Raw genomic sequence first — 57,671 nt, forward strand, 5'->3', positions numbered from 1 at the left:
TGGGTCCTGGACGGCATCAAGGTCCAGGCGGAGATCGTGGACCACCACAAGGGTGCGAAGATCGACATCCTTCGGTACAAGAACAAGACCGGCTACCGCCGTCGCCAGGGTCACCGCCAGCAGTACACGGCGATCAAGGTCACCGGTATCCCCGCGGCTGCGAAGTAAGGGACTGAGACATGGCACACAAGAAGGGCGCATCGTCCACTCGGAACGGGCGCGACTCCAATGCTCAGCGGCTCGGCGTGAAGCGCTTCGGCGGTCAGGCCGTCAACGCCGGTGAGATCCTGGTCCGCCAGCGCGGTACCCACTTCCACCCGGGCACGGGCGTCGGCCGCGGCGGCGACGACACGCTGTTCGCGCTGACCGCCGGTGCGGTGGAGTTCGGCACGCACCGCGGCCGCAAGGTCGTCAACATCGTTCCCGTCGCCGCCTGATCTTCCGGCGAGCACGGTAACGACGCAACACCTTCCGAGGGCGGATCGCAGCTTTCCCGGTCGACGGGGAAGCGGGTCCGCCCTCGGCGTGTTACATCAGAGACAGTTCCGCAGATTGCAGTACCTGGAGGCACCCACCATGACCACCTTCGTGGACCGCGTCGAGCTGCATGCCGCCGCGGGTAACGGAGGCCACGGCTGTGCCTCCGTCCACCGTGAGAAGTTCAAGCCTCTCGGCGGACCCGACGGCGGCAACGGCGGACGCGGTGGCGACGTGACCCTCGTCGTCGATCAGGCCGTGACCACGCTGCTCGACTACCACCACCACCCCCACCGCAAGGCCACCAGCGGCCAGCCCGGCGCGGGTGACAACCGTTCGGGCAAGGACGGCCAGGACATGGTCCTGCCCGTGCCGGACGGCACCGTCGTCCTCGACAAGGAGGGCAACGTCCTCGCCGACCTCGTCGGTCAGGGGACCACCTTCGTCGCCGGACAGGGCGGCCGCGGCGGCCTCGGCAACGCCGCGCTCGCGTCGGCCCGCCGCAAGGCCCCCGGCTTCGCGCTCCTCGGCGAGCCGGGCGAGTCGCGCGACATCGTGCTGGAGCTCAAGACCGTCGCCGACGTGGCGCTGGTCGGCTACCCGAGCGCGGGCAAGTCCTCGCTGATCTCGGTGCTCTCGGCGGCCAAGCCGAAGATCGCGGACTACCCGTTCACGACCCTGGTGCCCAACCTCGGTGTCGTCACCGCCGGCGCGAACGTCTACACCATCGCCGACGTCCCCGGACTCATCCCCGGCGCCAGCCAGGGCCGCGGACTGGGCCTGGAGTTCCTCCGTCACGTCGAGCGCTGCTCGGTGCTCGTGCACGTGCTGGACACGGCGACGCTGGAGTCCGACCGGGACCCCGTCTCCGACCTCGACATCATCGAGGAGGAGCTGCGCCAGTACGGCGGCCTGGACGACCGGCCCCGCATCGTCGTCCTCAACAAGGTCGACATCCCCGACGGCCAGGAGCTGGCCGAGATGATCCGTCCGGAGCTGGAAGACCGCGGCTACCGCGTCTTCGAGGTCTCCGCCCTCGCGCACAAGGGCCTCAACGACCTCTCCTACGCCCTGGCCGGGATCGTCGCCGAGGCACGTGCCGCCAAGCCGAAGGAGGAGGCGACCCGCGTCGTCATCCGCCCGAAGGCCGTCGACGACACCGGGTTCACCGTGGCCGTCGACGAGGAGGGCATCTACCGGGTGCGCGGCGAGAAGCCGGAGCGCTGGGTGCGCCAGACCGACTTCTCCAACGACGAGGCCGTCGGTTACCTCGCGGACCGGCTGAACCGCCTCGGCGTCGAGACGGCCCTGATGAAGGCCGGAGCCCGTGCGGGCGACGGCGTGGCCATCGGCCCCGAGGAGAACGCGGTCGTCTTCGACTGGGAGCCGACGATGATGGCCGGCGCCGAGATGCTCGGCCGCCGCGGCGAGGACCACCGCATGGAGGCCCCGCGCCCCGCCGCGCAGCGTCGCCGGGACCGCGACGCCGAGCGCGACGACTCGCAGAAGGAGTACGACGAGTTCGACCCCTTCTAAAGCCGTGAGGGACACCGGGGCACACGCCGCCGGTGCGGGCCCCTCCGCCGGACACCGCAGCAGGCCTCCCGGCCCGCGCGGTCGCCGGGGGAGGGGCCCTCTCGCGTTCCCGTGCGCGGTACGGAACCCGGGGGAGCCGGCACCCCCGAACGGGTGAGACGGGGCGGCGCGTGTCGGCCGGTCGGGTGAATCGGGAAGGCCCTCCGCGGCGCTCAGGCGCGCTCCGGGTCGCTCAACCGTGTGGTGTCGGTCACCCGCGCGTACGGCGCTTTCGCAGGTAACGGCCCTGCTCACAAGGGAACGCCGGGTGTCCGTCAAGCAGCGGCCACTCGACGTCCACCTTGCGAGATGGTAACGGAGAGTGCAACCATCGGGGGGTTCCCTAGCCCTCGCAAGGTAGGTCGTCTGTGTCTGTGCAGCACATAGCCCAAGCCCGTACCACAGCAGTCGTGCTCGCCGGGGGTACCGGTCAGCGCGTGGGACTGTCCATCCCCAAGCAACTGCTGAAGATCGCAGGCAAGGCTGTCATCGAGCACACCCTGTCGATCTTCCAGCAGTCCGACTCGATCGACGACATCATCGTGCTGATGGCCCCCGGCTACGTCGCCGACGTCGAGAAGATCGTCACGAAGGCCGGCCTGACCAAGGTGGTCAAGGTCATCGAGGGCGGGACGACGCGCAACGAGACCACCGAGCGGGCGATCTCCGTGCTCGGCGAGGGCCTGGCGGAGGGCGAGGACCGCAACGTCCTCTTCCACGACGCCGTGCGCCCCCTGCTGTCGCAGCGCGTCATCACGGACTGCGTGGACGCCCTCGGACGCTACGACGCGGTCGACGTCGCCATCCCGTCCGCGGACACGATCATCGTGACCCGTACGCACGGCGGCGACGGCGAGTTCATCACCGAGGTCCCCGACCGTTCCCGCCTGCGCCGGGGCCAGACGCCGCAGGGGTTCAAGCTCTCCACCATCCGCCGGGCGTACGAGGTCGCCGCGGGCGACCCCAACTTCCAGGCCACCGACGACTGCTCGGTGGTCCTGAAGTACCTGCCCGACGTACCGATCTACGTCGTCGCGGGCGACGAGTACAACATGAAGGTGACGCAGCCGGTCGACGTCTTCATCACGGACAAGCTCTTCCAGCTGGCCTCCACGGCCGTGGTCTCGGCCGCCGACGACGCCGCCTACCGGGAGGCGCTGGCCGGGAAGACCATGGTCGTCTTCGGCGGCTCGTACGGGATCGGCGCGGACATCGCCGCCCTCGCCGAGTCGTTCGGCGCCAAGGTCTACGCCCTCGGCCGCTCCACCACCGGTACGCACGTGGAGAACCCGGAGCACATCGACGACGCGCTCTCCACGGCCTACTCGGAGACCGGCCGGGTCGACTACGTCGTCAACACCGCGGGAGTGCTGCGGATCGGCAAGCTGGCGGAGACGGACACCGCGACGATCCAGGAAGCGCTGAACGTCAACTACCTCGCGCCGGTCCAGATCGCCCGCGCCTCGCACAAGTTCCTCGCCGAGTCCAAGGGTCAGCTGCTCCTCTACACCTCCAGCAGCTACACCCGCGGCCGGGCCGAGTACAGCCTCTACTCCTCGACCAAGGCCGCCATGGTCAACCTCACCCAGGCGCTCTCGGACGAGTGGGCCGCCGACGGGGTGCGGGTGAACTGTGTGAACCCGGAGCGCACCGCCACGCCGATGCGTACCAAGGCCTTCGGCGACGAGCCCGCCGGTTCGCTGCTCTCCTCCGAGGCGGTCGCCCGCACCTCGCTCGACGTCCTGCTCTCCGAGATGACCGGCCACGTCATCGACGTCCGGCAGCAGGACCCGACCCGGGGCGCCTCCCAGGCGTCCGGCTTCGAGCAGGCGCTGGCCGCCGTCCTGGACCGACAGGCCGATGTGTAATACTGCTTGACAATCCACCATTCGGACCCCTGTTGTTCACCTCCGCGTGAACGGCAGGGGTCCGAATTCGTGAAGGATTTTCTTCACAATCCACTCGCAAGGTATATGTCGGAACCCTCGGGAGCGGTACTTCGTGTTTTCGAAAGCCATTCGCGTGGCGAGAGTGGGCAGCGGGTCCGAACTGGCCGCCGCGCTCTTCCTGGCCCTGGGATTCCCGTGCGTCATGCTCGCGGCGATACTCCCCAATTTCTGGTTCTTCGCCGCAGCGGTCCTCGCCACTTATGTGGCCGACCGCTATTTGCATTACTGCGGCAGTTATCTCGTCAATCGCCTCGCCGCCGTCCGGGCCGGCCTGTCGATCCGATTCCTCGTCCGCGAACTGCTGCTGATTCTTCTGCTGGCGCGCATGGGATTCGGCGAGGAGACGCTCTTTTACACGACGGTCGCCTGTCTCCTGGTTTTCTACGGCCTGCAGGCTCCGCAGAGCGCGATGGTCACCCTCATCCGGCTGCGCCGGAAGCTGCCGGTGGTCACCCGCAACATCGACCTCGGCCCCGTCGGCATAGGGGACGCCCCGCCGCGGCTGCTGATGAGCCGCCCCGCCGAGAAGATGCTCCACCTCGACGTCTTCGCCATGGTGGGCGTGCTGATCGCGATCAGGAGCGACGTCGAGGAGTTCGCCTACGCGGGCCTCGGGCTGACGCTGTTCCTCGCCGGGCTCTACATCCTGGCGCTGCTCCCGTACGTGCGGCCCAGCCGCCTCGTACCCCCGGAGGCGAAGGTCCTGGCGGCCGTCGACGGGTGGCTGCAGCAGTACAAGCCGACCGTCGTCCTCTACTTCTCCGGTTCGAAGGACTCGGCCTACCAGGTCAACATGTGGCTGGAGACCATGGGCCGGCTGGACGGCCGTCCGCTGATCCTCCTGCGCGAGCGGGCCATCGTCCCGCAGCTCGCCGGCACCTCCGTCCCGGTCCTCTGCGTGCCGGGCGGCGTGCACCTGATGAACATGGACCTCTCCACGGTGCGCGTCGCGCTCTACGCGGCGAACGTCGGCAAGAACATCCACATGCTGCGGGTGCCGACCATCAAGCACGTCTTCATCGGGCACGGCGACAGCGACAAGCTGGCCAGCGTCAACCCGTACAGCAAGGCGTACGACGAGGTGTGGACCGCCGGCCGGGCCGGCCGCGACCGCTACGCGCTGGCCGACGTCGGCGTCCGTGACGAGGACATCGTGGAGGTGGGACGGCCGCAGCTGGCCACCATCACCCCGTGGACCGGTACGCCGAAGAACCCGGTTCCGACCGTGCTGTACGCGCCCACCTGGGAGGGCTGGGACGACAACCCGGGCAACACCTCGCTGCTGCTCGCGGGCGAGAACATCGTCCGGCGCCTGCTGGAGTCCGAGCAGCCCGTACGGGTGCTCTACAAGCCGCACCCGTTCACCGGCACCCGCAGCCGCAAGGCCGCCGAGGCGCACCTGCGGATCACCGCGATGATCGAGGAGGCGGCCGCCCGCCGCCTCACCGACGCGCGCTGGGCGAAGGAGAGCGCGGCGCTCCAGGGCGAGCAGGCCGAGGCGCGTGCCGACCTGGCCCGCATCGAGGCACGCCTGGCCGAGCTGGCCGGCGGCGCGGGCGAGACGGCCCGGGACGAGGCGGAGCTCTCGCGCAACTCGCTCGCCGATCCGGCGCGCGAGGCGGAGACCGCGAAGCTGCGGGACGAGTGGAACGCCGCCTACTGGCGCTCCCGGGGCTGGTGGCAGCACCAGGTCATCTCCGGCTCGACGATGCGCCTGTACGACTGCTTCAACGAGTCGGACGCCATGGTGTCCGACATCTCCAGCGTGGTCTCGGACTTCATCGCCAGCGGCAAGCCGTACGCGGTCACCGACTCGGCGGAGCTCGGCGAGGAGGAGTTCAAGCGGCAGAACACCGCCGTCCGGGCCGCCGTGATCCTCTCCAACGACGCGAGTGAGCTGGACCGCCTGCTCGCGGCCGTCACCGACCCGGCGCGGGACGACCTCGCCGAGGGCCGGCGGGAGCTCAAGGAGTACCTCCTCGGGCCCGACGAGCCGTCCTCACTCTCCCGGTTCGACCGCGCCGTCCACGCGCTGGCCGCCCGGGCGGAGGCGCGCAACCTGCGCACCGCGCATCTCAACGAGCCCGTGGGTGGCTGAACTTCCCATCAGGCCCGTCCTTGGCTGAAACACAGCAGTCCATGGCCCGTTCTCGCTCATGAAAGAACGAGAACGGGCCATTGTGATGCGTCTCACTTATCGCACTTGACTCAGCAACGCAACTAAGTCTGTGTGTCCGCTGTCATGTGTATTTGTGAACGAAACTCTAATTCCGGACGTCAGCGTGATCATCGGCGCTTATGAAGCGATGCCCTACCTCACCCGGTGCCTCCAGTCCGTGGAGGCACAGACCCTTCCCGCCGACCGCTTCGAACTCATCGCGGTCGACGACGGTTCGAAGGACGGTACCGGCGCCTACCTGGACGAGTTCGCCGCACGCACCAACATCCCCACCACCGTGATCCACCAGGCCAACTCGGGCGGCCCGAGCGGCCCGCGCAACGTGGGCCTCGCCCGCGCGCGCGGCCGGTTCGTCTTCTTCCTCGACGCCGACGACTTCCTCGGCTTCGAAGCGCTCGAACGCATGGTCGCCCTCGCCGACAAGGCCGGCACCGACGTGGTGCTCGGCAAGATGGTGGGGGTCAACCGGGGCGCCGCCGGGTCCATGTGGGGGCGCCACGACGAGGAGCGCGTCGACCTCTACTCCTCCCGCGTCATCTACACCCTCAGCGCCCAGAAGCTCTTCCGCCGCGACCTGCTGGTCCGGCACGGGATCACCTTCGACGAGACGATGAGCACCGGGGAGGACTCCCTCTTCACCATGGAGGCGTACCTCAGGGGCGCCGGCGTCTCCGTCGTCTCCGAATACGTCTGCTACTACCTCGTGGGACGCGACGACGGCCTGCACGTCACCCGTTCCGGGGGTTACGAGCCCCGGTTCGCCGCACTGAAGGCGATGGTGGAGCTGATCGCCGGGCTGGTGCCCGCGGGCCCGGAGCGCGACTACCTGATGGCGCGCCCGTTCACCGTGGGACTGATCCAGCAGTTCGGACCGGCGATCCTCAAGGAGAGCGAGGAGGTCCGCGCCCACAAGCTGGAACTGGCCGCCCCGATCACCGCGTACTGGACCCCGGGCGTCGCGAAGCTGATCAAGGTGAACGAACGCCTCCGGCTCGAATGCGTGGCCCGCGGCCGCCTGGACCTGCTCGCCGACGTCCACCGGTACCTCGCGGCCCGGCACACGCCGAAGGTCGTCCGGGCGGACCGGGGGGACGCCGCCTACCTCGCGTACCCGCACTTCCGCAAGCCCGAGGCGGGCCTGCCGGACGAGGTGTTCGAGATGACGGTGCCGGAATGGTCCACCAGCAAGCGGCTGCAGGCGCCCCCGCGGCCGAAGCCGGGTCAGGGCAAGCCCGCCCCCACGCTGGCGCACCGGGTGGTCCGCCGGGTCCGCCGCGACATGAGGCGCTGGAAGTCCTCCGTGTGATCTCCCGCGGGCCGCGGGCCGGTGCCCGGGGCCGAACGGCGGGGGACGGGCGGGGGACGGGTTGCTCTCCGGGAAACCGCAGGCGAACTCGAAGTAATATCCCATGGAATGAAAGCGGCCTCGGAAACGCCTGCCATCCGGTTTCCGGCCACCGACCACGCAGCTTGGGGACAGCACACGTGAAGGCACTCGTACTCTCCGGCGGGGCGGGCACCCGCCTGCGCCCGATCACCCACACGTCCGCGAAGCAACTGGTACCGGTCGCCAACAAGCCGGTGCTCTTCTACGGGCTCGAAGCGATCGCCGACGCGGGCATCACCGAGGTCGGCATCATCGTGGGCGACACCGCCGCCGAGATCCGGGAAGCGGTCGGGGACGGCTCGGCACTCGGCATCAAGGCCACCTACATCCCGCAGGACGCGCCGCTCGGCCTGGCGCACGCGGTACTCATCGCGCGCGACTTCCTGGGCGACGACGACTTCGTGATGTACCTCGGCGACAACTTCATCGTCGGCGGCATCACCGGCCTGGTCGAGGGATTCCGCGACGACCGCCCCGACGCGCAGATCCTGCTGACCCGGGTCCCGAACCCGACCTCCTTCGGCGTCGCCGAACTGGACGCCCAGGGACGCGTCGTCGCCCTGGAGGAGAAGCCGAAGGAGCCGAAGAGCGACCTCGCCCTCGTCGGCGTCTACCTCTTCACCCCGGCGATCCACGAGGCGGTCCGCTCGATCGAGCCGTCCTGGCGCGGCGAGCTGGAGATCACCCACGCCATCCAGTGGCTGATCGACCAGGAGCGCAACGTCCGCTCGACCACCATCTCCGGCTACTGGAAGGACACCGGCAACGTCACCGACATGCTGGAGGTCAACCGGTCCGTCCTGGAGACCGTCGAGCCGACCGTGGAAGGCGCGGAGGTGGACGAGCACAGCGAGATCATCGGCCGCGTGCGGATCGAGCCCGGCGCCAAGGTCACCGGCAGCCGCATCGTCGGGCCCGCGATCATCGGAGCCGGCTCCGTGATCAGCGACGCGTACGTCGGTCCCTTCACCTCGGTCTCCGAGGGCTGCCGGATCGAGGACAGCGAGATCGAGTACTCCATCGTGCTCCGGGGTGCCTCCATCACCGGTGTCCGCCGCGTGGAGGCGTCGCTCATCGGCCGCGACGTCGAGGTCACCCCGGCGCCCCGCAACCCCTCAGCCCACCGACTCGTCCTCGGCGACCACAGCAAGGTGCAGATCTCCTCATGACCACCCACATCCTGGTGACCGGCGGAGCCGGCTTCATCGGCTCGCACTACGTCCGTACCGTCCTCGGCCCCCAGGGCCCCGGCGACATCGCCGTCACGGTGCTGGACAAGCTCACCTACGCGGGCAACCCCGCCAACCTCGACGAGGTCCGCGACCACCCGGGCTTCTCCTTCGTGCAGGGGGACATCTGCGACGCCGAGCTCGTCGGCAAGCTGATGGCCGACCACGACCAGGTGGTGCACTTCGCCGCCGAGTCGCACGTCGACCGCTCCATCGACGGGGGCGCCGAGTTCGTCCGTACGAACGTCGTGGGCACCCACACCCTGATCCACGCCGCGCACCTGGCCGGGATCAAGACCTTCGTGCACATCTCCACCGACGAGGTCTACGGCTCGATCGACGAGGGCTCCTGGCCCGAGACGCACCCGCTGGAGCCCAACTCGCCCTACTCCTCGGCGAAGGCGTCCAGCGACCTCATCGCGCTCTCGTACCACCGCACCCACGGGCTCGACGTGCGGGTGACCCGCTGCTCCAACAACTACGGGCACCACCACTTCCCCGAGAAGGTCATCCCGCTCTTCGTCACCAACCTGCTCGACGGCAAGACCGTCCCGCTCTACGGGGACGGCGCCAACGTCCGCGACTGGCTGCACATCGACGACCACGTCCAGGGCATCGAGCTGGTCCGCACCAAGGGCCGCGCCGGCGAGGTCTACAACATCGGCGGTGGCACCGAGCTCTCCAACAAGGAGCTCACCGGCCTGCTGCTGGAAGCCTGCGGCGCCGACTGGGAGACCAGCGTCACCTACGTCGAGGACCGCAAGGGCCACGACCGCCGCTACTCCGTGGACTGCGCCAAGATCCGCGAGGAGCTCGGCTACGTCCCGCGCAAGGACTTCAAGCAGGGCCTCGCCGAGACCGTGCAGTGGTACCGCGACAACCGCGCCTGGTGGGAGCCGCTGAAGGACCGGGCCGCCCTGTGAGCGCCGTCTGGCTGGTGACCGGGGCCGGCGGCATGCTCGGCCGGGACGTGCTGGCGAAGCTGGCCGCCGAGGGCGTCGTCGCGGTCGCCGCCGACCGCGCGGCGCTCGACGTCGCGGACCCGGAGGCCGTGCGCGCCGTCTTCGCGGAGCACCGCCCCGCGGTCGTCGTCAACTGCGCCGCCTGGACCGCCGTGGACGACGCGGAGAGCCAGGAGGAGGCCGCGCTGCGCGTCAACGGCACCGGCCCGCGGGTCCTCGCCGAGGCGTGCCGCGAACACGGCGCCGTCCTGCTCCAGGTCTCCACGGACTACGTCTTCGCCGGCGACGGTGACGAGCCGTACGCCGAGGACGCCCCCACGGCTCCGCGCAGCGCCTACGGCCGCACCAAGCTCGCGGGCGAGCGAGCGGTGCTGGAGACCCTGCCGGAGACCGGCTACGTGGTCCGTACGGCCTGGCTCTACGGAGCGGGCGGCGGGAACTTCGTCCGCACGATGATCAAGCTGGAAGGCATCAAGGAGACGCTCGACGTCGTGGACGACCAGCGCGGGCAGCCGACGTGGACCGTCGACCTGGCGGACCGTCTGGTGGCCCTCGGCAAGGGCGCGCTCGCGGGCACCGCCCCGGCCGGCGTCTACCACGGCACCAGCGGCGGCGGGACGACCTGGTGCGGCTTCACCCGGGAGATCTTCCGGCTGCTGGGCGCGGACCCCGAGCGGGTCCGGCCGACCACCAGCGAGGCGTTCGTCCGGCCCGCTCCCCGCCCCGCGTACAGCGTGCTCGGCCACGACCGGTGGTCCGCCGCCGGGATCGAGCCGGTCCGCGACTGGCGCGAGGCACTGGCGGAGGCGTTCCCCGCCCTCGTCACCGCCGAGCGCGGCTGACCGCCCGGCCGTCCGCGAGGGCGTGCCGGGACCCGGGAACACCGAACGCCCGGCCGGGATCACCGGCCGGGCGTCGTGGTGTGCGGGCTGCCGCCGGATCAGCCCCGGGCGCGCAGCTGCGCGGCGTAGGCCTGGCACGCCTCGAACGAGGGCAGCAGACCCCGCGCCTCGGCCTCGGCCAGCGTGGGGGCGGCGGCGTCCTTGTCGGAGAGCAGCGGAGTGATGCCTTCGGGCCACTCGATGCCCAGCTCCGGGTCGAGCGGGTTGATGCCGTGCTCGCGGCCCGGGGCGTACCCCTCGGAGCAGAGGTACACCACGGTGGCGTCGTCGGTCAGGGCCATGAAGGCGTGACCGAGCCCCTCGGAGAGGTAGACCGCGTGGTGGTCGACGTCGTCGAGCCGTACGGCCTCCCACTGCTTGTACGTGGGGGAGCCGACCCGGATGTCCACGATCACGTCCAGCACCGCGCCGCGCACGCACTTGACGTACTTGGCCTGGCTCGGCGGCACGTCGGCGAAGTGGATGCCGCGCAGGGTCCCCCGGCTCGACACCGAGCAGTTGGCCTGGGCGAGCCGGAGGCCGTGCCCGGCCGCCTCGGTGAAGTCGGCGGCCTGGAACCACTCGTGGAAGCTTCCCCGGCTGTCGGGGAAGAGCTTGGGCTCCTGCACCCACGCCCCGGCGATGTCGAGCTGCCGCATCTGATTCACGTTCCTGTTCTCTTCGCTTCTCGGGTTCTTCACGTTCTGGGCCCACACTCGGACCGGGCCGCCCGGTGGCGGACGGCCGCGGACGGTGTGTCAGCCGCCGACCTTCTTGGCGAGCCCGCGCGCCTTCTTGCGGGCCTTGGCGGGCAGCCGACGGACGATCGGTCCGCCCACGCTCCGCAGCGCGCTGCGCACGGTCGCCTTGCGGCGCGCCGCGGCCATCGCGCTCAGCATCGCGGGGCTCACCTCGGGCAGGTCCGACACGAGGACGATCTTCCCGCCCCGCTCCACCCGTACGTCCGCGAGGGGTACCCCGGCGCTCTTGGCGCCGTCCAGCCGGACCGAGAGCTTCCACTCGCCCGGCGGCACGTCCGCGGCCTTGGCGGGCACCGAGACGTGGGCGCGGCCCTGCACGGGGCGCAGCGTCGTCGGCATGGTCCGGTCGTCGCCGCCGGTCGAGGTCAGCACCAGTTCGGCCTTGGAGGGCGCCGTGGCGGCCGAGGTGACGATGTCGAGGCGCAGCTCCGTCCTGGAGCCGGGGGTGCGCAGGACCGGGCGGCCCTCCAGGTACGCGGCCAGCTTCTTGGCGCGGCGGGCGACGTCCAGCGTCAGGTTGCCGTGCGGGTCCGTGAAGTACGGGATCACGGCACGGGCGGGAGAACCCAGCGAGGCGGGCAGGCACGCCGCGTCGACCTCGGGGGCGCGGTCCGCGCCGAGCCGGGCCTTGCGGACGACGCCGAGCCCGCGCAGCGGCACCCAGATGTCCCAGAAACCGCGCGAGACGCGGCCGCGGCCCTTGACGCCCTCGGAGGTGACGTGGCCGTAGCCGCTCAGGAAGACCTCGAAGACACCGTCGGAGATCTCCCTGACCTCCGAGGTGAACTTCGCGGGGCAGGGCCACTCGACGGCGGTCTCGCGGTTGCGCAGCGAGATCTCCGCCATGTAGCCGTCCAGGTCGTCCTCGACGTCCAGCAGCTCTCCGGCCGGCAGCAGGTCCGCGGTGAGGTCCGGGTGCAGGTGGAGGCGGCCGCCCCGGCGCACCAGGGTGACGGGCGCCTGGTCGTCGCCGTGGACGAGCCGGCCGGTGACGTCGATCCTGATCCGGCCGTCCGGCTGCCACGCGAGCTTCTCGAGGCGGGCGGTCGCCTTGATGGAGGCGGCCAGGCGGGCGATGCGGAGCAGTCCCTGGCGGTCGTCGTTGCGCAGCAGGGTGGAGCGGAGCCGCTGGATCGGGCCCAGCCCGTCGTGCACGCCGTCGTGCATGAAGTCCGCGGCCAGCGGCCGGACCGCGTCGATCATCTCGTCCCGGTACTCCGGTGTGTACTTCTGCACAGCGGGCTCACTGAGACGCGACAACATCTCCACACGGTAGAAGCGGCGCAGCAGCAGGTCGCGGAACTCGCCCGGCTCGGTGTTCTCCACGACGACGTCGAGGACTTCGCGGAGATTCCCGTAATAGCCCGACGGGATGATCTTCGCGGAGCCGGCGTTCTGGCCGTCGTCGCGCCGCGAGTAGTAGTAGCAGGTGTAACTGCCGAGAATGGAGACGACCTTCGCCGGGAAATACGCCTGCATCATGTACAGCTGGTCCTCGAGGCGGCGCTTGCCCTCGGGATAGGCGATGTTGTTCTCGCGCAGGAATTCCGTCCGGAACATCTTGTGCGGGGTCAGGCTGTCGTACAGCGGAGCGTCGCGCAGGGAGCACTTCTCGCGGTTGACCTTGAAGACGCCGTGCGGGACGCCGCGGAAGTTGCTGGCCACCTTGCCGATGACGATGTCCGAGCCGTTGCGGTGCCCCATGGCGTAGAGGCGCTGCAGCGCTTCGGAGGCGAGATAGTCGTCCTGGTCGAGGAATTGGACGTACTCGCCCTTGGCTTCCGCCACGCCGATGTTGCGAGGCTTGCCCGGCCAGCCCGAATTGGGGATGGTGATCACACGGAAGTGCGCGTGCTCGGTGGCAAGCTTTTCGAGCCGCTCGCGTGTGTCGTCGGTCGAACCGTCATTGACGAACAGCACTTCGAATTCGCTTGCGGGGAGGGTCTGACGCAGCAAGGAATCGATGGCGGGGTCGATGTACTTTCCCGGGTTGTACACCGGGATGATGACGCTGACTTTGACTGACACAACTGTGTCCCATCTCTTGTGGGAACCCTGAACGCGAAGGCGGTGTCGGGATCGGAGACCGATTGAGGGCGAGGGTCGCCGCCCGGAAGCACCTTAGCGGTTGTGGCGGATCGAACAGTTCGGACCGGCCGTGATGTCATGTACGGTGCACCAGAGGTCCGGGCCCGGGGGGGAGCCTTTCCCGCGCGGCCAAGTGGCGTACGCAGTGGTGGCTTTGTGCCCGTGCGGCGTTGCTTTCGCACGTGCCTCGCGGACCGGGACGGCAGGCCGGTCCGTCGCTTCTTCGGTTAGAGGTGCCGTCATCACACGTACGCGTACTGCGGTCGGCCGGATCGCATGGTCCCAGGGATCGGTCGCCGACTGCTTCAAGGGCCGGAACAACAGTCTCGGATTCATCCGGCTGTGTCTGGCCTCCGCCGTCGTCGTCTCGCACGCCAGCGTGCTGGGATTCGGGGACAAGGAGTTCGGTCACTGGTTCAGCCACGGGCAGACCGACCTCGGCAAGGTCTCCGTCTACGGCTTCTTCGTCCTGTCGGGCATCCTCGTGACCCGCAGTGGCAACCGGCTCCCCCTGGGCCGCTTCCTCTGGCACCGCGCCCTGCGCCTGCTGCCGGGTCTCTGGGTCTGTCTCGCGGTGACCGCGTTCGCCATCGCGCCCTTCCTCTACTGGCGCCAGCAGGGGAGCCTGGACGGTTTCTGGGGCCACGCCAGGGGACCCGTCGACTACATGGAGTCGAACTGGGCCATCGCGCCCCGCCAGAACGACGTGTCCGGGGTCATCGCCCACTCCGCGGGATCCGGTCTGGCGCACAGCCCCAGCATCGACGCCGCGCTGTGGTCGCTCCGCTACGAGGTGCTCTGCTACTTCGGCGTGGCCCTGCTCGCCGTGACGGGCGTCCTCGCCCGGGCCCGCCGGGTCGTGCTCGTGGTGACCGCGGTCCTCGGGTTCCTCGTGATCGACCCGGCTCTGGCGACCCCGTTCTGGGCGGGCTTCTCCGACTCCTCGTACGCGACGAGCTTCGAGATCTTCACCGTGATGGGCAAGTTCGACCCGGACGTCCTCATCTACCTCGGCTTCGCCTTCGCCATCGGTGCCCTGATCGAGATGTACCGGGAGCGTGTCCCGGTCAGCGACCCGCTGGGCGTCCTCGCGGTCCTCGTGCTCCTCGGCAGCATCCACTACGGGTACTTCTTCGTCGTCGGCATCCCCGCCTTCGCCTACCTGCTGCTCTGGCTCGCCATCCGGCTCCCCGGGCCGTTCCGCCGCATCGGGGCCCGCAACGACCTCTCCTACGGCGTCTACATCTACGGTTTCGCCATCCAGCAGTCGCTGACGGCCGTCGGCTTCGCGCGCTGGGGCTTCTGGCCCTACCTCGCGATGTCGCTCGCCGGCACGCTGGCGGCCGCGGCGCTCTCCTGGCACCTGGTCGAGAAGCCCGCGATGCGGCTCAAGGACATCGGCCGCAAGCGCACCGCCCCCACCGCCCCGCCGGCGGCCCAGCCCGCTCCCTTCGGGGAGCCGGAAGCCGCTGCCGGGGACTCCGGGCAGGACCGGACCCTCGCGGACAGCGGCAGCCGGACGGGCTGATCTCCCAGCCCGGACCGTCCCGCCCCGGACCACCCCGTACGCACCGCCCCAGGACGCCCCGGCCGCCACGGCCGGGGCGGCCTCGGGCTCCGGAGCGCACGAGCGGCGACCGCCTCTACCACTCCGCGTCCATGGGGCGGAACAGCGGTGCGGCCGCCACCCCGGCTGACATAGATTCGCCCCTGTGACATCGGCAGCGGAGACAGTGGCAAGACAACGGGTGACCGAGGCCCGCAGGATCGTCGTCAAGGTGGGCTCCTCCTCGCTCACCACCGCCGTGGGCGGACTCGACGCCGACCGGGTGGACGCCCTCGTGGACGTCCTCGCCAAGGTCCGCGGCGGCGGTGAGCGGGAGATAGTCCTCGTCTCCAGCGGCGCCATCGCTGCCGGACTCGCCCCGCTGGGCCTGCACCGCAGACCGAAGGACCTCGCCCGCCAGCAGGCGGCGGCCAGCGTCGGCCAGGGGCTGCTCGTGGCCCGCTACACGGCGTCCTTCGCCCGCTACGGCGTACGCGTCGGCCAGGTGCTGCTCACGACCGACGACACCAGCCGCCGCGCCCACTACCGCAACGCCTACCGCACCCTCGACCAGCTGCTGGAGATGGGTGCCCTGCCCGTCGTCAACGAGAACGACACCGTCGCCACGGACGAGATCCGCTTCGGCGACAACGACCGTCTGGCCGCCCTCGTCGCCCACCTCGTCCACGCCGACCTGCTGGTCCTCCTCTCCGACGTGGACGGGGTCTACGACGGCGACCCCAGCACACCCGGCACCTCGCGCATCGCCGAGATCACCGGCCCCCAGGACCTGGCGGGCGTCGCGATCGGCAGCGCGGGCAAAGCGGGCGTCGGCACCGGAGGCATGGTCACCAAGGTGGAGGCGGCCCGGATCGCCACCGCCGCAGGCATCCCCGTCGTCCTCACCTCGGCCTGGCACGCCGCCGACGCCCTCGCCGGACGGGACACCGGAACCTTCTTCCACCCCACCGGCCGCCGCTCGGCCGACCGCCTCCTCTGGCTGGCCCACGCCTCGGCCCCGCAGGGCGCGCTCGTCCTCGACGAGGGAGCCGTCCGGGCCGTCGTCGAACGCCGTACCTCCCTGCTGCCCGCGGGCATCTCGGCCGTGCACGGCGACTTCACGGCCGGGGACCCGGTCGAACTGCGCGACCCGGCCGGACGGGCCGTGGCGCGCGGCCTGGTCAACTTCGACGCCAAGGAGATCCCCCAGCTCCTCGGCCGCTCCACGCACGAGCTGGCCCGGGAACTCGGTCCGGCCTACGAACGCGAGGTCGTACACAGGGACGACCTCGTCGTCCTCGTGCCCCCCTCGGCCCCCTGAATCGGCTGAAACTCCGTGCTCCCGGCGGAGAGCTTCACCAAAACCGCCCCAAGCCCGCCCTCGGGCTGGTCAACTTTGTAGCGGGGGTACGCAGGGGACAGCACAGCACCACATCCACAGGAGGCCGCCGGTGAGACGAGCGCGCCCGGGGGCGCCGCCCCGAGGAACGGGCACCCGCGCACTGACCAGCGTGGGGGCGGGAACCGGCTTCGACCGGAGCCCGCCCGCCGACCGCGGGAGCGACCGGGCCGAGGACCGCACCACCGGCCACGAGCCGGGGGCGGTGAAGGGGGAGACCGCACAGTCCCGGCTGTGGCACATCACGCTCTGCGTCTCCGGGGCCCAGACGCCCCTGGGGGAGATCAGACGCGGCCTGGAACAACTGGCCCACGACCATCCCTTCCTGCTGACCAGCCGGTACGCGAACGACCACGCGGAGATCCGGTACTGGGAGGAGGCGCGGGACCTGCACGACGCGGCCGCCGTCGCCCTGCGGCTCTGGGGCGAGCACCGCTCCACGGCTCAACTGCCGCCGTGGGAGATCGTCGGCCTCGAGGTCATCGACCGGGAGACCTACCACCAGCGCGTCGCCGAGGGGTACGGCCCGCCGCCCGCCGCGCCGGTGGGCGTCCACCCGTACTGAGCGGGAGGGGCCCGTCCGTCACGGACCGTCGCGGAACACCGTGGAACACCGCACGGGACCGCCCGCCGGGCTCCGGGGGGCAGGGCAGGAAGGCTGCGCGGGCACTGCCCGGCGTGTCCCGCGGACGCGGTCCCGCCGGGCCCGGCGGCCGCGCTCCGGCCAGGGTGTCTCGCATCACGGGATACGGGCCGTATGTCCGCGGGCCGCGCACTACCCTGCGGGCATGACCACGCTCTCGCCGTACGACAACATGTCCCCGGTCGCGCAGGCCGCCTACCGGGCGCGCGCTGCCGCCGCCGACATCGCGCCGCTCCCGCGCGCCGCCAAGGACGACGCTCTGCTCGCCGTCGCCGACGCGCTGGAGGTGCGGGCGGGCGAAATCGTCGGGGCCAACGCCGAGGACGTCGAGCGCGCCCGGGCCGCCGGCACCGCCGAATCGGTGGTCGACCGGCTCACGCTCACCCCCGAACGCATCCGCGCCATCGCCGCCGACGTGCGCCAGGTGGCCTCCCTGCCCGACCCGGTCGGCGAGGTCGTGCGCGGTTCCACCCTCCCCAACGGCATCGACCTGCGCCAGGTCCGCGTGCCCCTCGGAGTGGTCGGGATCATCTACGAGGCCCGCCCCAACGTCACCGTCGACGCCGCGGTCCTCTGCCTCAAGTCCGGCAACGCCGTCCTGCTGCGCGGCTCCTCGTCCGCCTACGCCTCCAACTCCGCCCTCGTCCGCGTGGTGCGCGACGCGGTCGGCGGAGCCGGGCTGCCGGCCGACGCGGTGCAGCTGGTCCCCGGGGAGAGCCACGACTCCGTCCGCGAGCTCATGCGGGCCCGGGGCCTGGTGGACGTGCTGATCCCGCGCGGCGGCGCCGGACTGATCCGCCGGGTCGTCGAGGAGTCCACCGTCCCCGTCATCGAGACCGGAACCGGCAACTGCCACGTCTACGTGGACGCCCGGACCGACCTGGCGATGGCCGTCGACATCCTGGTCAACTCCAAGGCGCAGCGCCCGAGCGTCTGCAACTCCGCCGAGACGCTCCTCGTGCACCGGGACGTCGCCGACCAGTTCCTGCCGCTCGCGCTGGACGCCCTGGCCGCGGCCGGGGTGACGGTCCACGGCGACGAGCGCGTCCTGACGTACGCCGAGGGGTCCAAGGCGACCGTCGTGCCGGCCACCGCCGAGGACTGGGAGACGGAGTACCTCTCCTACGACATCGCCGCCGCCGTGGTGGACTCGCTGGACGCCGCGGTGGCGCACATCCGGCTCTGGTCCTCCGGCCACACCGAGGCGATCGTGACCACCTCCCAGGCCGCGGCGCGCCGGTTCACCCAGTTGGTCGACTCGACCACGGTCGCCGTCAACGCCTCCACCCGCTTCACCGACGGCGGGCAGTTCGGGTTCGGCGCGGAGATCGGCATCTCCACCCAGAAGCTGCACGCCCGGGGCCCGATGGGGCTGCCGGAACTGACCACCACCAAGTACATCGTCACCGGCGACGGTCACACACGGTAGCCGGACGGGCCCGTCGGGTCGGGGAGAGTTCCGCCGTCTCCCTGACCGGACCGCCCCGACGCGGTTACGCTGAATCCCGTGGACGACGCGGGGGGCAGGCCGTCTCAGGACGGAGGGGAGCCCGACGACGACCGCGGGGGCGCGGACGAGGACTTCGCCACCGTGGTGTTCGACGAGGAGTTCGTACGGGCCGCGAGGATCCACGAGCCCACCGCCGTGGAACGGCTGGTCGCCGCCGCCGAAGCGCGCGCGGAAGCCGAGGCGGCCCGGTCCCGCCCGGCGGGCACCGCCCGGGACGGCGATCCGTACGACCGCCACCGCCCCGGCCGCGAGTACGCCGGCGGGCGCACCCCCCACGACCCGGACGACGTCGACTACGACCCCGACGGCGGTGACGTCGCGGCGGGCCCGTACGGCCCGCACGGCGGCGCCCTGCGCCCCTACCGGGGCTCCGCGCGCTGGCACCGGCCGGTCGCCTGGCTCCTGGCGCTGCTGATGGGGATCGGGATGATCGCGCTCGCGTTCAGCGCGGTCTACCGAGGTTCCCCGGCCGACAACCAGGACCACCTGCCGCCCACGACCAGCGGTGTCGACGCGACCACGGAGCCGACGGCCGGCGGGGCGGACGCGGCGGTTCCCCCTGCGGCCACGGAGCCTTTGGGCACCGCCGACCGGGCGGAGGACGCCGCGACGGCGCCGTGACCGGCGGACGGGCGGGAAGCGTCCGGGACGGCCGGTGCGCTGTCCGCCCTCCCGCACGCGCCCTGAACGCCGTTCCCCGCGGGCTCCCACTCCCCGGCCCGTACGGGCGTCACCCACCCGGCCGTGTCGCGGCGTAGCGCCCAGTCGTGCGAACTCCGCGGTCGGCCGCCGCCACCGCGTTTACGCGAGGCGCAATCGACCTACCCTCACAGTGTGACCCCTCTTCCGGAGGGGGCTTCTCGCTGCCCTCGGCCGCTCGGCCGGGCAGACCGTTGCGCACCGACCCCGTGCCGGTGGTGTGGAGACCGGGAGAAGTCGTGGCAGGTCGCGAAGGTCCACCGGAAGAGCCCCCCGAGAGCCCCGCGGGGGACGAGGACGAGTACCGCTCGCTCGTCTTCGACGAGTCCTTCGTCCGAGCCGCCCGACTCCAGGAGTTCTCGGCCCAGGAGCGGATGGGCGAGCACGCCCGTGCCGTCCGCTCCGTGCCGCGACGCTCCCCGCACCGGGGCCCCGGCCTCGCCGCCGTCCTCATCGTGCTCGTCGCGCTCGCCTTCGCCTCCGCCGTGTACATCGGGTTCCGCCAGCCGCTGCTGCCCACCGCCGTCTCCGGCCGGCCCGAACCGCTCGAGGCCACCGTCGTGCCGCTCGCCCCGCGCGGAGCCGTACCGGGAGGGTCCCCCCGGGAACTCGTCGAGCAGGGGCCGGCCGCGCACTTCCGCGTCGGAGCGGCCGGGATCAACCTGCCGGCGGTCCGGCGGACCGAGAACTTCTCCGGCAGCGAGATCATGGCGGCCCTCGCCACGGCCAAGGACTTCCTGGTGGAGTCCGCACTGGACCCCCAGGTGCTCGGCGGGAAGCAGAACGGGACGGTCAGGGCGCTGCTCGACCCGGACCAGGCCGCGGAGTTCGACCTGAGCATGGACGCCCCGGCCGGGGACGGCAGGCTCCCGGCGGCCGGCTGGCTGGTGCGCTTCGACCCCGCCCGCACCGAACTCGCCGACCCCGCGATCCGGGTCGACGGCACGCTCGCGTACTCCCAGGCGGACGCGGGCACCCTGGAGGTCGTCGCCGACCACACCTACACCTACACCGTGCGCCCGGCCGTCGACGGCCCCCGGCGGGCGGACGGAGCCTCGTTGTTCACCGTGCGACGGCTGCTGCGCCTCCGCTTCGACCGGGAGGACCTGCGGCTGCACCGGCTGGAGCTGCGGACCGCGTACGTACAGGCGGGACCGCAGTCCTGTTCCTCGGGGACCGCCCCGGCGCTGCGCCCGCTGTTCGCCGGGGAGCGCGCTGACTCCGCCGGACCCCGGGGCACCGATCCGTACACGACGGGGACGCCCCGGGGCGGGCTCTGCGGAACCCTGGAACTCACTCCTGCGCTCGGTCAGGCCCCTCCTGCTCCGACGCTGTCGGGCCCTTCGCGGGGCCCGAGCCGGCCGTAGGGCCGCCCGAGGCGTCCGCCGCGCTGTCCTTCGCCTGGCCGGCGCCCGTGAACCGGTCGCGGAGCCTGCCGCCGAGGTCCCCGGCGCCTCCGGCTATGTCGCCGACGAGCTTGAACAGCGGGTCCCCGCTGGTGCGCACGGCATCGGCGTAGTGCGCGGCGGACTCACGGAAGGAGTCCGTCACCGAGGCATCCTTGTCGTCCTCGCGGCGCGGGTAGTGACCGTCCATGATGCGCTGGTGGTCCCGGGTCCCGGCCCAGCTCTTCAGTTCGGCCGCGCGGACGGTGGTGAAGGGGTGTGAACGGGGGAGCACGTTGAGGATCTTGAGCACCGAGTCGCGCAGGTCGCCCGCCTTCTCGTACTCCTCGGCCTGGGCGAGGAAGGCGTCGACGTTCATCTCGTGGAGGTGGTTGCCGCCGGCGATCTTCATCAGGCCGCGCATGGACGCCTGGAGGTCCTGCCCCACCAGCAGCCCGGCCCGGTCGGCGGAGAGCTCCGACTTGCGGAACCATTCGCGCAGCGCCGTCACGATGGCCAGCACGGCCACATTGCCCAGCGGTATCCAGGCCACCTTCGTCGCCAGGCCCGTCAGGAAGAGCAGCACCGTGCGGTACACGGCGTGGCCGGAGAGGGCGTGTCCCACCTCGTGGCCCACCACGGCCCGCATCTCCTCCTCGTCCAGCAGTTCCACCAGACCGGTGGTCACCACGATGATCGGCTCGTCGAGCCCGATGCACATGGCGTTGGGCCGGGGATCCTGCGTGACGTACATCGCCGGTACCTTCGGCAGGTCCAGGACGTAGCAGGCGTCGCGCAGCATGGTGTGGAGGTGGGCGAACTGCTCGTCGCCGACCCGCACCGAGTCGGAGAGGTAGAGCAGCCGCAGGCTCCGCTCCGGCAGCAGGCCGCTGAGCGTCTTGAAGACGGTGTCGAACCCGGACAGCTTCCGCAGGGCCACCAGGGCCGAGCGGTCCGCCGGGTGTTCGTAGGCCCGGGAGGAGATTCCCGGGAACCGCCTGCGCCGCCTGCTGGGTTCGTTGGTGCGGGTGTCGCCGTTCATCTGTTCCCCCTGTTGCGTACGGGACGCCGCCCGTCCCCCTGGCACGGGCCAGCCTAGGTGCTGGCGCTACGGTGTGCGGGGGGCTGTGGACAACTATGAGGAGCACCCGGAATGCCGCACACCGCCGAACTGCTTGCAGCCGCCGCCGAGGGCCAGGGACCGGGTGACACCGTGCGGATCGTGCTGCTCGTCTCCCTCGTCGGAGCAGCCCTGATGGCCTGGTTCCTGCTGCGCGGTTACCGCAACGACGACTCCAACGACTGAGTCGCCGTGAGCGTGCCCGGCGGACCCGCATACGATGTGCCCGACGTCTTCCTTCCGACTCCCGATCGATAGGTCCTGCCGAAGATGAGCCTCACGAGCACCGCCCACCAGCTGGTCCTTCTCGCCTCCGAGGGCGGCGAGGGCGGCAACCACGAAAGCCTCAACCCCTATCTGACCGGTGGCGGTGCCTTCGTCGCCCTGCTGCTTCTGCTCTTCGTCACCACCCGTTTCAACCGCGACCGCTGAGCGGTGACGCCGTGCCAGTAGGGTCTGCACGCATGGGAGAGCAGGAAGTGCCTACCGGTCGCGGCCGGCGCCGAATCGGCGTCATGGGCGGGACGTTCGACCCGATCCATCACGGACACCTGGTGGCGGCCAGTGAAGTGGCCGCCCAGTTCCACCTGGACGAGGTCGTCTTCGTGCCGACCGGGCAGCCGTGGCAGAAGAGCCACAAAGAGGTCTCGCCGGCCGAGGACCGCTACCTGATGACGGTCATCGCCACCGCGTCGAACCCGCAGTTCTCGGTGAGCCGCAGCGACATCGACCGCGGAGGGCCGACCTACACGATCGACACCCTGCGCGACCTGCGGGAAACGCACGGGGACGCGGATCTCTTCTTCATCACCGGCGCCGACGCGTTGTCCCAGATCCTCACCTGGCGAAACGCCGAGGAGCTCTTCTCGCTCTCCCACTTCATCGGCGTGACCCGGCCGGGCCATGTGCTCACCGACGCGGGACTGCCCGAAGGCGGTGTCTCCCTCGTGGAGGTTCCGGCCCTGGCCATCTCGTCGACGGACTGCCGGTGGAGGGTCGCACAGGGCGATCCGGTCTGGTACCTGGTGCCCGACGGTGTGGTCCGCTACATCGACAAACGCCAGCTGTACCGGGGCGAATGAGCCACGGAGAGGGGCACCGGTGGTGAACGACCGACAGAACCCGTACGACCCGTACGGACAACAGCCGCAGATCATCGGCTACGACGCCTACGGCCAGCCGGTGTACCAGCAGCCGGAAGCGCAGAGCCACGACCCGTACACCCCGCAGGACCCCTACGCCTACGGGCAGCCGACGCAGGGTCAGCAGGACGGCACGGGCCAGGGGTACGGCTACGACCCGTACGCCCAGCAACCACCCCAGCAGCATCAGCCTTCCCCGCTGTACGACCCCTACACCGGCCACCCCGCACAGGGTCAGCCGCAGGGCGACGCGCAGGGTTACGGCTACGGGGGAGGCTATGGCTACGACACCGGGCAGCAGCCCGTCGTGGCCGACACCACCGCCCAGCAGTGGAACGTCCCCCAGCAGACGGCTCCGCAGCCCGCTCCCCAGCCGGCCGCCCCCGCGCGGGCGGCCGAACCGGATCCCGTCGTCCCGGAACAGCGCCGGTCCCCGCAGGACGACGACCGGGGCGGGCAGTTCTCCTTCATCGAAGAGCCGAACGAGGACTCCGAGGACGTCATCGACTGGCTGGCCTTCACCGAGAGCCGCAGCGAGCGGCGCGAGGAGGCCCGGCGCAAGGGCCGCAACCGGCTGATCGGGCTGATCGTCCTCGTGGCGCTCGTCCTCGTGGCCGGGGTCGGCTACCTCTGGTCCGCCGGAAAGCTGCCCGGCTCGTCCGGTCCGGACGCGGACGCCCCCACGGCGAGCGGTCCGCAGCAGCGTGACGTCATCGTCGTGCACCTGCACAACACCAAGGGCGGCGGGACGTCCACCGCCCTGCTGGTGGACAACGTGACCACGAAGAAGGGCACCACCGTCCTGCTGCCCAACTCGCTCGCGGTCGCCAACGACGACGGCACCACCACCACGCTCGGCGAGTCGGTGGAGGACGACGGCAGCACCGGAACCCGCGAGGCGATCGACACGCTCCTCGGCACGAAGATCAGCGGCACCTGGCGGCTGGACACCCCGTACCTGGAGAACCTGGTCGAACTGGTCGGCAACATCGAGGTCGACACCGACACCGACGTCCCGGACACCAAGAAGGGCGCCGCGCCCGTCGTCCGCAAGGGCCGGGCGCAGACCCTCAGCGGCACGATGGCCGTGGCGTACGCCACGTACCGGGCCAAGGGCGAACCGGAGGCCACGCAGCTGACGCGCTTCGGCCAGGTGCTGCGCGGAGTGCTGCGCAAGCTCTCCGAGGACCCGAAGGCGGCCACGGTCACGGTGCAGACACTGGCCCAGATCCTCGACCCGTCGCTCCCCGAGGCCGACCTCGGCGCCTCGCTGGCGAAGCTCGCCGGGCACGCGAAGGTCGGGGACTACACCACCGAGGTCCTGCCGGTGCAGGGCGACGGCACCCTGAGCGACGCGACCGGGAAGAGCGTGGTCAAGGACGTCCTGGGCGGTGCGGTGCGCGCCCCCGACAAGGACGCCGCCGTCCGCGTCGGCGTGAAGAACGCCTACGGGGACACGGACGCCCTCGACGCGGCGCGGGTGGTGCTGGTGAACGGCGGATACTCCTTCGTCGACGCCGGCAAGGCGGAGACCACGTCCGCCTCGCAGATCGTCTACGGCGCGGCCGAGGACAAGGCGAAGGCGGTGGAGGTCGCCAAGACCCTCGGCCTGCCGGAGAGCGTCGTGACCCAGGGGGAGGCGGCCGCGAACGCGGACGTCTCGGTGGTGCTCGGCCAGGACTACGACTTCAGGACGTCCTGATCACGCCGGGGCCCACCCTCCGGACCGGCCCGCGAGGGCCCTCCCGCCGAAGCGGCGGGAGGGCCCTCGCGGCGCGCCCGGCAGTTCCCCGTCGGCACGGTCGGCTGTCCGTGAGACCCTAAGGAAGAGTCCCGCGATTTCTGGCGGGCGCGCGACGACCGCGGCGCAACCGCGCCGCCCGGTCCGCGCGCCGATCCGCCAGGGACGACGGAACAGCTTCCACAGGGACTGCCCCGCCCGCCGACGAAAGCCTGCATGTGACCGCCACGGACCGCTCCATCGAGCTCATCAACGCCGCCGCCCAGGCGGCGGCCGACCGGCTCGCGCACGACATCATCGCCTACGACGTCAGTGACGTCCTGTCGATCACCGACGCCTTCCTTGTGGCCTCGGCCCCCAACGACCGCCAGGTCAAGTCGATCGTCGACGAGATCGAGGAGCGGCTCCAGAAGGAGCTCGGTGCCAAGCCGGTGCGCCGCGAGGGCGACCGCGACGCCCGCTGGATCCTGCTCGACTACGTCGACATCGTCATCCACGTCCAGCACAGCGAGGAGCGCGTCTTCTACGCGCTGGAGCGCCTGTGGAAGGACTGCCCCGAGATCGCGCTCCCCGAGGACGCCGTGAAGACCCTCGGCAAGGCCGAGGAGCACGCCCGGCTCAACGGCACCGCGGAAGGTGACGCGAGCTGAACGGCAACGGCAGCGGTCGGGGCCGCCGAGTAGTCCTCTGGCGGCACGGCCAGACGGCGTGGAACCTGGAGCGCCGCTTCCAGGGCTCCACCGACATCGAGTTGACCGAGACGGGAATCGGGCAGGCCCGCCGGGCCGCCCGCCTTCTCGTGTCCCTCAAGCCCGACGCCGTCGTCGCCTCCGATCTGCGGCGTGCGGCGGCCACGGCCGCCGAGCTGTCCGCCGTGACGGGCCTCACGGTCACCCACGACGCGGGACTGCGCGAGACCTACGCCGGAGCATGGCAAGGGCTCACGCACGACGAGATCATCAGCCGGTACGGCGACCAGTACGCCGCCTGGAAGCGGGGCGAACCCGTGCGCCGCGGTGGCGGCGAGCTGGAGACCGAGGTGGCCGACCGCGCCGCCCCGGTCGTGCTGGAGCACGCCGACAGGCTCCCGGACGGCGGCACGCTCGTCGTGGTCAGCCACGGGGGCACCATCCGGACGACGATCGGCCGGCTGCTCGGACTGGAGTCCCACCACTGGGAGGGCCTCGGCGGACTCAGCAACTGCTGCTGGTCGGTCCTGGGGGAGGGCGCGCGCGGCTGGCGCCTGCTGGAGCACAACGCCGGAACCCTGCCCGAACCGGTGCTGGGCGACGACACCTGAGAGGCCGCCCGGCGTCCCGGAGAACGCATCCGGGAGGGCGGCACCGGCCGGATTTCACTTTCCGGCTGGTCACAGGCTAGAGTTCTTCTTGTTCGCAGCGCGGAAAACACCGGAACGGTGGAGAAGCGGAGCAGGACGGCGAACAGCGGGGCTATAGCTCAGTTGGTAGAGCGCCTGCATGGCATGCAGGAGGTCAGGAGTTCAATTCTCCTTAGCTCCACAGAAGATCCAAGAAGATCCCGTCCCCCTGGGGGCGGGATCTTCTGCGTGTCGGCCCCACGTCGGCGCTCGCTCCGGTGTGCGAACCGCGGGCGACGGAGGCGGGCTCCGCCGCCCCACGCCCGGGCCCTCGCGCTGACGCGGCGTCAGTCGTCCGTCGGACGTGGTTCGGCGAGCCGCCCCTCTTGCGGCGGCATGGCAGAATCGGAGCGCCGGAGGGGGCGACGGACCGATCGGGAGGGAGCACGATGCCTGCGAGCCGCGTGCGGATCCCCGGTCCGCCCTGGGTGTCCGACGTCCCAGCTCCGCGCGCACGTCCCGTAGTTACCGTGATTCCCGAACACAGGTCCGGTCCCGGCTGCCCGTCCCGCGGTTCCTCCCAGGTGGCACACGCCCCGGGGTGCAGGGGAATCCGTCGCGCACGCACGGCCAGCGGCCACAGCTGGAGCTGACTGCATGGGTGCGCACAGGCGGAAATGCGACTGGTGCGGCAGCGGTACGCCCATCGTCAGGGACATGGATCCGATCAACGCGGACTACCAGTACTGGTGCGAGGAGTGCGCGCGGGCGCTGATCATAAAAGGCGACCCCATCGAGACGTACCGCGAGTTGGAGGGGGAGCCGATCTACGGGCGGCTCCTGGAAGAACACTGCACCCTCAAGCGGTTCTACTCCTTCGCCACGGCGTGAAGACCGGGAGCGCGAAGCGGGAGGATCCGGGTCATGGCGGTCCGGTCCGGAATGGATTTGGGGACCACCGGGAAGGCCGTGTAATGTTCTCGATGTCGCCAAGGGAAACCGGACGGCGGCGCAACACGGGGCTATAGCTCAGTTGGTAGAGCGCCTGCATGGCATGCAGGAGGTCAGGAGTTCAATTCTCCTTAGCTCCACGGTGAAGAAGAAGGCGGATCATCCGAATCGGATGGTCCGCCTTCCTCGTTCTCCACCCCTTCCCCGCTCGCGGGGGCCGTCCGGGGAGCGGTCGCTCCCCGAGTCGCTCCGGCTCCGTGCGGTACCCTGACGCCATGCGTGCCGTACGCCTTCTGCTTAGCGAGCCGCGCTGATCACTCCCGACCGGTGAGAACGCCTGGTCGGACTCGGCGCGGCGTCCCCTCCTGTGCGAGGGGATTTTTCGTTTCCACAGACGCGCGTCCTTCGACGTGGGCGACGCCGGCAGATGACGATCGATGGAGCTTTGAGGATCATGAGCGAGACGAATTCCGCAGCCGAGACGGTTGCGCCGCACCGCTACACGGCGGCCATGGCCGCCGACATCGAGGCACGCTGGCAGGACTTCTGGGACGCCGAGGGGACCTACGAGGCGCCCAACCCGTCCGGTGACCTGGCGGGCGACCCGGAGCTGGCCGCCAAGCCCAAGAAGTTCATCATGGACATGTTCCCGTACCCCTCGGGCGCGGGACTGCACGTCGGTCACCCGCTGGGTTACATCGCCACCGACGTCTACGCCCGCCACCAGCGGATGTCCGGCCACAACGTCCTGCACACGCTGGGCTTCGACGCGTTCGGCCTGCCCGCCGAGCAGTACGCCGTGCAGACCGGGACGCACCCCCGGATCTCCACCGAGGCGAACATGGAGAACATGCGGGTCCAGCTGCGCCGGCTGGGACTGGGCCACGACAAGCGCCGCTCGTTCGCCACGATCGACGCGGAGTACTACAAGTGGACCCAGTGGATCTTCCTGCAGATCTTCGACTCCTGGTACGACACGGACGCCGACAAGGCCCGTCCCATCGCCGAACTGGTCTCGCGGTTCGAGAACGGTGAGCGGCCCACGCCGGACGGCCGCGCCTGGTCGGACCTGTCCGCCGTCGAGCGCGCCGACCTGCTGAGCGAGTACCGCCTGGCGTACGCCTCCGAGGCGCCCGTCAACTGGTCGCCCGGCCTGGGCACCGTCCTGGCCAACGAGGAGGTGACCGCCGACGGACGCTCCGAGCGCGGCAACTTCCCGGTCTTCAAGTCCAAGCTGCGCCAGTGGAACATGCGCATCACCGCCTACGCCGACCGCCTGCTGAACGACCTGGACGGCCTGGACTGGCCCGACGCCATCAAGCTGCAGCAGCGCAACTGGATCGGCCGCTCCGAGGGCGCGCGCGTCGACTTCCCGGTCGACGGCGCCGGCGCCGTCACCGTCTTCACCACCCGGCAGGACACCCTGTTCGGTGCCACCTACATGGTGCTGGCACCCGAGCACGAGCTGATCGAGCGGATCATCCCGGCCACCTGGCCCGAGGGCACCCACCCGGTCTGGACCGGCGGCCACGCCACCCCCGCCGAGGCCGTCACCGCCTACCGCAAGCAGGCCGCGGCCAAGTCCGACGTCGAGCGGCAGGCCGAGGCGAAGGACAAGACCGGCGTCTTCACCGGCGCGTACGCGACCAACCCGGTCAGCGGCGACCGGGTCCCCGTCTTCATCGCCGACTACGTGCTGATGGGCTACGGAACCGGCGCGATCATGGCCGTACCCGCGCACGACACCCGCGACTTCGCGTTCGCCCGCGCCTTCGAGCTGCCGATGCGCTGCGTCGTCGAGCCCTCGGACGGCCGCGGCACCGACACCACCACGTGGGACGACGCCTTCTCCTCGTACGAGGCGAAGCTGGTCAACTCCTCGAACGACCGGATCTCCCTCGACGGCCTGGGCGTGGCCGACGCCAAGGCGAAGATCACCGAGTGGCTGGACGAGCACGGCGTCGGCGAGGGCACCGTGAACTTCCGGCTGCGCGACTGGCTGTTCAGCCGCCAGCGCTACTGGGGCGAGCCCTTCCCGATCGTCTACGACGAGGACGGCATCGCCCACCCGCTGCCCGAGTCGATGCTGCCGCTGGAACTGCCGGAGGTCGAGGACTACTCGCCGCGCACCTTCGACCCGGACGACGCCGACACCAAGCCGGAGCCCCCGCTGTCGCGGAACGCCGACTGGGTCAACGTCACCCTGGACCTGGGCGACGGCAAGGGTCCGCGCCCGTACCGACGCGAGACCAACACCATGCCGAACTGGGCGGGTTCCTGCTGGTACGAGCTGCGCTACCTGGACCCGCACAACGAGTCGGCGCTGGTCGACCCGGCGATCGAGCAGTACTGGATGGGGCCGCGTGAAGACCGGCCTACCGGCGGTGTCGACCTGTACGTCGGCGGCGCCGAGCACGCCGTGCTGCACCTGCTGTACGCGCGTTTCTGGACCAAGGTGCTGCACGACCTGGGCCACATCTCGTCCGCCGAGCCGTTCCACAAGCTGTACAACCAGGGCATGATCCAGGCGTTCGTCTACCGCGATGCCCGGGGCATCCCGGTGCCGGCCGCCGAGGTCGAGGAGCGGGACGGCCAGTTCTTCTTCCAGGGCGAGAAGGTCAGCCGCGTCCTGGGCAAGATGGGCAAGTCCCTGAAGAACGCCGTCACGCCGGACGAGATCTGCGCCGAGTACGGCGCGGACACGCTGCGCCTGTACGAGATGGCGATGGGCCCGCTGGACGTGTCGCGCCCGTGGGACACCCGGGCCGTCGTCGGCCAGTACCGCCTGCTGCAGCGGCTGTGGCGCAACGTCGTCGACGAGGAGACCGGTGAGGTCACCGTCGTGGACACCGAGCCCGGCGAGGACACGCTGCGCGCGCTGCACAAGGCGATCGACGGGGTCGCCCAGGACATGGCCAACATGCGCTTCAACACGGCCATCGCCAAGGTGACCGAGCTGAACAACCACCTGACCAAGACGGGCGGTCCGCTCTCCCGTTCGGTCGCCGAGCGCCTGGTGCTGCTGGTCGCCCCGCTGGCCCCGCACGTCGCCGAGGAGCTGTGGCGCCGTCTGGGCCACACCGAGTCGGTCGTGCACCAGGACTTCCCGGTGGCCGACCCGGCGTACGTCGTCGACGAGACGGTCACCTGCGTCGTCCAGGTCAAGGGCAAGGTCAGGGCCCGTCTGGAGATCTCCCCGTCCGTCACGGAGGCGGAGCTGGAGTCGCTGGCCCTGGCCGACCCCGCCGTCGTCGCCGCCCTGGGCGGAGCCGAGATCCGCAAGGTGATCGTGCGGGCCCCGAAGCTGGTCAACATCGTCCCCGCGTGAGGCGCCCGGGGGTCATTGTCCCCATGTAGGGCGCTCGGGGTCGTCGTCCCGGTGCGAGTTCTGAGGCACCCGGGGCCATCGTCCCCGTGCGAGGCACCCGGGGCCCCGGACCGGCGGCTCGGTGCGGGCGCCGGTCCCTGGGCACCGGGCGCGGGCTCCGGGTGAGCCGCTGTCCCTGGCCGCGGTTCCCGGTTCCGGGGCGACCGGCCCCGGGACCGGTGCCAGGGCTTTCCCCTACGGGCAGGTTGGGGGTTCCGACGGAACCCTCGGCCTGCCCGTTGCGTTTACCGTGGAGAGGGCGGCCGTCACCGGCTGCCCGCCGAGCCATCCCGACCCGATCGACCGCCGACTGCCGAGGGGCGCTCATGGAGACCTTGCTTCTGATCCTGACGCTGCTCTTCGTCGTGTTCGCCGCCCTCGGCGTGTACGTCGGGGTCAAAGCCGTCAAGGCCGCCAAGCGGGGGGTCGACAGGACCCTCACGCAAGCCCGCCGGACGGTCGAGGAGACCGCGCTGCGGGCGAAGAGCTACGGCCAACCCGGGGTGGCGGGCGAGTTGGCGCAGTTGCGGCTCTCCCTGCGCACCGCGATGCGCGCCACCCAGGAGGCACTCGGGACCGACGCGGCCCAGGACGCCTCGCTCTCGGAGTCCCTGGCGCTCTTCCAGCGCCTCAGCGCGCACGGCCGGGAGCTGGACGACGAGCTGAGGCGGCTGGAGCGCGAGCCCGACCGGGCGACGGTCACCACGCTGATGCCCGCGCTGCGGGACCGGACCGGCCGCATCACGCGCTCGGCCGACTCGCTGCGCTGGGCGGCCCGGGACCGGGCCAGGCGGTTCGCCGACGAGGACCTGGACACCCTCAACGCGCAGATCGACGTGGAGGCCGGGGCACTGCGGCACTGGACCGTCGAGGAGCCGGCACCGGGGGCGACGCGGGAGCAGCAGGTGCCGCGGGATCAGCCGTCCCGGGGTTCCCGAGCGCCGGAAGGCGCCGGACCGCGGACGACGGGAGCCGGCAGGGGACCCGAGGCCGCACAGGAACTGCCGGCGTCCGATCCCCGCGCGTGGACCAGCCCGTCGTGGCAGAAGTCCTCCCGTCCGGAGACGACGAACTGAGATCCGGGCGGCGGTCGTTCTTCCCCGACGCGTCCGGTGCGGGCGGCGGAGTGGCAGGATGCGTCCCGCACCGCCCGTAAAAGGGCAGCGGCCCGGGGTCGGGCTGCCGCGCCCGCGCACCGGAAGGTAATCTCCGGCTCATGTCCCGCCATGTCGCGATCGTCACCGATTCAACGGCCTACTTGCCTCCCCGGACGATGGAACGGCACGGCATCACCGCGGTGCCGCTGACCGTCGTCCTCGGCGACCAGGCGCTGGAGGAGGGTACGGAGATCTCCGCCCGCTCGCTCGCGGTGGCCCTCCAGAAGCGCCGCTCGGTGACCACCTCCCGGCCCAGCCCCGAGGTCTTCGCCGAGACCTACCGTGCCGCGGCCGCGGCGGGCGCGACGGGAGTCGTCTCCCTGCACCTGTCGGCGGAGTTCTCCGGGACCTACGACGCCGCTCTGCTGGCGGCGAAGGAGGCCCCGGTGCCGGTGCGCGTGGTGGACACCGGGATGGTCGCCATGGCCCTCGGCTTCTGCGCGCTGGCGGCAGCCGAGGCCGCGGAGGCGGGCGGGGACGTGGACGACGCGGTACGGGCCGCCGAGCGGCGGGCGGCCGCCACCTCCGCCTACTTCTACGTGGACACCCTCGACTACCTCCGCCGGGGCGGCAGGATCGGCGCGGCCCAGGCCCTGTTCGGCTCCGCGCTCGCGGTGAAGCCGCTGCTCCAGCTCGATGACGGCCGGATCGAGTTGCTGGAGAAGGTACGGACGGCCTCCCGGGCCATCGCCCGGCTGGAGGAGATCGTCGCTGAACGCGCCGGTACGGGTGCGGTGGACATCGCGGTACACCACCTCGCGGCCCCGGACCGGGCCGAGCGGCTGGCGGAGCGCCTGCGGCAGCGGGTGCCGGGCCTCGTCGACCTGCACGTCAGCGAGGTAGGTGCGGTCATCGGAGCCCACACGGGGCCGGGCCTGCTCGCCGCGGTGATCTCGCTGCGGTGATCTCGGCGCGGTGAGCCGGGGCGCGGGCGCATCTCCTCCGCTCCGTCCCCGCTCTCGCTCCCTGAAGGGTGACGGAGTTATCCACAATCGGGGGGTTGTCCACGGAAATCGGGGCTGCTCAGCAGGTTCGCGCTCAGCTGCCTAACGTCCTGAGGCATGACTCCTCCTTCGGTTCACCCGCGTCCCTCCTCGTCCGCTCCGGTGCTCGACCGCCCGGCCCTTCCCGCCGCCGACCCGTCGTGGGCCGTCCCCGCTTCGGCCGTTCCCGCCTCCGCGGGCTCCGGTTGTCGCCCCGACGCACCCGCCGCCATGGGCGTCCCCGGTGCACGCGCGGGACGGCGGGCGAGGGGGCGGCCGACCGAGGCGGTGGAGGCGGCGGCGCGCCGCCGGGCCGAAGCACTCCTGGGCGACGGGGAGCCCGCGCCCGCCGAGGTCGGGCCCGTCCCCGGTGGCGATGCTGTCCCTCCGGAGCGGGTGGAGAGGCCCGGTGCGTCGGCCCTGCGTGAGCGCTTACCCCTCTGGTTCCAGCTCCGTTGCGGCCTCGAACCGAAGACGACCGCCGTACTCGGTGTCGTGCTGGCCGGCCTCGCGGTCCTGGCCGGGGCGCACTTCTGGTCGGCCGGACCGGAGGACGTGCACGTCCCCGAAGCGGTGCGGGTCGCGGCCGGGACGTCCGCCGTGCCGCGTACGGAGAACGTCCGCGCCGAGTTCGCGGCGTCACCGGCCGCACCGCGTCCGGCGTCCCCGACCGCCCCGGGCGCGATGACGGCCGATCAGATCCTGGTCGACGTGAACGGCAAGGTGCGGCGGCCCGGTGTCCAGCACCTGCGGGCCGGGGCCCGGGTCGCCGACGCGCTGGACGCCGCCGGGGGAGTGCTCACGGGGACGGACGTCACCGGTCTCAACCGGGCCAGGGTCCTCACGGACGGCGAGCAGGTGCTGGTCGGCCTCCCCCCCGGCCGGGCCGCCCCCGGACGGGGCCGGAGCGTCCGGTGCGGGCGCCGGCCCGGTCGCGCCGACCGGGCCCCTGAGCCTCAGCACGGCCACCGCCGAGCAACTGGAGACGCTGCCCGGGGTCGGGCCGGTCCTCGCCCAGCACATCGTCGACTACCGCGTCGAGCACGGAGGGTACGGCTCGGTGGACGAGCTGCGCGAGGTCACGGGCATCGGCGACCGGCGCTTCGACGACCTCCAGCCCCTGGTACGGCCATGACCCGGGAGGCCGGCCCCTCGGGCACGGGGACGGGCACCGGCACCTCCCGTACCCGCACCGGTGCGGGTACGGGGCAGGGGCCGCCCACCGGCACCGGCACCGGCACCGGCACCGGACCCTGGGGTCCCTCCGCCGGGACGACGTCCACGAGGGCGGGAGGGGAGGATCCGGCCGATCTGCGCCTCCTGCTCCCGGCCCTCGCCGCCTGGGCGGCGGCCGCGCTCTGTCTCGTCGCGCCGGGGGCCTGGACGGCGACGGGCGTCGTCGGCTGCCTCCTGGTGGCCTTGGTGCTCCTGCGTGCGGCACGCGGGGAAGGGGGCCGGTGGCGCACCGGACGGGTCGCGGTGAGCGCCGTACTGCTCTGCGCGGCGGCCGGGGCCGCGTCGGCGGGGCTGCACGGGGCCGACGTCCGCCGAGGACCGGTACCGGCCCTGGCGCGGGCGCACGCCGACGTGGAAGCCGAGGTGACGGTCACTGCCGATCCGGTACGGACGCGGGCCCAGGTACGGGGCAGCCGGAGCATGCCGGCGCTGCTGCTGATCGACGCGGAGATCATCCGGCTCGCGCGCCCCGCCCGTGGTCCCGGCCCCGGCCGGCTTCCCAGCGCCGGGCACCGGCTCACGAGCGGCACCGGACCGGCCTCGTGGGAGGGCGCGTACCGGCTTCGGACCCCTGTCGTCCTGATGGTGTCGCCCGGGGCCGGGCCGCAGGCGTGGCAGAGCCTGCTGCCCACCACCCGCCTGCGGATCGCCGGGCGGCTCGTCCCCCCGACGCGCGAGGGCGAGCGGAGCGCGGCTTCTCTGCGGGTGGAGGCGAGGGCGGCGCCGCAGATCCTCACGGGGCCCACCTTCGCGCAACGGACGGCGGGGAAGCTGCGCGAAGGGCTGCGCCGGGCCACCGACACGCTGGGGCCGGACGCACGGGCGCTGCTGCCCGGGCTGGTGCTCGGTGACACCTCGCGCGTGCCGACCGAGCTGCACGACGCCTTCCGGGCCACCGACCTCAGTCACCTCTTGAGCGTGTCCGGAGCGAATCTGTCCGTGCTGCTCTTCCTGCTGATCGGCGCTCCGAGCGCCGCCCTGAGCGCCGAGCGGAAGGGCCTGGCTCCCCGGTTGGGGCTCACCCTGCGCATGACGGCGCTGACCGGTGGCCTGATCACCCTCGCGTTCGTGCTCGTCTGCCGTCCGGAGCCGAGCGTGCTGCGAGCGGCCGCGTGCGGCCTGATCACGCTCCTCGCCATCGGGACCGGGCGCCGCCGAGCCCTGATTCCCGCGCTGGCGGCGGCGGTTCTGCTGCTGGTGCTGTACGACCCGTGGCTGGCCCGGAGCTACGGCTTCCTGCTGTCCGTCCTAGCCACCGGCGCGCTGCTCACCCTCGCACCGCGCTGGGGAGCGGCCCTGAGCCGCAGGGGCGTACCCCCCAGGCTCGCCGAGGTGCTGGCCGCGGCGGCCGCGGCGCAGGCCGTCTGCGCGCCGGTCGTCGTGGTGCTGGCCTCCCGGGTGAGCCTGGTGGCCGTCCCGTGCAACCTCCTGGCCGAATTCGCGGTGGCGCCCGCGACGGTCCTCGGATTCGCCGTGCTCGCCGTGGCGCCCGTGTCGATGCCGGCGGCGCAGGTGCTGGCCCGGGTGGCGGGGTGGCCGGTGGGCTGGATCGCGGGTGTCGCCAGGACGGGCGCCGGCCTGCCGGGGGCGGAGACGGCCTGGCCCGGCGGCTGGGGAGGCGCCGGACTGCTCGCCGGAGCGACGGTGCTCGTCGTGCTGGGCGTCCGCCGGTGGGGGCGGCATCCCTGGGTCTGTGCGGCTGCCGCGCTGCTGCTGGTCCTCGCGGTCGTGAGACCCGTACCGCTGACGCGGATGGTGACGGGGTGGCCCCCGCCCGGCTGGGCCTTCGCGCTGTGCGACGTGGGGCAGGGCGACGCGATGGTGCTCGCGGCGGGGGACGGGGCCGGGGTGGTCGTGGACGCCGGACCCGAACCGGCCCCCGTCGACCGCTGTCTGCGTGAGCTGGGGGTGAGCCGGGTGCCGTTGCTGGTGCTGACCCACTTCCACGCGGATCACGTGCGCGGCCTGCCCGGCGTACTGCGTGGCCGGGCGGTGGGGGCGATCCAGACGACCGGACTGGAACAGCCCCCGGAGCAGGCGGCGTTCGTCCGGCGGACCGCCACCGCCGCAGGCGTGCCGGTCATCCCGGCGGTGGCGGGGGAACACCGGCGCATCGGCGCCCTCGACTGGCGGGTCCTCTGGCCGGGAGCGGCGGGGACGGCACTGCCGGCGGTCGGTACCGCCCTGCCCCGCCCCCTGGCCGGAGCGCCGGCCACCCCCTCGGTGCCCGAGGAGCCGAACGACGCCAGCGTCACCCTGCTCGTCACGGCGCGGGGCGGCCTGCGGTTGCTCCTCCTGGGCGACCTGGAACCCCTCGCCCAGGGCGGACTGATACGCGCCCATCCCGGGCTCTCCCCCGTGGACGTGCTCAAGGTGGCGCACCACGGCTCCGGTTTCCAGGACCCGAGGCTGCTCGACCGGGTGCGACCGAGGCTCGCGCTCATCTCCTGCGGTGCGGAGAACCCGTACGGCCATCCCGCTCCGCGCACGGTCGCCGCCCTGCGGGCCGGGGGCGCCACGGTCATGCGCACGGACCTGGAGGGGGCGATCGCCGTGAGCGGGGCGGGAAGTGGACTGCGTGTGACGGGCCGTCGATGAGGCATCCGTTCCCGGTCCCGGAGACGGGGAGCGGGTCGTTCCGGGGGCGGGGCCGACAGCCGGTGACCGGGAGACCGCACAGAGCCGCGGAGACAGCAGGGGGCCGGGTGGACAGTCAGGGTGGGGACCGGAGGGGGATCTGTCCGGCCATACGCCGCAATCAATGAGAGGTGGCGTCAATGAGGGAGGTTGGGTAGCACTCCGTCACAGCTCGTTACATCCCCCTACGAGCGCCTCTGTTTGCCTCGAACGCGGCAATGATGATCGAATGCACTTTCGTCGATGGGCCGCTGCTCCGACAACGACGTCCAGCCGCAGGGGCCCCAGGTGATCGCCCCCGGGAGTGCAGCATGTTCGGCCGTTGGTTTCGCAGCAATGGACAGTCGGGTGCCGCCGCCGGTGGCGCCCTCGCCGGAGTCACGGTTCCGCGGTCGGCGGGCGTGATCAGTTGCCGCGTGCTCGACCCCGTCGACCAGCCGGTGCTGGAGGCCGAGTTCACCGTCACGGACGCCGCGGGCCGCAGGGTCTTCGGCGGTGAGACCGATCCGTTCGGGAGGATCCTCGCCTCCGTTCCGGCGGGGGAGTACCGACTGGGCGTCACCTCCGAGGGGTTCACCCCCTTCCACGGCCCGGTCTCGGTGTCGGAGGACGGCCACGCGAACCTGGGCGACGTACGGCTCCAGCTGGTGCAGCCCCCGCAGCTCCCCGCCCCCGGGGACTGGGAGATCGAGCCGACCCACAGTCAGATCGGTTTCACCGCGCGGCACATCGGCATGGCACGCGTCCACGGCAGGTTCAACACCTTCGCCGGCGCCATCCGCATCGCCGAGCACATGGAGGACTCGGCGATGCACGTCATCATCGACGCCGCCTCCATCGACACCAACGTCCAGATGCGCGACGACCACCTGCGGTCGGGGGACTTCCTGGACGTGGGGCACTTCCCGACGCTGGAGTTCTACAGCGAGCGCTTCGTGCACCGCGGCGGGACCCGCTGGGCCGTCACCGGCGCGCTCACCCTGCACGGCGTCAGCCGCACGGTGACGCTGGAGACCCAGTACCTCGGCCTCGGCAACGGACTGGAAGGCGAGGTGCGGGCCGCCTGCCGGGCCACCACCGAGCTGCACCGCGAAGACTTCACCCTCACCTGGCAGACGATGCTGGCCAAGGGCATCGCGGTCGTCGGCTCCAGCATCGCCATCGAGATGGACATCCAGATCGTCCAGAAAAGCTGACCACTCGGTGAGCGCAGGCCCCTCGGCCCCGATCGCCCTTCGGCCCCGATCGCCCTTCGGGGCGCCGGCCGTCGGGGTGCGCCGAGCCTCGTCAGGGTGCGCTGCCCCGGCCCCCCGGGCGGGAACGGCCGGAGCTCCGGCCGGGGCCCTCTACGGGGCCTCCAGCCACCCTTCGTGCTCGGCCGCGAGCGCGTCGAGGGCGGCGGGGTCCAAGCGCCCGTCCGGGTCCTCCACGACCACCAGCCACTGGGCGTCCTCGGCGTCGTCCTCCCCGGCGAGCGCATCCCGCAGCAGGTGGGGCTCCTCACCCACGGCGAAGCGGGCGGGCAACTCCTCCGCCACGTCTTGGGCGGCATCGCGGTCGGGCAGCACCAGTACATGTCTCACGTCGCTCACCCACCCATTCTCACCCGCGCCGACCCGTGCGCCGGACCGCCGGTAGCCGGACCGCCGACTACCGGTAGCCGCATCGCCGGCAGCCGACCGCCGGACCGCCGGGCTGCGACCGCGACGGTGGCCCCCTCTCCACAGGTCGCCGGACCGCGCCCCGGCACGCCCCACCGTGACCCGCAGGTCCCCCTCCGCATGCGGACCCGCCGGACCGGACCCGCCGGACCGGACCCGCCGGACCGGACCCGCCGGACCGGACCCGCCGGACCGGACCCGCCGGACCGGACCCGCCGGACCGGACCCGCCGGACCGGACCCGCCGGACCGGACCCGCCGGACCGGACCCGCCGGACCGGACCCGCCGGACCGGACCCGCCGGACCGGACCCGCCGGACCGGACCCGCCCGACCGGACCCGCCGGACCGGACCGCGCCGACCAGCACGCCGGAGGGTGGACGCCGGCCGGGCTGTCGGTGGAGCGTGGGATGCTGGACGGCGATGGCCACCAGAAGGAACCCCACCGACGACCCGCTCGCCCCCCTCACGCTCGCCGTGGGCCAGGAGGACCTCCTCCTGGACCGTGCCGTGCAGCAGGTGGTGGCGGCAGCCCGCGCCGCCGACGCCGACACGGACGTCCGCGATCTCGCGTCGGACCAGCTGCAGCCGGGCACGCTCGCCGAGCTGACCAGCCCCTCGCTGTTCGCCGAGCGGAAGGTGGTGATCGTCCGCAACGCCCACGACCTCTCCGCCGACACCGTCAAGGACGTGAAGGCGTACCTCGACTCGCCTGCCGAGGAGATCACCCTGGTACTGCTCCACGCGGGCGGCGCCAAGGGCAAGGGCCTGCTGGACGCGGCCCGGAAGGCGGGAGCGCGGGAAGTCGCCTGCCCGAAGACGACGAAGCCGGCCGAGCGGCTCGCCTTCGTGCGGTCGGAGTTCCGGGCGCTGGGCCGTTCCGCCACCCCCGAGGCATGCCAGTCCCTCGTCGACTCGATCGGCAGCGATCTGCGGGAGCTGGCGAGTGCCGTCTCCCAGCTGGTCGCGGACGTGGAGGGCACCATCGACGAGGCCGTCGTCGGCCGCTACTACACGGGCCGCGCCGAGGCGTCCTCGTTCACCGTCGCCGACCGGGCGGTCGAAGGACGGGCGGCCGAGGCCCTGGAGGCGCTGCGCTGGTCGCTCTCGACCGGTGTCGCCCCCGTCCTCATCACCAGCGCCCTCGCGCAGGGCGTCCGGGCCATCGGCAAGCTCTCCTCCGCCCGCGGCGGACGCCCCGCCGACCTGGCCCGGGAGCTGGGCATGCCCCCGTGGAAGATCGACCGGGTGCGCCAGCAGATGCGCGGCTGGACCCCGGACGGGATCGCCGCGGCGACGCTGGCCGTGGCCGCCGCGGACGCGGGGGTCAAGGGCGGCGGGGACGACCCGGGGTACGCCCTGGAGAAGGCGGTCGTCGCCGTGGCCCGAGCGGCCCGCACCGGCCGCTGACACCACCCGGAGCCCCGCAGGCCCCGCGCATGTAAGGTCCCCGCCCGTCCGGCCCCGCGCCCGCCCGCCCGTCCTGCGGGCCCCGCGCCGTCGGCGCCCCGGACCCGAGCGGCTCGCCTGGACCCGAGCAGCGGAAAGGCCCCGTGCGTCCCCTGGGGAGGGGACGCACGGGGCCTTTCCGTTCACACCTCTGGTGTGCCGCACCCGCGTGGCGAACGCAGGTTCGGTGTGCGGCACGGGTTGCCGGTCAGGAGCGGGGTAGAGGGCCCGCTGCGTCCGTTCCGGCGATCACATCAGATGCTCAGGCGCTGAGAGTGGCAACCTTGGAGGCCAGGGCCGACTTCTTGTTGGCCGCGGCGTTCTTGTGGATGACACCCTTGGAGACGGCCTTGTCGAGCGCGCGGGAAGCGTCGCGAGCGGCCGTGGTGGCCTTCTCGACGTCACCGGCGACGGCAGCCTCACGGGCCTTGCGGATCGCGGTCTTGAGCGACGACTTGACGGCCTTGTTGCGCAGGCGCGCCTTCTCGTTGGTCTTGTTCCGCTTGATCTGGGACTTGATGTTCGCCACGAAGAAGCCTTTTCAGGTTCGTTGGATCTTCTGAGTGCGCCGCGCCGCCCGTAAGAGCCACGAGGCACAGCTGACCACGGTACCAGTCACCCTCCGACCGGCCCAAACCCGTGGCCGGCCCGCAGGCGTGGGACGATGGGAGCTACGTACAGATCCGACCGACCCGCCATCGACCCGAGACACGGCGTTCGGCGTCTCAAGAATCAGGACCCTGCGTGCCCGCGACTCCCACCAACGTGCCCGCGCCGAGCCGTACCGACCCGGCGCTGATCCGCAACTTCTGCATCATCGCGCACATCGACCACGGCAAGTCGACCCTTGCCGACCGGATGCTCCAGCTGACGGGCGTGGTCGACCAGCGGCAGATGCGCGCTCAGTACCTCGACCGGATGGACATCGAGCGCGAGCGCGGTATCACCATCAAGTCCCAGGCGGTCCGTCTCCCGTGGGCGCCGACCACGGCGGAGGGCAAGGGCGGCACCCACATCCTCAACATGATCGACACCCCGGGGCACGTGGACTTCACGTACGAGGTGTCGCGCTCGCTCGCCGCGTGCGAGGGCACGGTCCTGCTGGTCGACGCGGCCCAGGGCATCGAGGCGCAGACCCTGGCCAACCTGTACCTGGCCATGGAGAACAACCTCACCATCGTCCCGGTGCTGAACAAGATCGACCTCCCGGCCGCGCAGCCCGAGAAGTTCTCCGAGGAGCTCGCGAACCTCATCGGCTGCCAGCCGGAGGACGTCCTGCGGGTCTCCGCGAAGACCGGCGTCGGCGTCGAGGCCCTGCTGGACCGCGTGGTCCGGGACGTTCCGGCCCCCGTCGGCAACGCGGACGCCCCTGCCCGCGCCATGATCTTCGACTCGGTCTACGACCCGTACCGGGGTGTCGTCACCTATGTCCGTGTGATCGACGGCCAGCTCAACAAGCGTGAGCGCATCCGGATGATGTCGACCGGTGCCACGCACGAGCTGCTGGAGATCGGTGTCTCCTCCCCCGAGATGACTCCGGCTGACGGCGTCGGTGTGGGTGAGGTCGGCTACATCATCACCGGTGTGAAGGACGTCCGTCAGTCCAAGGTCGGTGACACGATCACCTCCCTGCACAACGGGGCGACCGAGGCGCTGGGCGGGTACAAGGACCCGAAGCCGATGGTGTTCTCGGGGCTCTACCCGCTGGACGGATCGGACTACCCGGACCTGCGCGAGGCTCTGGACAAGCTCCAGCTCAACGACGCGGCCCTGGTCTACGAGCCGGAGACCTCCGCCGCCCTCGGCTTCGGCTTCCGCGTCGGCTTCCTTGGGCTGCTCCACCTCGACGTGGTCCGCGAGCGCCTGGAGCGCGAGTTCGGTCTCGAACTCATCGCCACCGCGCCCAACGTGGTCTACCGCGTGACGATGGAGGACGGCTCCGAGCACATCGTCACCAACCCGAGCGAGTTCCCCGAGGGCAAGATCGACTCGGTGCACGAGCCGGTCGTCCGGGCCACCGTCCTCGCGCCGAGCGAGTTCATCGGCGCGATCATGGAGCTCTGCCAGAACCGGCGCGGCACCCTGATGGGCATGGACTACCTCTCCGAGGACCGGGTGGAGATCCGCTACACCCTGCCGCTCGCCGAGATCGTCTTCGACTTCTTCGACCAGCTGAAGTCCAAGACCCGCGGCTACGCCTCGCTCGACTACGAGCCCATCGGCGAGGAGTCCGCGCAGCTCGTCAAGGTCGACATCCTGCTCCACGGCGACAAGGTCGACGCGTTCTCCGCCGTCACCCACAAGGACAAGGCGTACGCGTACGGCGTCCGGCTCGTCGCCAAGCTGCAGAAGCTCATCCCCCGGCAGAACTTCGAGGTGCCGATCCAGGCGGCCATCGGCTCCCGGGTCATCGCCCGTGAGACCGTCCGCGCCATCCGCAAGGACGTCCTCGCCAAGTGCTACGGCGGTGACATCTCCCGTAAGCGGAAGCTGCTGGAGAAGCAGAAGGAAGGCAAGAAGCGCATGAAGATGGTCGGCAACGTCGAGGTGCCGCAGGACGCGTTCATCGCCGTCCTGTCGACCGACGAGCCCGGCGGCGAGGCCAAGGGCAAGAAGTAGCCCCGCTCCGTCCTCCGGCTCCGTCCCCCGACCGAGTCGTCCGGCTCCGTTCTCGCGACGGCCCGCGGACGGCCCGCGGACGCCCCACCAGGCGTTCGGCCGGGATGTTCGAGGTGTCACACGTTCGGGCCCCTGTTCCCGCGCACAGCGCGTGGAGCGGGGGCCCGTTCGTTATCAACCGACGGCCCATGGCCCCTTACGCGGGAACCGGGCGCGCTTTACCCTGATCACGGCTCGTCTGGTTACTCGCCAGTTAAGCAAGCCGGTGGATAGCCGGTCGAACGGGGCGGGAACGGCCGAGCGAGCGGGACGAGCAGGACCGCGCGCTGAATCAGGATCACGCGCAGAGCGGGAACGAGAAGCAAGCAGAGACAGCAGGATCACCAAGCGGCCGGTCGTAGTGATGCCGCAGGCCCCGGAGGACGTCGTGAGCGACACACCACAGACCCTGATCGACAACCGACCGCCCTCGGTGGCGAACCTCTTCGTCGAACGCGTCACGGCCACGCCGGACGCCGAGGCGTACCGCTACCCGGTGCCGTCGTCCACGGGTGAGGGCCCGGACGAGTGGAAGTCACTGACCTGGGGCGAGTCCGCCGAGCGGGTCTACGCCATCGCGGCGGGCCTGATCGCGCTCGGCGTACGGCCCGAGGAGCGGGTCGCCCTCGCGTCCTCCACCCGGGTCGAGTGGATCCTCGCCGACCTGGCGGTGATGTGCGCCGGGGCCGCGACGACCACGGTCTACCCCTCCACCAACACCGAGGAGTCCGCGTTCATCCTCGCCGACTCCGAGAGCCGGGTCCTGATCGCGGAGAACGCGGCCCAGGTGGCGAAGGCCCGGGAGTCCCGCGCCGAGCTGCCCGAGCTGACCCATGTCGTCGTGATCGACCCGGCCGGCGCCGAGGCCGAAGCCGGCGATCCCGAGGGCTGGCTGCTGACCCTCGCCGAGCTGGAGGCCCGGGGCACGGCCCACCTGGCGGAGCAGCCGGAGGCCGTCGAGAAGCGGGTGTCGGCCATCACCGCCGACCAGCTGGCCACCCTGATCTACACCTCCGGCACCACCGGGCGGCCCAAGGGCGTACGGCTGCCGCACGACAACTGGTCGTACATGGCCAAGGCCATTCCCTCGACCGGGCTGATCACCGCCGACGACGTCCAGTACCTCTGGCTGCCGCTCGCGCACGTCTTCGGCAAGGTGCTGATCTCCGGCCAGATCGAGGTCGGCCACGTCACCGCCGTGGACGGCCGCGTCGACAAGATCATCGAGAACCTCCCGGTGGTCCGGCCCACCTACATGGCAGCCGTCCCGCGCATCTTCGAGAAGGTCTACAACGGCGTCGCCGCCAAGGCCCGCGCCGGTGGCGGAGCCAAGTACAAGATCTTCCAGTGGGCCGTGGGCGTCGCCCGCGAGTACGCCAAGGTCTCGCAGGACAACTTCCGCCGCACCGGCACCGCCTCCGTCCCCTTCGCCCTCGGCCTCAAGCACCGGACCGCCGACGCCCTCGTCTACGCCAAGATCCGCGAGGCGTTCGGCGGCCGGCTGCGCGCCTGCGTCTCCGGATCGGCCGCGCTCGCCCCGGACATCGGCTTCTTCTTCGCCGGTGCGGGCGTGCACATCCTGGAGGGGTACGGTCTGACCGAGTCCAGCGCCGCCTCCTTCTGCAACCCCGGCGAGGCCTACCGCACCGGTACCGTCGGCAAGCCGCTCCCCGGCACCGAGGTCCGCATCGCCGACGACGGTGAGGTGCTGCTGCGCGGCCCCGGCATCATGGAGGGCTACCACCGGCTGGCGGAGAAGTCCGCCGAGGTGCTGGAGTCGGACGGCTGGCTGCACACCGGCGACATCGGCGAGCTCTCCGTCGACGGGTACCTGAGCATCACGGACCGGAAGAAGGACCTGATCAAGACGTCGGGCGGCAAGTACGTCGCACCGGCCGAGGTCGAGGGCCAGTTCAAGGCGGTCTGCCCGTTCGTCTCCAACATCCTGGTGCACGGCGCGGACCGGAACTTCTGCACCGCGCTCATCGCCCTGGACGAGCCCGCGATCCTCGGCTGGGCCGCCGAACACGGTCTGGACGGGAAGTCCTACGCCGAAGTGGTGGCCGCCCCGCAGACCGTGGAGCTCATCGAGGGGTACGTCAAGCAGCTCAACGAGGGACTTCAGCGGTGGCAGACCATCAAGAAGTTCCGCCTCCTCCCGCGTGACCTGGACATCGAGCACGGCGAGCTGACCCCCAGCCTCAAGCTGAAGCGGCCGGTCGTCGAGCGGGAGTACAAGGCGCTCATCGAGGACATGTACGCGGGGACGCGCGAAGCCTGATCCGGCGCGGCGCCGGGGCGGGGGTGGGCGCACGACCGTGCCCGCCCCCGCTTCCCGTTCCCGTCCCCGCTCGTGACCCGGGGAGCGGGCCGGTCCGGGGCGCGCCCCGTCGCGCCCGCCGTGCGCCGGCCGCGTGCTCCGGCGCACGACCCGCGTGGGAGTGGCGCGCATTCCTCCTCCCAGTTCGGTAACTAGGTGCGCCCGAGCCCGGCCGGTCTGCCACTCTGTCGTTGTCGTCAGCGGCGTTTCGAGATCCGGAGGAGCCGCACCGTGGGGCCAATTCCTGTGCAGCGGGCCACCATCCACCGGGCGGGTGGTACCGACGCGGGCCGGGCCGGCGAACCCCCGCTCGTCAGTACGACCAGCCTGCCCGGCACGGCGCAGTCCCCGTCGGGCGCCCGCCGGTTCGTCCGGGCCGTGCTCGCCGAATGGGCCGGGCTCGGAGTGCCGGCCGCCGTGGGGTTCAGCGACCGGCTCGCCGACGACCTGGTGAACGTCGCCAGCGAGCTGGTCACCAACGCCGTCGTGCACGCCGGGACCGTCGTCGGCCTGCTGGTACGTCTGGAGCACGCCACCGGCGAGGAACCGGCGGCGCTGGTCCTGGAGATCACCGACCACCGTCCCGCCCGGGCGACCGGCGAGCGGACCGGCGAACCGCCCTCGGCGGCCACCGCCCCCCGGCCGCTCCCCGGCGCGGGCGCGGCCACCCCGCCGAAGGTGACCACCGCCTCCACGGCCCCCACCCGCACCGCCCCTCCGGGCGTCGCCGCTCCCGAGCCGTCCGTCGCACCGGGGCCGCAGGCGGCGGGCGACCCGTACGGCCTGGCCGAGTACGGCCGGGGGCTCGACCTCGTCGCCGCGCTCTCCGCCGCCTGGGGCATCACCTACCGCACCGGGCACAAGACCGTCTGGGCCCGGCTCCCCGTGGACGACTGGGCCGGCCCCGCTCCGGCCGGTGCGGAGACCCCGGCCGACCACCGGCACGGCGCCACCGGCCCCGTCGGTCCCACCGGCCCCCGCGGCGCGCCCGGTGGCCACGCCTCCGAGGTCCCGCGGGCCGCCACCAGCGACCTCCTGGTGGCGGCCGCCCAGCCGGACACCCGCGACGACAGCGTCTGGGACGAACGGGGCGCCCTCGCCTTCCTCGCCGAGGCGTCCGACCTGCTCACCGGCCAGCTCGACGAGGAGTGGGTGGCGACGGCGGCGGGCCGGCTGCTCGTTCCCCGGCTGGTCGACTGGTGCGCCATCTGGCTGGACGAGGGAGGCGCGGGCGCCCCGGGCGCACCTCGTCTCACCTGCGTACGGCCCGGGGACGACGCCGTCACCGGGCCGCTGGGCGGGGTGCTGATGAACGAACCGTTCAGGCTCCCGGGCAGCGCCGGATCCGGACCCGTGGCCCTGCCCTGGCCGCCGGCGGGCCGGGAGCCCGGAGCCCGCGACGGGGCCGCCCTCGCCTGCCGCATCACGGCGGGAGGCCGCACGCTGGGCACCGTGCTCGTCGGCCGCGAGAACGAGCCCGGCGCCCGGATGCCCGAGGCCGTGGTCCGCGTCGTGGAGGACTTCGTACGCCGTCTCGGCCTCGCCGTCGGGGCCGCCCGCGCCTACACCCGGCAGGCGACCATCAGCCGCATCCTCCAGCGCGGGCTGCTGCCCAACAAGGTCGCCGACATCCCCGGCATGAGCCACGCCCTCGTCTACGAGCCCAGTGACGACGGCGTGGTCGGAGGCGACTTCTACGACATCTTCCCGTGCCCGAACGACCGCTGGTGCTTCGTCCTCGGCGACGTCCAGGGCAGCGGCCCCGAGGCCGCCGTGGTGACCGGCCTGGCCCGGCCCTGGATCCGGCTGCTGTCGCGCGAGGGCTTCGCGGTCGGAGACGTACTCGACCGGCTCAACCGGCTGCTCCTGGACGACGCCATGGAGGCCGCCGAGGCCGCCGCACTGATGGTCGTGGCGGCGGGCGGGCAGCAGATCTCCGACGGCGGGCAGTCCCGCTTCCTCTCGCTGCTCTACGGCGAGGTGGTCCCGCTCCCCGGCGGCGGCGCGCGGTGCACGGTCGCCAGCGCGGGCCACCCGCTGCCGCTGTTACTGCGCCCCGACGGCTCGGTTCGGCCGGCGGCCGAGCCGCAGGTGCTGCTCGGAGTGGTGGAGGAGGTGGCGTACGAGAGCCAGAGCTTCGACCTGGAGCCGGGCGACACCCTGCTCTGCGTCACGGACGGGGTGACCGAGCGGCGCTCCGGCTCCGTGCTCTTCGACGACGGTGACGGTCTCGCCCACGCGCTCGCGTCCTGCGCGGGACAGAGCGCGAGGGAGGTGGCCGAGCACATCCGCCGGGCCGTGCACGGCTTCTCCGCACTGCCCCCCGACGACGACGTGGCGCTGCTGGTGCTCCGCGCGGACTGAGCCCCCCCGCCCCGCGGGGGGAGGTCCGGACGGCGGGCGCCGCCGCGTGTGGCCCGGGCCACTTCGGCGGCGAGCGACAATGGACGGTATGCCTTCCGTACTGCCCGATGGTGAGCCCGTGCCCGACGACGGGGCGTTGCCCCGCCACGCCCTGGAAGGCGCCGCCGACCGCCCCCTCGGCTTCTACCTGCACGTCCCGTACTGCGCGACCCGCTGCGGCTACTGCGACTTCAACACCTACACCGCCACCGAGCTGCGCGGCTCGGGCGGCGCCCTGGCCTCCCGCGACAACTACGCCGCCCACCTGATCGAGGAGGTCCGCCGGGCCCGCACGGTCCTCGGTGACGACCCGCGCCCGGTGCGCACGGTCTTCGTCGGCGGCGGCACGCCCACCCTGCTGCCCGCCGCCGACCTCGTGCGGATGCTGGCGGCGATCCGCGACGAGTTCGGGCTCGCCCCGGACGCGGAGATCACCACCGAGGCGAACCCGGAGTCGGTCGGACCGGCCTACCTGGCCGAGCTGCGCGCGGGCGGCTTCAACCGGATCTCCTTCGGCATGCAGAGCGCCAAGCAGCACGTGCTGAAGATCCTGGACCGCACCCACACCCCCGGGCGGCCCGAGGCCTGCGTCGCCGAGGCGAGGGACGCCGGGTTCGACCACGTCAACCTGGACCTGATCTACGGCACTCCGGGGGAGTCCGACGACGACTGGCGGGCCTCCCTGGACGCGGCGATCGGCGCGGGCCCCGACCACGTGTCGGCGTACGCGCTGATCGTGGAGGAGGGCACCCAGCTGGCCCGCCGCATCCGGCGCGGCGAGGTCCCGATGACCGACGACGACGTGCACGCCGACCGCTACCTGATCGCCGACGAGGCGATGGCCGCCGCCGGCTTCTCCTGGTACGAGGTCTCGAACTGGGCCCGCACCCCCGAGGGCCGCTGCCTGCACAACGAGCTGTACTGGCGCGGCGCCGACTGGTGGGGCGCCGGGCCGGGCGCGCACAGCCACGTCGGCGGCGTGCGCTGGTGGAACGTGAAGCACCCGGGGGCGTACGCGCAGGCGCTCGCCGAAGGGCGTTCGCCCGGCGCGGGCCGGGAGATCCTCTCCGTCGAGGACCGCCGCGTGGAGCGCGTCCTGCTGGAACTCCGGCTCCTTGACGGCTGCCCCCTCTCGCTGCTCAAGCCGGACGGCCTCGCCGCCTCCCGACGGGTCCTCGGCGAGGGCCTCCTGGAACCCGGACCGTACGAGGAGGGCCGCGCGGTCCTCACCCTGCGCGGACGGCTCCTCGCCGACGCGGTCGTGCGCGACCTGGTCGACTGACCGCCACCCGGTTCAGGGCCGGCAGCTCTCCCCGGTCAGCCTGAGCTTCTCCGGTGTGCGGCCCGCCGCCTTGCCGCAGACGATCGAGGTGACCGCCTCCGCACCCCGGCCCACGACCTTGACGACGTCCAGCCCGTGCAGGTTGTCGGTGAGGGAGGCGGGCGACCCGGCGAGGGAGACGGTGCCGGTGGGCATGTCGTCGAGGTCCACCGTGTGCAGCAGCGCCCAGGTCTCGGCGGCGCTGCGCGCGACGTCGCCCCGGGCGGCGGCGTCGTAGAGGGCGGCCGTCGCGCTGTAGGCCATGACGATCTGGCCGCTGGCCCAGAGGGCGTTCCGGTACCCCTCCGGGCCGGTCCGCGACGTGGGCCGTCCGGTTCCCTCCGGGAGCAGTGCGGCGAGGGCCGCGCTCGCGCGGGGGTAGAAGGCGGCGCCGCGGTCCGCGGCCGTCGGAGCGAGGGCGGTGTAGTAGAGGGTGACCCGGCCCGTGTCGGTGAAGGTGGCCTTGGTCAGGTCGTCGCCGGTGAAGACGGTGATGTCCTTCCGGGAGCACCCCGTGGTGTGCGACAGCTTCTCCATCAGCGGGTCGACGTCCTCGGCCCGGCCCGCGAAGTACAGCGCGTCCGGGACCGGAGGTGCCTCGCACAGGGAGGCGACCGCCTCGCCGAGGGCGGCCGCGCCGTTGTCGGCGAGCGGGTAGCCGACGTTCTCACCGACGAGGTAGCCCGCGGCTTCGAGCATCTTCCGGCCCGCGTCGCGCTGTTCGATCGTGTACTGGTCCTTGTCCCCGTTCTCCTTCGTCCGGGAGAGGACGAGGGCGCGGCCGGTGCCGTCGGGGGGTGCGAGCCGGCGGGCGACGAGCCCGAGTGCGTACGTCTGCTCCTCGTCGGTGGCCGCGAGCCCGAAGTAGTTCGACTTCCGGGGCAGTTCGCCGCTGGAGTTGGTGGTGTCCACCACGGCGAGACCCGCCTTGCGCAGCGCCTCGGTGGCTTCCTCGCTCTCCGTGGTGTTGCGGCCCATGCCGACGACCCCCACCACGTGCGGGTCCTGCCGGGCCACCTCGATGATCTTCCGCACCGTGACGGTCTGGTGCAGCATGTCCTCGCCGCCGTTGGCCAGCAGGACCTTGAGCTTGACCGGGTGCTTCGTCAGCGGGCTGTTGACCGACCGCTGGTGGAGGTAGACCCCGGTGAGCTCCTCCAGCCCCTTGCGGCTGTCCTCCACCTTCTCGGCGGTGAGCGGACCGGCGTAGACCACCGTGACGTACGACTCGTCGGCGCCGATCCCGGCGTTCTCTTCCCGGACGGCCCGCTCGACGCGCTCGAAGGTGACTCCCGTGCCCAGACCCCTCAGCTCCAGGTCGTTCCCCCCGGCGAACCACACCTCGGGCGCCGTGGCGACACCCACGCACTCCCGGGGGCCGGACCGGCTCCAGACGGCGTCGGTGTTCCGGTCGGTCAGCGGCCCGTGGCAGTAGGTGGCCTGCCAGTGCTCGCTCCAGAGGAAGGTGCCGAGCAGGCTTCCGACGAGGATCAGCGCCACGGAGGTCCGGGACATGACGAACCAGGCCCATGTCCGGCGCACCCGCACCGTGTGCAGCCGCGCGTCCGCGTGCTCGTGGGTCAACTGGGCCGTGGAGAGCGGCAGCCGCAGCACCCACGAGAGCGCCGACGCTCCAGCGGGGGACTGGCCGATGCTCAGGTCGTCCACCCACCGCCGGTAGCGGGCCTGCGCCCCCGACCACGGCACCCGGCGGTCCGCCGACGGGTCCACCGGCGGCTGCGAGGGAGTGTGGGTCAGCTCCTCGGCGGCCGGCAGCGAGGCCAGGAGCAGCAGCGGGTCGACCTCGCTGCGGCGCGAGCGCACGTTGTTGATCGCGTTGATCAGCAGCACACCCCCGTTCTCCCGGGTGGCCGTCGGCAGCAGCACGACCGGGGGGACCGTGCGCTTGCCGCGCCGCCCGTCCCAGGCGCGGGGCCGGTAGTTGTGCCGCAGGTCCTCCAGCAACGCCTGGACCCGCAGTTCCAGGTGGAACTGGCGGGCGGCCGCGTCGCCCTCCCGCGCCTCGGCGACCCGGAGCGCGACGGCGGCGGCGCGGGCCCGGATCACCCGCCACGAACCGCTCGGCGACAGCCAGGACCAGCCGTCCGAGGGGTATGCCGTGCTGGAGGCGGCGAGCGAGGAGGTGGTGGCGAGCCAGCGGCTGGCCCGCCGCAGCCAGAGCAGCGGGGGCGCCGAGGTCGTCAGCAGCCGCACCACCGCCAGCACCAGGGTCGCGGCGGCGGTCAGCAGCAGTGTGGCGGTCCAGCCGATCTCCCCGAGCAGCACGCCGAGCACCGCGATGAAGACGGCGCCCAGGAAGGTCTCGGGGCGGACCGACGCGCGCAGCGAGCGGGTCCAGTCGTCCGGCCCGGACCGGGTGGGCCGCCAGCGAAGCGAGCCCAGCTCCTCCAGGATGCGCTCCCCCCGGTCGGCCGGAGCACCGCCGCCCGGTCGCGCCACCACCTGCGCGGTCGCCTGCTCGATGGCGCCCAGAAGCCGCGACCGGGGGAAGGTGAAGGGCTTGTACTGGCTGCGCTCGCGGGTCTCCCAGGGGCGCTCCGCCAGCGTCCGCACCATGCCGAGCGCCGACTCGTACGGGGAGGTGCCCCGGCTCTCCAGCAGCCGCACCGGGACCCGGCGCGGCTCGTTGGCCCGGTGGACCAGGTGCGCGATCTCCCGGACCCGCTCGTCGATCCCGGGGCCGGCGCCGGGGTCCTCTGCCTGGGCGACCACGATGGGCATCACCGGCCGGTTGATCCGGTACCGGTCGATGAGCTCCTGCACGAGATGGAAGACGGCGGACGCCGCCTCGTTGCCGCCGTTCTGCTGCCAGGCCCCTCGTGTCATCCCCGTGTCCCCCGTCGCAGACCGATTCCGAACCCCCCAATCAACCGGTCAGGCGTGCGAACCGCAGCGATGTATCCGGATCGGGACCAGATGCGTGGGAACGGGGGACGGTCGGTGCCCCGGAGCGCGTCCCGGGGCACCCCCCGGACCTCACTCCGCGAGCGTGACGAAGTCGATCAGCTCTTCGACCCGCCCCAGGAGCTGGGGCTCGAGGTCCCGGTACGAGCGGACCCCCGACAGGATCCGCTGCCAGGCCGCCCCGGTGTTCTCCGGCCACCCCAGCGCCCGGCACACCCCCGTCTTCCAGTCCTGCCCGCGCGGTACGGACGGCCAGCCGGGGATCCCCACCGAGGCCGGCTTCACGGCCTCCCACACGTCGATGAAGGGGTGTCCGACCACCAGCACGTGCGGATCGGTCACCCGGGCCGCGAGGCGTGACTCCTTGGAACCGGACACGAGATGGTCCACCAGCACCCCGAGCCGCGCGTCCGGACCCGGCGCGAACTCCCGCACAATCGCCGGGAGATCGTCGATGCCCTCCAGGTACTCCACGACCACCCCCTCGATCCGCAGGTCGTCGCCCCACACCCGCTCGACCAGCTCCGCGTCGTGCCGGCCCTCCACGTAGATCCGCCCGGCCCGAGCCACCCGGGCCCGCGCGCCGGGCACGGCCACCGACCCGGAGGCCGTACGGGCGGGCGTCACCGGACCACCGGACGACGGGCGCACGAGCGTCACCACCCGCCCCTCCAGCAGGAATCCGCGCGGCTCCATGGGGAAGACCCGGTGCTTGCCGAACCGGTCCTCCAGCGTCACCACCGGCCCCTGGGCGGACTTCTCGCAGCGGATCACCGCCCCGCAGAACCCGGTGGAGACCTCCTCCACGACCAGATCCGGTTCGGCGGGCACCTCGGGCACGGGGGCGGACCTCTTCCACGGCGGGGTCAGGTCCGGCTGGTAGCTGCGCATGGCACGACGATAATTCGCCGGCCGGCCGGGGGGTGCCCGACTCCGGTGCCGTCCGGGCTCACTCCACGCCGAAGCGCTCCGCCAGCACCTCCCGCTGCGCCCGCACGAACGCGGCGTCCACCACCGCCCCGTGCCCCGGCACGTACACCGCGTCCTCGCCGCCCAGCGCCAGCAGCCGGTCCAGCGCCGCCGGCCACCGGGCCGGCACCGAGTCCGGGCCCGTCTGCGGCTCGCCGGACTCCTCGATCAGGTCCCCGCAGAGCACCACCGCCGGCGCCCCCGACGCCCCGGACCCGGGTACCAGCACCGCCAGGTCGTGCCCGGTGTGACCGGGTCCCACATTGGCGAGCACCACCTCCCGCCCACCGCCGAGGTCGAGCGTCCACCGGTGGCACACCTCACGGCCCGGGAGCACCAGCGCGTCCACCGCCGCCGCCGCGTCGTGCTCGGGCAGCCCTTCGCGGACCGCATCGGCGTGCATCTCGTCCACCGACCGCCGCATCAGCGCCGCCACCCCGTACGCACCGAACACCTCGGTTCCCGCGAAGGCCGCCGTACCGAAGACGTGGTCGAAGTGCGGATGGGTCAGTGCGACGTGCGTCACCCGCCGGCCCAGCAGGCGCTGCGCCCGCATCCGCAGCCCGACGCCCTCGCGCAGGCTCGCACCGGTGTCCACCACCAGTGCGCGGTCCGCGCCGGCGACCAGGGCCGCGGTCGCGTCCCAGCCGGGAAGACGCCGACGGCCCACACCGTGGCCCAACCGCTCCCAGCCCAGCTCTTCCCAAGAGAGGTCCATGAGGAGACGCTATCCGCATCGACCTGCGCGGTCTCGTGGACCGTGGCCGGTCGCCCTTGCCCGAGGCCCTCCCCACCCCCGTACACTGACCGGGGGAAAGCTGGCACTCGGACGCACGGAGTGCCAGGCGGAATCCACCACGACCGACAGCTGGAGGTGTGCGCCATGCTCAGCGAACGCAGACTTGAAGTGCTGCGCGCCATCGTCCAGGACTACGTCGGCACCGAGGAGCCCGTCGGCTCCAAGGCGCTCACCGAGCGGCACCGGCTCGGGGTCTCCCCGGCCACCGTCCGCAACGACATGGCGGTCCTGGAGGACGAGGGCTTCATCGCCCAGCCCCACACCAGCGCCGGGCGCATCCCCACCGACAAGGGGTACCGCCTCTTCGTCGACCGGCTGGCGGGCGTCAAGCCCCTGTCGTCGCCGGAGCGCCGGGCGATCCACAACTTCCTCGACGGGGCGGTCGACCTCGACGACGTGGTGGGACGCACGGTACGGCTGCTCGCGCAGCTGACCCGTCAGGTCGCCATCGTGCAGTACCCCTCGCTGACCCGTTCGACGGTGCGGCACGTGGAGCTGCTGGCCCTGTCACCAGCCCGGCTGATGCTGGTCCTGATCACCGACACCGGCCGGGTCGAACAGCGTATGATCGACTGCCCCGCGCCGTTCGGCGAGACCTCTCTCGCCGATCTGCGGGCCCGGCTCAACAGCAGAGCCGCGGGACGCCGCTTCAGCGATGTCCCGCAGCTCGTGCAGGACCTGCCGGAATCCTTCGAGAACGAGGACCGCGGGACTGTTTCCACGGTCCTGACCACCCTCCTCGAAACGTTGGTCGAGGAGACGGAGGAGCGGCTGATGATCGGCGGCACCTCCAACCTCACCCGCTTCGGGCACGACTTCCCCCTGGTGATCCGGCCCGTGCTGGAAGCGCTGGAGGAGCAGGTCGTCCTGCTGAAGCTGCTCGGTGAGGCCACGGACTCGGGCATGACCGTACGGATCGGGCACGAGAACGCCCACGAGGGCCTCACCTCCACGTCCGTCGTCACGGTCGGCTACGGTTCGGGCGACGAGGCAGTCGCCAAACTCGGCGTGGTCGGACCGACCCGCATGGACTACCCCGGAACGATGGGAGCGGTACGCGCAGTGGCACGTTACGTCGGACAGATCCTGGCGGAGTCGTAAGTGGCCACCGACTACTACGCCGTGCTCGGCGTACGGCGCGACGCGTCGCAGGACGAGATCAAGAAGGCATTCCGTCGGCTCGCCCGCGAGCTGCACCCGGATGTCAACCCCGATCCGAAGACCCAGGAGCGGTTCAAGGAGATCAACGCCGCTTACGAGGTGCTCTCGGACCCGCAGAAGAAGCAGGTCTTCGACCTCGGCGGGGACCCGCTGTCGGCCTCGGGCGGCGGCGGTGGCGCGGGCGGCTTCGGCGCCGGCGGCTTCGGCAACTTCTCCGACATCATGGACGCCTTCTTCGGCACGGCGTCGCAGCGCGGGCCCCGTTCGCGCACGCGGCGCGGCCAGGACGCCATGATCCGGCTGGAGATCGACCTCTCCGAGGCCGCCTTCGGCACCACCAAGGACATCCAGGTCGACACCGCCGTCGTCTGCACCACGTGCAGCGGCGAGGGCGCGGCCCCCGGCACCTCGGCCCAGACCTGCGACATGTGCCGCGGTCGCGGCGAGGTCTCGCAGGTCACCCGGTCCTTCCTCGGCCAGGTCATGACCTCGCGGCCCTGCCCGCAGTGCCAGGGCTTCGGCACCGTCGTGCCGACCCCCTGCCCCGAGTGCGCCGGCGACGGCCGCATCCGCTCGCGGCGCACCCTCACGGTCAAGATCCCCGCGGGTGTCGACAACGGCACGCGCATCCAGCTCGCCGGCGAGGGCGAGGTCGGCCCCGGTGGTGGTCCGGCCGGTGACCTCTACGTCGAGATCCACGAGCTGCCGCACTCCACCTTCCAGCGGCGCGGTGACGACCTGCACTGCACGGTCACCATCCCCATGACGGCGGGCGCCCTCGGCACGAAGGTGCCGCTGGAGACGCTCGACGGCGTGGAGGAGATCGACATCAGGCCCGGCACCCAGTCCGGCCAGTCCGTACCCCTGCACGGGCGCGGCATCACGCACCTGCGCGGGAACGGCCGGGGCGACCTCATCGTGCACGTCGAGGTGCTGACCCCCGCCAAGCTCGACGCGGAGCAGGAACGCCTGCTGCGCGAGCTGGCCAAGCTGCGCGGCGAGGAGCGGCCCACCGGGCAGTTCCAGCCCGGACAGCAGGGACTCTTCTCCCGTCTGAAGGACGCCTTCAACGGTCGCTGAGACACCCACCGCTCGGGCCCCAACGCCACCGCCCGCCGGGACCCGTCCCGGCGGGCGGTGGCGCGTGCGCGGGGGCGCGGCTCCCGCGCCGGGGCGAGGCGGTCCGGCCGTACCCGGCAGGCAATCGGCACGGATCGGGCACGGATTCGGCACGGCGGAGCGGACGTGGCACGATGCGGGGATGTCCTCCCTGACCGATCTCTGCCGGTATCCGATCGTGCAGGCCCCGATGGCGGGCGGCGCGTCCTGCCCTCAGCTCGTCACCGCCGTCGCCGAAGCCGGCGGCCTCGGGTTCCTCGCCGCGGGCTACAAGACGGCCGACGCGGTGCGCCGGGAGGTCCGGGAGGTCCGCGGAGCGACCGGCGGCGCCTTCGGCGTGAACCTCTTCATGCCGCAGCCCGCCCTCGCCGACCCCGGCGTCGTGGCGGAGTACGGCCACCGGCTGGCCGGCGAGTCCGCCTCGTACGACACCCCGCTCGGCGACCCCACCGGCGCCGACACCTCCGACGGTTACGACGCCAAGGTGGCGGTCCTCCTGGAGGAGCCCGTCCCGGTGGTGTCCTTCACCTTCGGCTGCCCCACCCGCGACACCCTGGACGCCTTCGCCCGCGCGGGCACCTACACGATCGTCACGGTCACCACCGCCGAAGAGGCGCGCGACGCCCAGTGGGCCGGGGCCGACGCCGTCTGCGCCCAGGGCATCGAGGCGGGCGGCCACCAGTCCACCCACGAGGACGACCCGCAGGCCGACCACACCGGCATCGGACTGCTCTCCCTGATCACCCAGGTCCGCGAGACCGTGCAGATGCCGGTCGTCGCGGCGGGCGGGATGATGCGCGGCGCGCAGATCGCCGCCGCCCTCACCGCCGGAGCCGACGCCGTCCAGCTGGGCACCGCGTTCCTCGCCTGCCCCGAGTCCGGCGCGCACCCGCTGCACAAGCAGGCGCTGACCAACCCGCTCTTCGTGCGCACCGCGCTCACCCGCGCCTTCTCCGGCCGCCCCGCCCGCGGCCTCGTCAACCGCTTCGTCCGCGACCACGACCCGTACGCCCCGGCCGCCTACCCCCAGGTCCACCACCTCACCTCGGGGCTGCGCAAGGCGGCGGCGAAGGCGGGGGACGCCGAGGCGATGGCGCTCTGGGCGGGGCAGGGCCACCGGATGGCACGCGAGCTGCCCGCCGGCGAACTCGTCGAACTGCTCGCGGAGGAACTGCGCACCGCCGGCCTGAGGAGTGAACAGTGACCGCACCCGTCTTCGTCGTCGAACAGATGCCCAGCGGGCCCGAGTTCGTGCTGGACGGCCCCGAGGGACGGCACGCCGTCACCGTGAAACGGCTCCAGCCGGGCGAGGACGTCGTACTGACGGACGGCACCGGCCACTGGGCCGAGGGCGTCGTGCGCGCCACGGAGGGCAAGGACCGGCTGATCGTCACGGACCTGGAGTCGGTGATGGAGGAGGAGCCGCCCGCTCCCCGGATCACCGTCGTCCAGGCCCTGCCCAAGGGTGACCGGGGCGAGGTCGCCGTCGAGACGATGACCGAGACCGGCGTCGACGCGATCGTGCCCTGGCAGGCCGGCCGCTGCATCACCCAGTGGAAGGGCGACCGCGGACTCAAGGCGCTCGCCAAATGGCGCTCCACCGCCCGCGAGGCGGGCAAGCAGTCCCGCCGGGTGCGGTTCCCGGAGGTCGCCGACGCCATGACCACCAGACAGGTCGCCGCCCTGCTCGCCGCCGCCGACTTCGCGGGCGTGCTCCACGAGGACCGCGCCTGCGCCGGCGAACCGCTGGCCACCGCCGAGCTGCCCGAGTCCGGCGAGATCGTGCTCGTCGTCGGCCCGGAGGGCGGGGTCTCGCCCCAGGAACTCGAGCTCTTCACCGCCGCCGGAGCCGGCACGTACCGGCTGGGCCGCAGCGTGCTGCGCACCTCCACCGCCGGCACGGCGGCGACCGCGCTGCTGCTGGGGCGCACCGGCCGCTGGGGCTGAGAGCCCACGGGCCGACCACCGGGCGCGCCCTCCCCGCGCCGCCCCGCCGGGGGCGGCGGGCGCCCCGATACGATGCGCTGAACGGATCATCGGCGCCACCGGCCGATGTCATCAGCGTCACCAGCCACCGAGGAGGCCGGCCCATGGCGGGAGAGCCGCAGACCGACTGCCTGTTCTGCAAGATCGTCTCCGGGGAGGTCCCGGCGACCGTCGTCCGCGAGAGCGACACCACCGTCGCCTTCCGCGACATCAACCCCCAGGCGCCGACCCACGTCCTGGTCATTCCCAAGGTCCACTACCCGGACGCCGCCTCGCTCGCCGCCGCCGAACCGCGGATCGCCGCCGACGTGCTGCGCGAGGCCGGAGCGGTCGCCACCGAGGAGATGGTCGACGGACACGGCTACCGCGTCGTCTTCAACACCGGCGCCGGAGCCGGCCAGACCGTCTTCCACGCGCACGCGCACGTCCTGGGCGGCCGCGGCCTCCAGTGGCCCCCCGGCTGACCGGAGCGCCGCCCCGTGTCCACACGTGAGCTGGTGGTGCTCGGCACCGCCAGCCAGGTCCCCACCCGCCACCGCAACCACAACGGCTACCTGCTGCGCTGGGACGGCGAGGGCA

The 57,671-nt window shown here is 72.1% G+C and carries 47 protein-coding genes, 2 tRNA genes and 1 pseudogene (2 of these 50 running past the window's edge); 42 read left to right on the top strand and 8 right to left on the bottom strand.

From position 1 onward, the window contains the following. The 9 genes from rplU to rfbD form a co-directional block, all read left to right on the top strand. Window positions 1–168: the 3' portion of a 50S ribosomal protein L21 gene (gene rplU / locus PZB77_RS21345; RefSeq protein WP_015577124.1), read on the top strand. The gene continues 153 nt to the left of window position 1, outside the view; only the last 168 of its 321 coding nucleotides appear in the window; its start codon lies off the left edge, out of view; it ends in the stop codon at window positions 166–168. An 11-nt stretch (window positions 169–179) separates the two neighbouring features. Next, window positions 180–437: a 50S ribosomal protein L27 gene (rpmA, locus tag PZB77_RS21350; protein ID WP_014045902.1), complete on the top strand. Its 258-nt coding sequence runs from the start codon at window positions 180–182 to the stop codon at window positions 435–437. 139 nt (window positions 438–576) lie between these two features. Continuing rightward, the gene (gene obgE / locus PZB77_RS21355; protein ID WP_275494218.1) at window positions 577–2,013 is read left to right on the top strand and encodes a GTPase ObgE; all 1,437 of its coding nucleotides are present in this window, start codon (window positions 577–579) and stop codon (window positions 2,011–2,013) included. A gap of 407 nt (window positions 2,014–2,420) precedes the next feature. Then, a complete protein-coding gene (locus PZB77_RS21360; protein ID WP_275494219.1) occupies window positions 2,421–3,920 on the top strand; it encodes a bifunctional cytidylyltransferase/SDR family oxidoreductase in 1,500 nt (499 codons plus the stop codon). A gap of 133 nt (window positions 3,921–4,053) precedes the next feature. Continuing rightward, the gene (locus PZB77_RS21365; protein ID WP_275494220.1) at window positions 4,054–6,099 is read left to right on the top strand and encodes a hypothetical protein; all 2,046 of its coding nucleotides are present in this window, start codon (window positions 4,054–4,056) and stop codon (window positions 6,097–6,099) included. Window positions 6,100–6,253: 154 nt separating this feature from the next. Then, complete coding sequence (locus PZB77_RS21370) at window positions 6,254–7,486, top strand: glycosyltransferase family 2 protein (RefSeq protein WP_275494221.1); 1,233 nt, start codon at window positions 6,254–6,256, stop codon at window positions 7,484–7,486. 179 nt (window positions 7,487–7,665) lie between these two features. Beyond that, entirely contained in the window at window positions 7,666–8,736 is a 1,071-nt protein-coding gene (locus PZB77_RS21375; RefSeq protein ID WP_275494222.1) for a glucose-1-phosphate thymidylyltransferase, read from the top strand. Next, a complete protein-coding gene (rfbB, locus tag PZB77_RS21380) occupies window positions 8,733–9,719 on the top strand; it encodes a dTDP-glucose 4,6-dehydratase (protein WP_275494223.1) in 987 nt (328 codons plus the stop codon). The genes PZB77_RS21375 and rfbB overlap by 4 nt, the downstream gene beginning before the upstream one ends. After that, window positions 9,716–10,600: a dTDP-4-dehydrorhamnose reductase gene (rfbD, locus tag PZB77_RS21385; protein ID WP_275494224.1), complete on the top strand. Its 885-nt coding sequence runs from the start codon at window positions 9,716–9,718 to the stop codon at window positions 10,598–10,600. Before rfbB ends, rfbD begins: the two co-directional genes overlap by 4 nt. Before the next feature lie 98 nt (window positions 10,601–10,698). Here the strand turns inward: rfbD and rfbC are convergent, their stop codons facing one another. Further along, window positions 10,699–11,298, bottom strand: coding sequence for a dTDP-4-dehydrorhamnose 3,5-epimerase (rfbC, locus tag PZB77_RS21390; RefSeq protein WP_275496155.1), 600 nt, complete (start codon window positions 11,296–11,298; stop codon window positions 10,699–10,701). Window positions 11,299–11,397: 99 nt separating this feature from the next. After that, window positions 11,398–13,428 carry a glycosyltransferase family 2 protein gene (locus tag PZB77_RS21395; RefSeq protein WP_275494225.1) on the bottom strand — a complete coding sequence of 677 codons (2,031 nt, stop codon included), beginning with the start codon at window positions 13,426–13,428 and terminating at the stop codon, window positions 11,398–11,400. A gap of 331 nt (window positions 13,429–13,759) precedes the next feature. Here PZB77_RS21395 and PZB77_RS21400 point away from each other — a divergent pair, with 331 nt between their 5' ends. The 6 genes from PZB77_RS21400 (at window position 13,760) to PZB77_RS21425 (ending at window position 20,652) form a co-directional block, all read left to right on the top strand. Next, entirely contained in the window at window positions 13,760–15,016 is a 1,257-nt protein-coding gene (locus PZB77_RS21400) for an acyltransferase (protein WP_275496156.1), read from the top strand. Window positions 15,017–15,236: 220 nt separating this feature from the next. Continuing rightward, complete coding sequence (proB, locus tag PZB77_RS21405; protein ID WP_275494226.1) at window positions 15,237–16,355, top strand: glutamate 5-kinase; 1,119 nt, start codon at window positions 15,237–15,239, stop codon at window positions 16,353–16,355. Between the two features lie 130 nt (window positions 16,356–16,485). Continuing rightward, window positions 16,486–16,998 (top strand): hypothetical protein, encoded by a 513-nt coding sequence (locus tag PZB77_RS21410; RefSeq protein WP_275494227.1) that lies wholly within the window; start codon window positions 16,486–16,488, stop codon window positions 16,996–16,998. Window positions 16,999–17,221: 223 nt separating this feature from the next. Further along, window positions 17,222–18,505 carry a glutamate-5-semialdehyde dehydrogenase gene (locus PZB77_RS21415; RefSeq protein ID WP_275494228.1) on the top strand — a complete coding sequence of 428 codons (1,284 nt, stop codon included), beginning with the start codon at window positions 17,222–17,224 and terminating at the stop codon, window positions 18,503–18,505. Between the two features lie 78 nt (window positions 18,506–18,583). After that, window positions 18,584–19,207, top strand: coding sequence for a hypothetical protein (locus PZB77_RS21420; protein ID WP_275494229.1), 624 nt, complete (start codon window positions 18,584–18,586; stop codon window positions 19,205–19,207). A gap of 317 nt (window positions 19,208–19,524) precedes the next feature. Further along, the gene (locus tag PZB77_RS21425) at window positions 19,525–20,652 is read left to right on the top strand and encodes a hypothetical protein (protein ID WP_275494230.1); all 1,128 of its coding nucleotides are present in this window, start codon (window positions 19,525–19,527) and stop codon (window positions 20,650–20,652) included. On the opposite strand, the gene PZB77_RS21430 is transcribed toward PZB77_RS21425, so the two are convergent. After that, window positions 20,579–21,712, bottom strand: coding sequence for a M48 family metallopeptidase (locus PZB77_RS21430; protein ID WP_275494231.1), 1,134 nt, complete (start codon window positions 21,710–21,712; stop codon window positions 20,579–20,581). The two genes, PZB77_RS21425 and PZB77_RS21430, sit on opposite strands and share 74 nt — an antisense overlap. Window positions 21,713–21,823: 111 nt before the next feature. Here PZB77_RS21430 and PZB77_RS21435 point away from each other — a divergent pair, with 111 nt between their 5' ends. The 16 genes and pseudogenes from PZB77_RS21435 to PZB77_RS21505 all read left to right on the top strand — a co-directional run bounded on the left by PZB77_RS21435 (window position 21,824) and on the right by PZB77_RS21505 (window position 37,518). After that, window positions 21,824–21,976, top strand: coding sequence for a hypothetical protein (locus tag PZB77_RS21435; RefSeq protein WP_275494232.1), 153 nt, complete (start codon window positions 21,824–21,826; stop codon window positions 21,974–21,976). Between the two features lie 84 nt (window positions 21,977–22,060). Continuing rightward, the gene (locus PZB77_RS21440; RefSeq protein ID WP_275494233.1) at window positions 22,061–22,222 is read left to right on the top strand and encodes a hypothetical protein; all 162 of its coding nucleotides are present in this window, start codon (window positions 22,061–22,063) and stop codon (window positions 22,220–22,222) included. 32 nt (window positions 22,223–22,254) lie between these two features. After that, entirely contained in the window at window positions 22,255–22,872 is a 618-nt protein-coding gene (nadD, locus tag PZB77_RS21445) for a nicotinate-nucleotide adenylyltransferase (protein ID WP_275494234.1), read from the top strand. Window positions 22,873–22,894: 22 nt separating this feature from the next. Continuing rightward, window positions 22,895–24,634: an LCP family protein gene (locus PZB77_RS21450; protein WP_275494235.1), complete on the top strand. Its 1,740-nt coding sequence runs from the start codon at window positions 22,895–22,897 to the stop codon at window positions 24,632–24,634. Between the two features lie 257 nt (window positions 24,635–24,891). Then, window positions 24,892–25,323 carry a ribosome silencing factor gene (gene rsfS, locus PZB77_RS21455; RefSeq protein ID WP_275494236.1) on the top strand — a complete coding sequence of 144 codons (432 nt, stop codon included), beginning with the start codon at window positions 24,892–24,894 and terminating at the stop codon, window positions 25,321–25,323. After that, window positions 25,320–25,973, top strand: a complete 654-nt coding sequence (locus PZB77_RS21460; protein ID WP_275496157.1) for a histidine phosphatase family protein — start codon at window positions 25,320–25,322, stop codon at window positions 25,971–25,973. The genes rsfS and PZB77_RS21460 overlap by 4 nt, the downstream gene beginning before the upstream one ends. A gap of 147 nt (window positions 25,974–26,120) precedes the next feature. Further along, window positions 26,121–26,193, top strand: a tRNA-Ala gene (locus PZB77_RS21465). A 455-nt stretch (window positions 26,194–26,648) separates the two neighbouring features. Continuing rightward, window positions 26,649–26,882 carry a hypothetical protein gene (locus PZB77_RS21470; protein ID WP_275494237.1) on the top strand — a complete coding sequence of 78 codons (234 nt, stop codon included), beginning with the start codon at window positions 26,649–26,651 and terminating at the stop codon, window positions 26,880–26,882. A 127-nt stretch (window positions 26,883–27,009) separates the two neighbouring features. Next, a tRNA-Ala gene (locus PZB77_RS21475) sits at window positions 27,010–27,082 on the top strand. 314 nt (window positions 27,083–27,396) lie between these two features. Next, on the top strand, window positions 27,397–30,270 hold the full coding sequence (leuS, locus tag PZB77_RS21480) for a leucine--tRNA ligase (RefSeq protein WP_275494238.1): 2,874 nt from the start codon (window positions 27,397–27,399) through the stop codon (window positions 30,268–30,270). Window positions 30,271–30,635: 365 nt separating this feature from the next. Beyond that, window positions 30,636–31,385: a hypothetical protein gene (locus tag PZB77_RS21485; protein WP_275494239.1), complete on the top strand. Its 750-nt coding sequence runs from the start codon at window positions 30,636–30,638 to the stop codon at window positions 31,383–31,385. 140 nt (window positions 31,386–31,525) lie between these two features. Beyond that, window positions 31,526–32,371, top strand: coding sequence for a DegV family protein (locus tag PZB77_RS21490; protein WP_275494240.1), 846 nt, complete (start codon window positions 31,526–31,528; stop codon window positions 32,369–32,371). A gap of 309 nt (window positions 32,372–32,680) precedes the next feature. Continuing rightward, window positions 32,681–33,247 (top strand): annotated as a pseudogene (locus tag PZB77_RS31280) (SLBB domain-containing protein); the annotation flags it as partial. Further along, the gene (locus PZB77_RS31285) at window positions 33,186–33,584 is read left to right on the top strand and encodes a ComEA family DNA-binding protein (protein ID WP_343299907.1); all 399 of its coding nucleotides are present in this window, start codon (window positions 33,186–33,188) and stop codon (window positions 33,582–33,584) included. The pseudogene PZB77_RS31280 and the gene PZB77_RS31285, both read left to right, overlap by 62 nt. Next, entirely contained in the window at window positions 33,581–36,283 is a 2,703-nt protein-coding gene (locus PZB77_RS21500) for a ComEC/Rec2 family competence protein (RefSeq protein ID WP_275494241.1), read from the top strand. The genes PZB77_RS31285 and PZB77_RS21500 overlap by 4 nt, the downstream gene beginning before the upstream one ends. Before the next feature lie 350 nt (window positions 36,284–36,633). Continuing rightward, window positions 36,634–37,518 carry a YceI family protein gene (locus PZB77_RS21505; RefSeq protein WP_275494242.1) on the top strand — a complete coding sequence of 295 codons (885 nt, stop codon included), beginning with the start codon at window positions 36,634–36,636 and terminating at the stop codon, window positions 37,516–37,518. Window positions 37,519–37,668: 150 nt separating this feature from the next. Here PZB77_RS21505 and PZB77_RS21510 read toward each other — a convergent pair whose 3' ends face one another. Then, window positions 37,669–37,914 (bottom strand): hypothetical protein, encoded by a 246-nt coding sequence (locus tag PZB77_RS21510; protein ID WP_275494243.1) that lies wholly within the window; start codon window positions 37,912–37,914, stop codon window positions 37,669–37,671. 491 nt (window positions 37,915–38,405) lie between these two features. On the opposite strand from PZB77_RS21510, the gene holA reads away from it, so the two are divergent. Continuing rightward, on the top strand, window positions 38,406–39,392 hold the full coding sequence (gene holA, locus PZB77_RS21515) for a DNA polymerase III subunit delta (protein WP_275494244.1): 987 nt from the start codon (window positions 38,406–38,408) through the stop codon (window positions 39,390–39,392). A 301-nt stretch (window positions 39,393–39,693) separates the two neighbouring features. Here holA and rpsT read toward each other — a convergent pair whose 3' ends face one another. Then, window positions 39,694–39,960: a 30S ribosomal protein S20 gene (rpsT, locus tag PZB77_RS21520; RefSeq protein ID WP_275494245.1), complete on the bottom strand. Its 267-nt coding sequence runs from the start codon at window positions 39,958–39,960 to the stop codon at window positions 39,694–39,696. Between the two features lie 215 nt (window positions 39,961–40,175). Between rpsT and lepA the strand changes: the two genes are divergently transcribed. The 4 genes from lepA (at window position 40,176) to hemW (ending at window position 48,094) form a co-directional block, all read left to right on the top strand. Beyond that, window positions 40,176–42,050: a translation elongation factor 4 gene (gene lepA, locus PZB77_RS21525; RefSeq protein WP_275494246.1), complete on the top strand. Its 1,875-nt coding sequence runs from the start codon at window positions 40,176–40,178 to the stop codon at window positions 42,048–42,050. Window positions 42,051–42,477: 427 nt separating this feature from the next. After that, window positions 42,478–44,370 (top strand): long-chain fatty acid--CoA ligase, encoded by a 1,893-nt coding sequence (locus PZB77_RS21530; protein ID WP_275494247.1) that lies wholly within the window; start codon window positions 42,478–42,480, stop codon window positions 44,368–44,370. 270 nt (window positions 44,371–44,640) lie between these two features. After that, window positions 44,641–46,773: a SpoIIE family protein phosphatase gene (locus PZB77_RS21535; RefSeq protein WP_275494248.1), complete on the top strand. Its 2,133-nt coding sequence runs from the start codon at window positions 44,641–44,643 to the stop codon at window positions 46,771–46,773. 88 nt (window positions 46,774–46,861) lie between these two features. Further along, the gene (hemW, locus tag PZB77_RS21540; RefSeq protein WP_275494249.1) at window positions 46,862–48,094 is read left to right on the top strand and encodes a radical SAM family heme chaperone HemW; all 1,233 of its coding nucleotides are present in this window, start codon (window positions 46,862–46,864) and stop codon (window positions 48,092–48,094) included. 12 nt (window positions 48,095–48,106) lie between these two features. Here the strand turns inward: hemW and PZB77_RS21545 are convergent, their stop codons facing one another. From PZB77_RS21545 to PZB77_RS21555, 3 genes are all read right to left on the bottom strand, one after another. After that, complete coding sequence (locus PZB77_RS21545; RefSeq protein WP_275494250.1) at window positions 48,107–50,980, bottom strand: hypothetical protein; 2,874 nt, start codon at window positions 50,978–50,980, stop codon at window positions 48,107–48,109. Between the two features lie 150 nt (window positions 50,981–51,130). After that, on the bottom strand, window positions 51,131–51,949 hold the full coding sequence (locus PZB77_RS21550) for a DUF3097 domain-containing protein (protein WP_275494251.1): 819 nt from the start codon (window positions 51,947–51,949) through the stop codon (window positions 51,131–51,133). Window positions 51,950–52,007: 58 nt separating this feature from the next. Next, window positions 52,008–52,745, bottom strand: coding sequence for an MBL fold metallo-hydrolase (locus PZB77_RS21555; protein WP_275494252.1), 738 nt, complete (start codon window positions 52,743–52,745; stop codon window positions 52,008–52,010). Window positions 52,746–52,910: 165 nt separating this feature from the next. Between PZB77_RS21555 and hrcA the strand changes: the two genes are divergently transcribed. From hrcA to PZB77_RS21585, 6 genes are all read left to right on the top strand, one after another. Further along, a complete protein-coding gene (gene hrcA, locus PZB77_RS21560) occupies window positions 52,911–53,927 on the top strand; it encodes a heat-inducible transcriptional repressor HrcA (RefSeq protein WP_275494253.1) in 1,017 nt (338 codons plus the stop codon). Continuing rightward, window positions 53,928–55,067 (top strand): molecular chaperone DnaJ, encoded by a 1,140-nt coding sequence (dnaJ, locus tag PZB77_RS21565; protein WP_275494254.1) that lies wholly within the window; start codon window positions 53,928–53,930, stop codon window positions 55,065–55,067. A 181-nt stretch (window positions 55,068–55,248) separates the two neighbouring features. Further along, window positions 55,249–56,310, top strand: coding sequence for a nitronate monooxygenase (locus tag PZB77_RS21570; RefSeq protein WP_275494255.1), 1,062 nt, complete (start codon window positions 55,249–55,251; stop codon window positions 56,308–56,310). After that, window positions 56,307–57,053, top strand: a complete 747-nt coding sequence (locus PZB77_RS21575; RefSeq protein ID WP_275494256.1) for a 16S rRNA (uracil(1498)-N(3))-methyltransferase — start codon at window positions 56,307–56,309, stop codon at window positions 57,051–57,053. The genes PZB77_RS21570 and PZB77_RS21575 overlap by 4 nt, the downstream gene beginning before the upstream one ends. Window positions 57,054–57,196: 143 nt before the next feature. Further along, complete coding sequence (locus PZB77_RS21580) at window positions 57,197–57,556, top strand: histidine triad nucleotide-binding protein (RefSeq protein WP_275494257.1); 360 nt, start codon at window positions 57,197–57,199, stop codon at window positions 57,554–57,556. A 15-nt stretch (window positions 57,557–57,571) separates the two neighbouring features. Further along, window positions 57,572–57,671, top strand: the 5' portion of a protein-coding gene (locus PZB77_RS21585; RefSeq protein ID WP_275494258.1) for a ribonuclease Z. The gene runs 809 nt beyond the window's last position; only the first 100 of its 909 coding nucleotides appear in the window; its start codon is at window positions 57,572–57,574; its stop codon lies beyond the right edge, outside the window.

It is taken from the genome of Streptomyces sp. AM 2-1-1 (assembly GCF_029167645.1).
Taxonomy (GTDB): Bacteria; Actinomycetota; Actinomycetes; order Streptomycetales; family Streptomycetaceae; genus Streptomyces.

Bases quoted from the DNA above. Each gene is read 5' to 3' on its own strand.
- PZB77_RS21570 (WP_275494255.1), top strand. From the start codon at position 55,249: ATGTCCTCCCTGACCGATCTCTGCCGGTATCCGATCGTGCAGGCCCCG.
- PZB77_RS21485 (WP_275494239.1), top strand. From the start codon at position 30,636: ATGGAGACCTTGCTTCTGATCCTGACGCTGCTCTTCGTCGTGTTCGCC.
- PZB77_RS21440 (WP_275494233.1), top strand. From the start codon at position 22,061: ATGAGCCTCACGAGCACCGCCCACCAGCTGGTCCTTCTCGCCTCCGAG.
- PZB77_RS21470 (WP_275494237.1), top strand. From the start codon at position 26,649: ATGGGTGCGCACAGGCGGAAATGCGACTGGTGCGGCAGCGGTACGCCC.
- PZB77_RS21550 (WP_275494251.1), bottom strand. From the start codon at position 51,949: ATGCGCAGCTACCAGCCGGACCTGACCCCGCCGTGGAAGAGGTCCGCC.
- PZB77_RS21415 (WP_275494228.1), top strand. From the start codon at position 17,222: ATGACCACGCTCTCGCCGTACGACAACATGTCCCCGGTCGCGCAGGCC.
- PZB77_RS21490 (WP_275494240.1), top strand. From the start codon at position 31,526: ATGTCCCGCCATGTCGCGATCGTCACCGATTCAACGGCCTACTTGCCT.
- holA (WP_275494244.1), top strand. From the start codon at position 38,406: ATGGCCACCAGAAGGAACCCCACCGACGACCCGCTCGCCCCCCTCACG.
- PZB77_RS21435 (WP_275494232.1), top strand. From the start codon at position 21,824: ATGCCGCACACCGCCGAACTGCTTGCAGCCGCCGCCGAGGGCCAGGGA.
- rfbC (WP_275496155.1), bottom strand. From the start codon at position 11,298: ATGCGGCAGCTCGACATCGCCGGGGCGTGGGTGCAGGAGCCCAAGCTC.
- nadD (WP_275494234.1), top strand. From the start codon at position 22,255: ATGGGAGAGCAGGAAGTGCCTACCGGTCGCGGCCGGCGCCGAATCGGC.
- PZB77_RS21555 (WP_275494252.1), bottom strand. From the start codon at position 52,745: ATGGACCTCTCTTGGGAAGAGCTGGGCTGGGAGCGGTTGGGCCACGGT.
- PZB77_RS21580 (WP_275494257.1), top strand. From the start codon at position 57,197: ATGGCGGGAGAGCCGCAGACCGACTGCCTGTTCTGCAAGATCGTCTCC.
- hemW (WP_275494249.1), top strand. From the start codon at position 46,862: ATGCCTTCCGTACTGCCCGATGGTGAGCCCGTGCCCGACGACGGGGCG.
- PZB77_RS21430 (WP_275494231.1), bottom strand. From the start codon at position 21,712: ATGAACGGCGACACCCGCACCAACGAACCCAGCAGGCGGCGCAGGCGG.
- rpmA (WP_014045902.1), top strand. From the start codon at position 180: ATGGCACACAAGAAGGGCGCATCGTCCACTCGGAACGGGCGCGACTCC.
- PZB77_RS21505 (WP_275494242.1), top strand. From the start codon at position 36,634: ATGTTCGGCCGTTGGTTTCGCAGCAATGGACAGTCGGGTGCCGCCGCC.
- obgE (WP_275494218.1), top strand. From the start codon at position 577: ATGACCACCTTCGTGGACCGCGTCGAGCTGCATGCCGCCGCGGGTAAC.
- PZB77_RS21500 (WP_275494241.1), top strand. From the start codon at position 33,581: ATGACCCGGGAGGCCGGCCCCTCGGGCACGGGGACGGGCACCGGCACC.
- rfbB (WP_275494223.1), top strand. From the start codon at position 8,733: ATGACCACCCACATCCTGGTGACCGGCGGAGCCGGCTTCATCGGCTCG.
- PZB77_RS21545 (WP_275494250.1), bottom strand. From the start codon at position 50,980: ATGACACGAGGGGCCTGGCAGCAGAACGGCGGCAACGAGGCGGCGTCC.
- leuS (WP_275494238.1), top strand. From the start codon at position 27,397: ATGAGCGAGACGAATTCCGCAGCCGAGACGGTTGCGCCGCACCGCTAC.
- hrcA (WP_275494253.1), top strand. From the start codon at position 52,911: ATGCTCAGCGAACGCAGACTTGAAGTGCTGCGCGCCATCGTCCAGGAC.